This window comes from Microbacter sp. GSS18, from assembly GCA_029319145.1.
Lineage (GTDB): Bacteria > Actinomycetota > Actinomycetes > Actinomycetales > Microbacteriaceae > Microbacterium.
Genome location: CP119753.1, coordinates 3910762 through 3966578, shown reverse-complemented (window position 1 = coordinate 3966578; position 55817 = coordinate 3910762). Strand labels below are relative to the sequence as shown.

General features: G+C 69.4%; 57 protein-coding genes and 1 riboswitch (2 of these 58 only partly in view). Of the genes, 21 read left to right on the top strand and 36 right to left on the bottom strand.

Features of this window, described 5'->3' with window-relative positions; all coding sequences use genetic code 11:
- From P0L94_18385 to P0L94_18370, 4 genes are all read right to left on the bottom strand, one after another.
- Positions 1 to 816, bottom strand: partial view of a carbohydrate ABC transporter permease gene (locus P0L94_18385; GenBank protein WES64420.1) — the 5' portion only. Its footprint begins 129 nt before the window's first position; the window shows 816 of its 945 coding nt (coding positions 1–816); its start codon is at positions 814 to 816; the stop codon falls past the left edge of the window.
- 1 nt (position 817) lies between these two features.
- The gene (locus P0L94_18380) at positions 818 to 1741 is read right to left on the bottom strand and encodes a sugar ABC transporter permease (protein WES66338.1); all 924 of its coding nucleotides are present in this window, start codon (positions 1739 to 1741) and stop codon (positions 818 to 820) included.
- A gap of 263 nt (positions 1742 to 2004) precedes the next feature.
- Positions 2005 to 2760 (bottom strand): IclR family transcriptional regulator, encoded by a 756-nt coding sequence (locus P0L94_18375; protein WES64419.1) that lies wholly within the window; start codon positions 2758 to 2760, stop codon positions 2005 to 2007.
- A 136-nt stretch (positions 2761 to 2896) separates the two neighbouring features.
- Positions 2897 to 5395 carry an FAD-dependent oxidoreductase gene (locus tag P0L94_18370; protein ID WES64418.1) on the bottom strand — a complete coding sequence of 833 codons (2499 nt, stop codon included), beginning with the start codon at positions 5393 to 5395 and terminating at the stop codon, positions 2897 to 2899.
- 259 nt (positions 5396 to 5654) lie between these two features.
- Positions 5655 to 5754: riboswitch (glycine riboswitch) on the top strand.
- 140 nt (positions 5755 to 5894) lie between these two features.
- Here P0L94_18370 and P0L94_18365 point away from each other — a divergent pair.
- The 4 genes from P0L94_18365 (at position 5895) to P0L94_18350 (ending at position 10013) form a co-directional block, all read left to right on the top strand.
- Positions 5895 to 6023 carry a hypothetical protein gene (locus P0L94_18365; protein WES64417.1) on the top strand — a complete coding sequence of 43 codons (129 nt, stop codon included), beginning with the start codon at positions 5895 to 5897 and terminating at the stop codon, positions 6021 to 6023.
- Positions 6023 to 7417, top strand: coding sequence for an L-serine ammonia-lyase (locus P0L94_18360; protein WES64416.1), 1395 nt, complete (start codon positions 6023 to 6025; stop codon positions 7415 to 7417). The genes P0L94_18365 and P0L94_18360 overlap by 1 nt, the downstream gene beginning before the upstream one ends.
- A gap of 230 nt (positions 7418 to 7647) precedes the next feature.
- Positions 7648 to 8925 carry an aromatic ring-hydroxylating dioxygenase subunit alpha gene (locus tag P0L94_18355; GenBank protein ID WES64415.1) on the top strand — a complete coding sequence of 426 codons (1278 nt, stop codon included), beginning with the start codon at positions 7648 to 7650 and terminating at the stop codon, positions 8923 to 8925.
- A complete protein-coding gene (locus P0L94_18350; GenBank protein WES64414.1) occupies positions 8922 to 10013 on the top strand; it encodes a hybrid-cluster NAD(P)-dependent oxidoreductase in 1092 nt (363 codons plus the stop codon). Before P0L94_18355 ends, P0L94_18350 begins: the two co-directional genes overlap by 4 nt.
- A gap of 64 nt (positions 10014 to 10077) precedes the next feature.
- Here the strand turns inward: P0L94_18350 and P0L94_18345 are convergent, their stop codons facing one another.
- Both P0L94_18345 and P0L94_18340 read right to left on the bottom strand, forming a co-directional pair.
- A complete protein-coding gene (locus P0L94_18345) occupies positions 10078 to 10440 on the bottom strand; it encodes a cyclophilin-like fold protein (protein ID WES64413.1) in 363 nt (120 codons plus the stop codon).
- Complete coding sequence (locus tag P0L94_18340) at positions 10437 to 11333, bottom strand: helix-turn-helix transcriptional regulator (GenBank protein WES64412.1); 897 nt, start codon at positions 11331 to 11333, stop codon at positions 10437 to 10439. The genes P0L94_18345 and P0L94_18340 overlap by 4 nt, the downstream gene beginning before the upstream one ends.
- 102 nt (positions 11334 to 11435) lie before the next feature.
- Here P0L94_18340 and P0L94_18335 point away from each other — a divergent pair, with 102 nt between their 5' ends.
- A complete protein-coding gene (locus P0L94_18335; GenBank protein ID WES64411.1) occupies positions 11436 to 12656 on the top strand; it encodes an MFS transporter in 1221 nt (406 codons plus the stop codon).
- A 25-nt stretch (positions 12657 to 12681) separates the two neighbouring features.
- Here the strand turns inward: P0L94_18335 and P0L94_18330 are convergent, their stop codons facing one another.
- Positions 12682 to 13065, bottom strand: a complete 384-nt coding sequence (locus tag P0L94_18330; protein WES64410.1) for a helix-turn-helix domain-containing protein — start codon at positions 13063 to 13065, stop codon at positions 12682 to 12684.
- Between the two features lie 116 nt (positions 13066 to 13181).
- Here P0L94_18330 and P0L94_18325 point away from each other — a divergent pair, with 116 nt between their 5' ends.
- Together P0L94_18325 and P0L94_18320 are read left to right on the top strand one after the other, a co-directional pair.
- Complete coding sequence (locus P0L94_18325) at positions 13182 to 14156, top strand: MBL fold metallo-hydrolase (protein ID WES64409.1); 975 nt, start codon at positions 13182 to 13184, stop codon at positions 14154 to 14156.
- 14 nt (positions 14157 to 14170) lie between these two features.
- Positions 14171 to 14914 carry an SDR family NAD(P)-dependent oxidoreductase gene (locus P0L94_18320; GenBank protein ID WES64408.1) on the top strand — a complete coding sequence of 248 codons (744 nt, stop codon included), beginning with the start codon at positions 14171 to 14173 and terminating at the stop codon, positions 14912 to 14914.
- A gap of 66 nt (positions 14915 to 14980) precedes the next feature.
- Here the strand turns inward: P0L94_18320 and P0L94_18315 are convergent, their stop codons facing one another.
- On the bottom strand, positions 14981 to 15382 hold the full coding sequence (locus tag P0L94_18315; GenBank protein ID WES64407.1) for a cupin domain-containing protein: 402 nt from the start codon (positions 15380 to 15382) through the stop codon (positions 14981 to 14983).
- Positions 15383 to 15450: 68 nt separating this feature from the next.
- Positions 15451 to 16347 (bottom strand): helix-turn-helix transcriptional regulator, encoded by an 897-nt coding sequence (locus tag P0L94_18310; protein ID WES64406.1) that lies wholly within the window; start codon positions 16345 to 16347, stop codon positions 15451 to 15453.
- 151 nt (positions 16348 to 16498) lie between these two features.
- Here P0L94_18310 and P0L94_18305 point away from each other — a divergent pair, with 151 nt between their 5' ends.
- From P0L94_18305 to P0L94_18290, 4 genes are all read left to right on the top strand, one after another.
- A complete protein-coding gene (locus P0L94_18305) occupies positions 16499 to 17449 on the top strand; it encodes an NADP-dependent oxidoreductase (protein ID WES64405.1) in 951 nt (316 codons plus the stop codon).
- Between the two features lie 48 nt (positions 17450 to 17497).
- Positions 17498 to 18400 carry an aldo/keto reductase gene (locus P0L94_18300; protein ID WES64404.1) on the top strand — a complete coding sequence of 301 codons (903 nt, stop codon included), beginning with the start codon at positions 17498 to 17500 and terminating at the stop codon, positions 18398 to 18400.
- A 67-nt stretch (positions 18401 to 18467) separates the two neighbouring features.
- Positions 18468 to 18842 (top strand): DUF2255 family protein, encoded by a 375-nt coding sequence (locus P0L94_18295; protein WES64403.1) that lies wholly within the window; start codon positions 18468 to 18470, stop codon positions 18840 to 18842.
- 5 nt (positions 18843 to 18847) lie between these two features.
- The gene (locus P0L94_18290; protein WES64402.1) at positions 18848 to 20035 is read left to right on the top strand and encodes a low temperature requirement protein A; all 1188 of its coding nucleotides are present in this window, start codon (positions 18848 to 18850) and stop codon (positions 20033 to 20035) included.
- A gap of 33 nt (positions 20036 to 20068) precedes the next feature.
- Here P0L94_18290 and P0L94_18285 read toward each other — a convergent pair whose 3' ends face one another.
- The 3 genes from P0L94_18285 to P0L94_18275 are packed head-to-tail and all read right to left on the bottom strand — an operon-like array spanning position 20069 to position 23211.
- Positions 20069 to 21187 carry a PQQ-dependent sugar dehydrogenase gene (locus tag P0L94_18285; GenBank protein ID WES64401.1) on the bottom strand — a complete coding sequence of 373 codons (1119 nt, stop codon included), beginning with the start codon at positions 21185 to 21187 and terminating at the stop codon, positions 20069 to 20071.
- An 11-nt stretch (positions 21188 to 21198) separates the two neighbouring features.
- Positions 21199 to 22218 carry an alpha/beta hydrolase-fold protein gene (locus P0L94_18280; GenBank protein ID WES64400.1) on the bottom strand — a complete coding sequence of 340 codons (1020 nt, stop codon included), beginning with the start codon at positions 22216 to 22218 and terminating at the stop codon, positions 21199 to 21201.
- A 9-nt stretch (positions 22219 to 22227) separates the two neighbouring features.
- Positions 22228 to 23211, bottom strand: a complete 984-nt coding sequence (locus tag P0L94_18275; protein ID WES64399.1) for a zinc-binding dehydrogenase — start codon at positions 23209 to 23211, stop codon at positions 22228 to 22230.
- Positions 23212 to 23352: 141 nt separating this feature from the next.
- Between P0L94_18275 and P0L94_18270 the strand changes: the two genes are divergently transcribed.
- The 5 genes from P0L94_18270 (at position 23353) to P0L94_18250 (ending at position 27489) form a co-directional block, all read left to right on the top strand.
- Entirely contained in the window at positions 23353 to 23703 is a 351-nt protein-coding gene (locus tag P0L94_18270) for a carboxymuconolactone decarboxylase family protein (protein WES64398.1), read from the top strand.
- 1 nt (position 23704) lies between these two features.
- A complete protein-coding gene (locus P0L94_18265) occupies positions 23705 to 24733 on the top strand; it encodes a zinc-dependent alcohol dehydrogenase family protein (GenBank protein ID WES64397.1) in 1029 nt (342 codons plus the stop codon).
- Positions 24734 to 24915: 182 nt separating this feature from the next.
- Complete coding sequence (locus tag P0L94_18260) at positions 24916 to 26133, top strand: NAD(P)/FAD-dependent oxidoreductase (GenBank protein WES64396.1); 1218 nt, start codon at positions 24916 to 24918, stop codon at positions 26131 to 26133.
- A 9-nt stretch (positions 26134 to 26142) separates the two neighbouring features.
- Positions 26143 to 26760, top strand: coding sequence for a TetR/AcrR family transcriptional regulator (locus P0L94_18255; GenBank protein WES64395.1), 618 nt, complete (start codon positions 26143 to 26145; stop codon positions 26758 to 26760).
- Between the two features lie 36 nt (positions 26761 to 26796).
- Complete coding sequence (locus P0L94_18250) at positions 26797 to 27489, top strand: hypothetical protein (protein WES64394.1); 693 nt, start codon at positions 26797 to 26799, stop codon at positions 27487 to 27489.
- Between the two features lie 9 nt (positions 27490 to 27498).
- On the opposite strand, the gene P0L94_18245 is transcribed toward P0L94_18250, so the two are convergent.
- The 13 genes from P0L94_18245 to P0L94_18185 all read right to left on the bottom strand — a co-directional run bounded on the left by P0L94_18245 (position 27499) and on the right by P0L94_18185 (position 40996).
- Positions 27499 to 28347, bottom strand: a complete 849-nt coding sequence (locus P0L94_18245) for a TIGR03620 family F420-dependent LLM class oxidoreductase (GenBank protein ID WES64393.1) — start codon at positions 28345 to 28347, stop codon at positions 27499 to 27501.
- A gap of 50 nt (positions 28348 to 28397) precedes the next feature.
- Positions 28398 to 29456 carry an NADP-dependent oxidoreductase gene (locus P0L94_18240; protein WES64392.1) on the bottom strand — a complete coding sequence of 353 codons (1059 nt, stop codon included), beginning with the start codon at positions 29454 to 29456 and terminating at the stop codon, positions 28398 to 28400.
- A 1-nt stretch (position 29457) separates the two neighbouring features.
- Positions 29458 to 30735 (bottom strand): amidohydrolase family protein, encoded by a 1278-nt coding sequence (locus P0L94_18235; GenBank protein ID WES64391.1) that lies wholly within the window; start codon positions 30733 to 30735, stop codon positions 29458 to 29460.
- A gap of 49 nt (positions 30736 to 30784) precedes the next feature.
- Entirely contained in the window at positions 30785 to 32020 is a 1236-nt protein-coding gene (locus P0L94_18230) for an LLM class flavin-dependent oxidoreductase (protein WES64390.1), read from the bottom strand.
- On the bottom strand, positions 32010 to 33443 hold the full coding sequence (locus tag P0L94_18225) for an MFS transporter (GenBank protein ID WES64389.1): 1434 nt from the start codon (positions 33441 to 33443) through the stop codon (positions 32010 to 32012). The genes P0L94_18230 and P0L94_18225 overlap by 11 nt, the downstream gene beginning before the upstream one ends.
- Positions 33401 to 35272, bottom strand: a complete 1872-nt coding sequence (locus tag P0L94_18220; protein ID WES64388.1) for a helix-turn-helix domain-containing protein — start codon at positions 35270 to 35272, stop codon at positions 33401 to 33403. Before P0L94_18220 ends, P0L94_18225 begins: the two co-directional genes overlap by 43 nt.
- An 11-nt stretch (positions 35273 to 35283) precedes the next feature.
- Positions 35284 to 36081 (bottom strand): amino acid ABC transporter ATP-binding protein, encoded by a 798-nt coding sequence (locus tag P0L94_18215; protein ID WES64387.1) that lies wholly within the window; start codon positions 36079 to 36081, stop codon positions 35284 to 35286.
- Positions 36078 to 37058 carry an amino acid ABC transporter permease gene (locus P0L94_18210; GenBank protein ID WES64386.1) on the bottom strand — a complete coding sequence of 327 codons (981 nt, stop codon included), beginning with the start codon at positions 37056 to 37058 and terminating at the stop codon, positions 36078 to 36080. Before P0L94_18210 ends, P0L94_18215 begins: the two co-directional genes overlap by 4 nt.
- A 6-nt stretch (positions 37059 to 37064) precedes the next feature.
- Positions 37065 to 38051, bottom strand: coding sequence for a transporter substrate-binding domain-containing protein (locus tag P0L94_18205; protein WES64385.1), 987 nt, complete (start codon positions 38049 to 38051; stop codon positions 37065 to 37067).
- Positions 38052 to 38364: 313 nt separating this feature from the next.
- Positions 38365 to 38991, bottom strand: a complete 627-nt coding sequence (locus P0L94_18200) for an NAD(P)H-dependent oxidoreductase (protein WES64384.1) — start codon at positions 38989 to 38991, stop codon at positions 38365 to 38367.
- 37 nt (positions 38992 to 39028) lie between these two features.
- Complete coding sequence (locus tag P0L94_18195) at positions 39029 to 39373, bottom strand: cupin domain-containing protein (GenBank protein WES64383.1); 345 nt, start codon at positions 39371 to 39373, stop codon at positions 39029 to 39031.
- A 103-nt stretch (positions 39374 to 39476) separates the two neighbouring features.
- Positions 39477 to 39878, bottom strand: coding sequence for a hypothetical protein (locus P0L94_18190; protein ID WES64382.1), 402 nt, complete (start codon positions 39876 to 39878; stop codon positions 39477 to 39479).
- Positions 39875 to 40996, bottom strand: a complete 1122-nt coding sequence (locus P0L94_18185; protein WES64381.1) for an LLM class flavin-dependent oxidoreductase — start codon at positions 40994 to 40996, stop codon at positions 39875 to 39877. Before P0L94_18185 ends, P0L94_18190 begins: the two co-directional genes overlap by 4 nt.
- Before the next feature lie 188 nt (positions 40997 to 41184).
- Between P0L94_18185 and P0L94_18180 the strand changes: the two genes are divergently transcribed.
- From P0L94_18180 to P0L94_18170, 3 genes are all read left to right on the top strand, one after another.
- The gene (locus P0L94_18180; protein WES64380.1) at positions 41185 to 41496 is read left to right on the top strand and encodes a YciI family protein; all 312 of its coding nucleotides are present in this window, start codon (positions 41185 to 41187) and stop codon (positions 41494 to 41496) included.
- A complete protein-coding gene (locus P0L94_18175; GenBank protein WES64379.1) occupies positions 41493 to 42551 on the top strand; it encodes a zinc-binding dehydrogenase in 1059 nt (352 codons plus the stop codon). Before P0L94_18180 ends, P0L94_18175 begins: the two co-directional genes overlap by 4 nt.
- A 145-nt stretch (positions 42552 to 42696) precedes the next feature.
- A complete protein-coding gene (locus P0L94_18170) occupies positions 42697 to 43230 on the top strand; it encodes a flavin reductase family protein (GenBank protein WES64378.1) in 534 nt (177 codons plus the stop codon).
- Positions 43231 to 43389: 159 nt separating this feature from the next.
- Here the strand turns inward: P0L94_18170 and P0L94_18165 are convergent, their stop codons facing one another.
- Positions 43390 to 44505 carry an LLM class flavin-dependent oxidoreductase gene (locus P0L94_18165; GenBank protein WES64377.1) on the bottom strand — a complete coding sequence of 372 codons (1116 nt, stop codon included), beginning with the start codon at positions 44503 to 44505 and terminating at the stop codon, positions 43390 to 43392.
- 317 nt (positions 44506 to 44822) lie between these two features.
- Here P0L94_18165 and P0L94_18160 point away from each other — a divergent pair, with 317 nt between their 5' ends.
- Positions 44823 to 46112 carry an amidohydrolase family protein gene (locus tag P0L94_18160; GenBank protein WES64376.1) on the top strand — a complete coding sequence of 430 codons (1290 nt, stop codon included), beginning with the start codon at positions 44823 to 44825 and terminating at the stop codon, positions 46110 to 46112.
- Positions 46113 to 46170: 58 nt separating this feature from the next.
- On the opposite strand, the gene P0L94_18155 is transcribed toward P0L94_18160, so the two are convergent.
- From P0L94_18155 to P0L94_18145, 3 genes are all read right to left on the bottom strand, one after another.
- Entirely contained in the window at positions 46171 to 46581 is a 411-nt protein-coding gene (locus P0L94_18155) for a nuclear transport factor 2 family protein (GenBank protein WES64375.1), read from the bottom strand.
- 166 nt (positions 46582 to 46747) lie between these two features.
- Positions 46748 to 47317: a dienelactone hydrolase family protein gene (locus tag P0L94_18150; GenBank protein WES64374.1), complete on the bottom strand. Its 570-nt coding sequence runs from the start codon at positions 47315 to 47317 to the stop codon at positions 46748 to 46750.
- A gap of 74 nt (positions 47318 to 47391) precedes the next feature.
- Positions 47392 to 48372 (bottom strand): Gfo/Idh/MocA family oxidoreductase, encoded by a 981-nt coding sequence (locus P0L94_18145; protein WES64373.1) that lies wholly within the window; start codon positions 48370 to 48372, stop codon positions 47392 to 47394.
- Positions 48373 to 48663: 291 nt separating this feature from the next.
- Here P0L94_18145 and P0L94_18140 point away from each other — a divergent pair, with 291 nt between their 5' ends.
- Entirely contained in the window at positions 48664 to 49527 is an 864-nt protein-coding gene (locus P0L94_18140) for an aldo/keto reductase (GenBank protein ID WES64372.1), read from the top strand.
- 92 nt (positions 49528 to 49619) lie between these two features.
- Here P0L94_18140 and P0L94_18135 read toward each other — a convergent pair whose 3' ends face one another.
- The 7 genes from P0L94_18135 to P0L94_18105 form a co-directional block, all read right to left on the bottom strand.
- Complete coding sequence (locus P0L94_18135; GenBank protein WES64371.1) at positions 49620 to 50243, bottom strand: FMN-dependent NADH-azoreductase; 624 nt, start codon at positions 50241 to 50243, stop codon at positions 49620 to 49622.
- A 158-nt stretch (positions 50244 to 50401) separates the two neighbouring features.
- Positions 50402 to 51046: a TetR/AcrR family transcriptional regulator gene (locus P0L94_18130; protein WES64370.1), complete on the bottom strand. Its 645-nt coding sequence runs from the start codon at positions 51044 to 51046 to the stop codon at positions 50402 to 50404.
- Positions 51047 to 51091: 45 nt separating this feature from the next.
- Positions 51092 to 52072, bottom strand: coding sequence for a hypothetical protein (locus P0L94_18125; GenBank protein ID WES64369.1), 981 nt, complete (start codon positions 52070 to 52072; stop codon positions 51092 to 51094).
- Positions 52073 to 52092: 20 nt separating this feature from the next.
- Positions 52093 to 53130, bottom strand: coding sequence for a DctP family TRAP transporter solute-binding subunit (locus P0L94_18120; GenBank protein ID WES64368.1), 1038 nt, complete (start codon positions 53128 to 53130; stop codon positions 52093 to 52095).
- Positions 53127 to 54059 (bottom strand): shikimate dehydrogenase, encoded by a 933-nt coding sequence (locus P0L94_18115; protein ID WES64367.1) that lies wholly within the window; start codon positions 54057 to 54059, stop codon positions 53127 to 53129. The genes P0L94_18120 and P0L94_18115 overlap by 4 nt, the downstream gene beginning before the upstream one ends.
- Entirely contained in the window at positions 54056 to 55330 is a 1275-nt protein-coding gene (locus tag P0L94_18110) for a TRAP transporter large permease (GenBank protein ID WES64366.1), read from the bottom strand. Before P0L94_18110 ends, P0L94_18115 begins: the two co-directional genes overlap by 4 nt.
- On the bottom strand, positions 55327 to 55817 hold the 3' portion of the coding sequence (locus tag P0L94_18105) for a TRAP transporter small permease subunit (protein WES64365.1). 52 nt of this gene lie beyond the right edge of the window; only the last 491 of its 543 coding nucleotides appear in the window; its start codon lies beyond the right edge, outside the window; its stop codon occupies positions 55327 to 55329. The genes P0L94_18110 and P0L94_18105 overlap by 4 nt, the downstream gene beginning before the upstream one ends.

The following is a 55817-nucleotide window of genomic DNA, read 5'->3' as shown; positions in this document are numbered from 1 at the left end:
GGTCTGGGACCGGAAGATGCCCAGGCCCACAGTCAGCAGCGTGGTCTCCTCCGTCTGCCCGACCAGGAGAGGCCAGAGGTAGTCGTTCCAGTAGAAGATGAACTGCAGGATGCCGATCGTGATGATCGGGCCCATGACCATCGGCAGCACGATTCGGGAGAAGATCCGCCACTGCCCGGCGCCGTCGATGACCGCTGCCTCGATGAAGCTGCGGTTCACGCCCAGGAAGAACTGCCGCAGGAAGAAGACCACGAACGGCGAGAAGAACATCGCCGGCAGCGCGATACCTATGTACGAGTTGAGCAGCCCCATCTCGCGGACGAGCAGGAAGTTCGGCAGCAGCGTGAACATGCCGGGCACGAGGAGCGCGATCAGGAAGATGCTGAAGACGACGTCGCGACCTCGCCACTCCAGCAGCGAGAAGGCGTAGGCGGCCATCGCGCTGAGCATGACCTGGAAGACCGTGATGAGCGTGCAGACGATCAGCGAGTTCAGCAGGTACTGGCTGAAGTTGATCGCTCCGACCGATCCGCCCTCGGCGAGCGCATCCGCCGTGGACGACAGCCCCAGGACGCGCTGCAGTGGACCGAGCGTCGGTTCCACCGGCAGCAGGCTCAGCGGCTCGGAGAACATCGCGCGGTTGTTGCTCAGCGCGGTGCGCAGCATCCAGTAGAAGGGGAAGAGAGTGACGACGATGACCGCGCCGATGGCGATCCACCCCAGGATCCTGCCGATGGGGCTCGCGGAGGAGCGGGGCTCGTCGTTCTTGCTTCGGCGGCCGCGCGGGCGGACGGCGGTGAGGGTCGTGGTGGCCATGTCAGCGCTCCAGATCGCTCTGCCCCGCGCGGAACGCTCGCATCTGCACGAGCGCGATCACCGCGAGGATGAACATGAGGATGACCGAGAGCGCACTGGCGTACCCGAAGTCGAAGCGCGTGAACGCCCGGTCGTAGATGTAGTAGGTGATGGCGTTCGTGGCGTCGACGGGGCCGCCCTGGGTCGTCACGGCGATCGTGTCGAAGATCTGGAAGGATCCGACGACGGTGACCACGAGCACGAAGGCGAGGACCGGCCGCAGCAGCGGCAGCGTGATCGACCAGAACGTGCGCCACTCGCCGGCGCCGTCGACGCTCGCCGCCTCGTAGACGTCGCGGGGAATCGCCTGGAGACCGGCGAAGATCAGCAGCGTCGTGTAGCCGAGGTGCCGCCACACGTTCACGAGCGCGATCGTGGTCATGGCGAACTGCGCGTCGCCGAAGAAGCCGATGCGGTCGAGGCCGATCGCGTCCAGCGCCGAGTTGATGAGGCCCAGGTTGTAGTCGGCGAGCCAGTACCAGACGAGCGCGACGATCACGTTGGCGATGAGGTACGGCAGCATCACGATGCCGCGGATGACCATCGACCGCGTGAATCGGTGCAGGAGCACCGCCAGCCCGAGGGCGATCACGGTTTGCACGACGATGTTGATCACGACGTACTGCATCGTCACCGCCAGTGAGCGCCAGAACACCGGGTCGCCTGCGATCTGCTGGTAGTTCTCGAGCCCGACCCACTGCGGGTCGCTGAGCAGGTTGTAGTCCGTGAAGCTCAGGTAGAGCCCACGCATCGCCGGCCACGCGAAGAAGGCGAGGAAGCCGAGGATCGCCGGGGCCAGGAACAGCAGTGCCGGGACCAGCTGGCCGCGACCGCGACGCTTGCGCGTCTGCGGTGCGGTTAGCGCTTGCGTCGCGCTGAGGGGCATCGTCGCCACTCGGATCACCTCCGGTTAACTTTCGGTATGAAAGTAAAGTAGCGATGAATCTTCGCGTTGGCAAGAGAAATCTCTCACGCGGGGGTTTTTTGTTTCTTTCCTGCGACTAATCGCTGTTGCGGAGCGCCGCACACAGCGAGACAGAGTCGTCGACGCGGATGCGCATGCGAGGTGGCGCCACGTCGGATCTGCGGCGCCTTCGACGCTGACGTCGGCGAGTCACGCACGCCGTCGGCATCCGGGAGCGCGAGCGCCTAGGCTCCCACCATCCGCCCCAGCCGCTCGGCGTGCTCGCTCAGACGAGCCGCGTAGGACTCGAGGTCGTCGGCGTGCATGCGGAAGCTGGGGGCGGTCAGGCTGAGCGCCGCGACGACCTGTCCGGATGCATCGAAGACGGGGACGGCCACGGCATTCATCTCCTGCTCCCACTCTTCGACGGCACCGGCCCACCCCCGTCCGCGGACCTCGTCCAGGTGCGCGACGAGTGCCGCGCGGTCGGTGATGGTGGCGGGCGTGTACGACTCCAGCGGGTCGTCGAGTCCGAGGAACGCGTCGGGGCCGCTGTAGGCCAGCAGCACCTTCCCGGTCGAGGTGGCGTGCAACGGGGTGCGTCGGCCGACGTACTGCTGGGTCACGCCGAGAAGGTGCGTGCTGGAGGACTGCGTGATGTTCACCGCCGCGGCGTCATCGAGGATCGCCACGTTGCTCGTCTCGTTGAGCTCGGCGCTGAGCTGGTCGCACACCAGCTGCGCCGCCCGCGCGAAGTCCATGCGCGCGGCCACCCGCGTCGACAGGCGCAGGACCGAGAACCCCAGACGGTAGGTCCCGCGGTGGGTCTCCTGCTCGACGAAGTCGCGCCCTTCGAGTGTCGCCAGCAGCCGGAAAGCCGTCGAGCGGTGCACACCGAGATGGCGCGCGATCTCGCTCACGCCGAGGGATTCGTGCTCGGTCAGCAGCGTGAGGATCTGCAGAGCGCGATCCACGGACTGAACCGACCCGTCCTGTGGCATAGCGTCCAGTGTATGGTCCGGCGCGCCCGGCACCGGCCGGCGCGTTCGCGGCGGCACCGCCCGTCGATCCGACGCCGAGGGGGCTGACGTCGTCGTGCTCACGTGAATCTCGGCTCTCGCGGCTCTCGCGCGTCGGTCAGCGGCGGATGTGCGCCATCTCGGCGTCGAAGAGAGGTTCGGTGCGGACGGTGGCCGGCAGGCGCTCCGCGAAGTACTCGATGTGGAGCGCTGTTCCGGGCTCGGCGAGCTCGGGCGGCAGCCACGCATAGGCGATCGAGCAGCCGATCGTATAGCCCTGGTCGGCGCTGGTGACATAGCCGACGGGGGTCGCCTCGCCCGGGACGAAGACCGGCTCGGCGCCCAGCACCACGTGGGCGGGGTCGTCGAGGGTGAGCGGCACGATGCGCCGGGCGACGGGGCGGTCGGCGAGCGCGTCCTTGCCGACGAACTCCTCCTTGCTCGCGCGCACCGCGAACCCGAGGCCCGCCTCGGCGGGAGAGTGCTCGCGCGTCATGTCGGCCCCGAAGGAGCGGTACCCCTTCTCGAGGCGGAGGGCGTTGAACGCGCGGCGCCCGGCCGCGACGATCCCGAGAGCCTCGCCCGCCTCCCACAGCACGTCCCACAGGTACTGCCCGTGGTCCGCGCTCGTGTACAGCTCCCACCCGAGCTCGCCGACATAGCTCACGCGCAGCGCGAGCACGGGGATCCCCGCGACGTCGATCTTCTTGGCGCGGAAGAACCCGAATCCGGCGTGCGAGATGTCGGCGTCGGTGAGCTGCTCGAGCACCTCGCGGGCGAGCGGCCCCCACAGACCCAGGCCGCACGTCCCCGCCGTCACCTCGCGCACCGTGACGCCCTCGGGCGCGAACGCCGACAGGCGGACATGGTCGAGGTTGCCGTTGGTGCCGAGCAGGTACTTCTCGGACCCGAGTCGGGTCACCGTCACATCCGAGAGGATTCCGCCCGATTCGTCGAGTATGAGCGCATATACGACCCGGCCGATGGCGACATCGACGTCGTTGCTCAACAGCTCCTGCAGCAGAGCCGTCGCCCCCTCACCCTCCACCTCGACACGCGGCAGCGGCGACAGGTCGTAGAGCGCGACGGCCGTGCGGGTCGCGTGGGCCTCGGCCGCCGCGATCGGCGACCAGTTCTCGGCCGCCCACCCCTCGCGCTCCGGGACGTCCGGCAGCGCGTCGAGCAGGCCCGCGTTGGCCTCGAACCACAGCGGGCGCTCCCAGCCGCCGCCCTCGCCGAAGACGGCGCCGAGCGCGACGTGCCGGGCGTGGAACGGGCTCGTCCGCATGCCGCGCAGCCGCTTGGTCGCGGCATGCGGGTGACGGATGTCGTACACCTCGTCGTACGCCTCCTCGGCCCGCTCCCGCGTGAACCGCCGGCTCACGACCGCGGGGTCGAAGCGCGAGTAGTCCAGTCCGTGGGTGTCGATGCCGGGGTCGCCCGACACGATCCAGTCGGCCACGACCTGCGCGACGCCGGCGGACTGCGTGACCCACACCGCCTGCGCAAGCCACAGGCCGTCGGTGCCGGAGACCGGCCCGAGCATCGGGCCGCCGTCGGGGGTGAACGAGAAGATCCCGTTGAAGCCCGAGTCGAACTCGATGCCGCGCAGCTCGGGGAACAGGCGCCGGACCTCGTCCCACGACGGGGCGAAGTCCTCCCACGTCAGATCGTGCATCGCGGGGTGGACCCCGGTCGCGGCGAAGTCGTCGGCCGACGCGATCTCGCTCTGCTCGAGTGGCATAGGACGGTGGTTGTAGGCGCCGATCCCGATGCGGTCGACGTACTCGCGCATGTACAGCGAGAAGTCCTGGTGACGGAGCATCGGACGGCCGGCCTCGTCGGTGGGGGTGTTCAGCCCCGCGAGCGAAGGCACGGCCTTGCTGTAGCCGAAGCCGTGCTCCATGGGCTGCATGGGCAGCTCGAATCCGAGCAGTTCGCGCGAGACCCCCGGACCCCACAGCCCCGCGCACGAGATGACGATGTCGGCCGGGACGACCTCGGGCGCGGCATCGCCCGCGGGAACGGGGACGACCTCGACGCCGGTGACGCGGCCCTTGTCGCGGACGATGCCGACCACGCGTGCCGAGCCGATGATGCGCGCGCCGCGGTCGATCGCCCTCTCGGCCTGCCACTGCACCGCCGCCACCGACTTCACGATGCCGTCGGTGGGCGTGCGATAGCCCCCGAGGACCGCGTCAGCGTTCAGGCCCGGCCACAGCCGGGCGCACTCCTCGGCGTCGATGAGCTCACCGGGCACGCCCCAGGACGCCGCCAGACCCCTCCGGCGCTTGAGGTCGTGCAGCCTCTCGGGAGTGGTGGCGATCTCGAGCCCGCCCACGCGCTTCAGCAGCCACTGGTCGCCCAGCATCACGCCGTCGAGCTTGTCGAGCGTGCGGGTCGCGAGGGTGGTCATCGTGCGGTCCGCCGTCGTCTGGAACACGAAGCCGGGCGCGTGCGACGACGACCCGCCGGTCACGAACAGCGGCCCCTGGTCGAAGACGGTGAGATCGCGGACCCCACGGAGGGTCAGTTCGTCCGCCAGTGCGGCCCCGACAACACCCAGGCCGATGATGACCACACGGGGCTGCGGCGAGGCGGAGGAGAGGTTCGTCATGGGTTCTTCCTCGGTTCTGAATTCCCGGCTATGTTGCGTCTTCCGCAACATGATGCCTTTAACGCAACATTGTAGAAAAGGGGCGACTCTCACTTCAAGCGGATGACGGGCGCTCATGTCTGCTTTTTACGTCGACGAAACAGCAGCCGGACGTTCGACACGTGCTTGAAACATGCCTGGTCAGATTCGACATTCGGGCTTGACATCGGCCCGGGCCGGCGCTGTAGCGTCCTGCCTCACAAGTGAACATGCCGCCGATCGAACCCCCGCGGGAGAGTCGACATCCACGCCCGGATGAGCGACGCCGAAGGAGCAATGACTCCCCACAACCTCTCAGGCACACGCACCGCGACGGGTGAGGCGGACTCTGGAAAGCCGGGCTTCGAGCCCGCACCCACGGTGAAAGCCGCGCCCGCGCGGTGAATCTCTCAGGTCCAGCGACAGAGCGGGGAGGCAGCCATCCATCGGCCGCGCCCGCGGCCCGAACCGGGAGCCTCCCATGACCGTGATCATCCCCGCCCGAACTGCGACCACCACCTTCGACGCACCGGTCCAGGCCGTCGATCCCGACGTCACCGCGCCGGCCGCCGAGTACCCGCCGTCCATCGCCGCCGAGGCGACGCGCTGATGGCCGTCAGCGCATTCGAACTGTTCTCGGTCGGCCTCGGGCCCTCGAGCTCCCACACCGTCGGCCCCATGCGCGCCGCGCTCGGCTTCCTGCGAGGGCTCGAGCGTGACGGCCTGCTCCCGCGCACCGCGCGTGTGCGCGTCGATCTGCTCGGCTCGCTCGGCGCGACCGGGCGCGGCCACGGATCGGACGACGCGGTGCTGCTGGGCCTCATGGGCGAGGAGCCCGAGTCGTGCGAGCCCGCGACGGCACGCACTCTCGTGGCCGTCGCCCGCGTGACCGGACGGCTCCCGCTGGGTGGCATCCACGAGGTCGCCTTCGACCCGGAGACCGACCTCATCCTGGACGGCTACCGCACGCTGCCGTTCCATCCGAATGCGATGACGCTCGAGGCGTACGACACCGGTGGCGCCCTCATGGCGCGCCAGGTGTCCTACTCGGTCGGCGGCGGCTTCGTCGTCACCGAGGGCGAGGAGCCCACCCCCGCAGCGGCCGTGGCGGTGCCGCACCCGTTCCGCACCGCAGACGATCTGCTCGCCCTCGCGCAGGCGACCGGCAAGAGCATCGCCCGACTCGCCTTCGAGAACGAAGCGGCCCGGCGCCCCGCTGCCGAGGTCCGCGCCGACCTGCTGCGCATCGCCGATGTCATGCACGACAGCATCGAGCGGGGGCTGAGGACCGAGGGGATCCTGCCGGGCGGGCTCGATGTGCCGCGGCGCGCCCCGGGCCTCGCGCGACTGCTCGCGGCGGATGGCGCGATCGCCGATCCTCTGCGGGGCACCGACTGGCTGACGCTGTTCGCGATGGCCGTCAACGAGCAGAACGCGGCCGGCGAGCGTGTCGTCACCGCGCCGACGAACGGAGCGGCGGGCATCATCCCCTCGGTGCTGGAGTACTACCGGCGGTTCGTGCCGGGCGCCGACGACGACGGCATCATCGCGTTCCTGCTGACCGCCGGGGCGATCGGCAGCGTGTACACCGAGACGGCGTCGATCTCGGGCGCCGCCGTCGGATGCCAGGGCGAGGTGGGATCGGCGTGCTCGATGGCCGCCGGAGCCTTCGCGGCTGTGCTCGGCGGCACACCGGCACAGGTCGAGAACGCCGCCGAGATCGGGATGGAGCATCACCTCGGCCTCACCTGCGACCCCATCGGCGGGCTCGTGCAGATCCCCTGCATCGAACGCAACGGCGTGGCCGCCGTCAAGGCGGTGACAGCGGCGCGCACCGCGCTTCGCGGCGACGGCAGCCACATCGTCTCGCTGGACGAGGTCATCGCCACCATGCGCAAGACCGGCAGGGACATGAAGTCCAAGTACAAGGAGACCTCGCGCGGGGGCCTGGCCCTGCTGACCCGTGCAGCCACGCGTGTCGGCGTGGGCGTCGTCGAATGCTGAGCGACTGAAGCCCCTCGATGACAGGCCATGTGTCACCTGTGTTTCCGACGCGAGAACAGTCCCTTCGCACTTGCCTCGAACCGTTGACACCGGCCGCCTTCGAGGATCATCATCGATCCCAAGACGGTGCGCTATAGGCAACACGCACCTCTGGACGCACCACACCTCCACATCTCTGCGTCGGCCATCGATCGCCCGACGACCCCTCGGATCATCGAAAGGAACCCGAGATGCCCGCTTCCATCGTCCGCCCGCAGAGCGACGTACGGATCCGCCGGCTGCTCGCGGAGCGCACCCCCGGCCACAGCCTTCCCGCGCCCTTCTACACCAGCGACGAGGTGTTCGCGCTGGACCTGCAGGCGATCTTCGGACAGCATTGGCTCTTCGTCGCCAGTGAGGCCGAGATCCGCGAGCCCGGCGACTACGTCACCGTCGAGTTCGGCACGCATTCGCTCATCGTGATCCGCGACGACGACGAGAACGTGCAGGTCCTGCACAACGTCTGCCGGCATCGCGGTGCGCGCATCCTGCCTCCGGGCAGCGGCGCCGTCGGGAACCTCGTGTGCGGGTACCACCAGTGGACCTATCGTCCGGACGGCGAGCTCGTGTGGGCGGCTTCTGCGGACGACGACTTCGACACCAGCTGCTACGGCCTGCGCAAGGTCGCCTTCCGCTCCATCGCCGGGCTGATCTACATCAACCTCGCTGACGAGCCCAACGACGACATCGACCGCGTGGCCGAGGTCGTGGCGCCGTACTTCGAGCAGCACGACCTGCGCCATGCGAAGGTCGCCGCGCAGGTGGACCTGATCGAAGAGGGCAACTGGAAGCTCACGCTGGAGAACAACCGCGAGTGCTACCACTGCGACAACCACCCCGAGCTCGGCTGCACGTACTTCATCACGTGGGGGTACCCCGAGGACGGCATCCCGCCCCACCTGCAGGAGACGCACGAGCGGTACCTCACCGCCGAGGCGGAGCTCGAGGCCAAGTGCACCGTTCGCGGGCTGCCCTTCGCCGGGATCGAGGAGCTCGACACCCGCACGATGGGCTTCCGCGTCCAGCGCGAAGCGCTCGACGGCGTCGGCGAGTCGTACAGCATGACCGGCGCGCGCCTGGTCGACAGGCTCCTCGGCGACTTCGACGACGCCAAGCTCGGCCGCCTGTCGATGCACACGCAGCCCAACTTCTGGTGCCACTTCATGGCGGATCACGCGATGACCTTCTCGGTGCTGCCGATCTCGCCCGGCCGGACACTCGTGCGCACCACATGGCTCGTCCACGAGGACGCCCGCGAGGGGATCGACTACAACGTCGACGACCTCACGCACGTGTGGCGGGCGACGAACGAGCAGGATGCCGAGTTCGTCGGTCTCGCCCAGAAAGGCGTGTCCGATCCGGCGTACATCCCCGGGCCGTACGTGCCCAGCGAGTACCAGGTGGACGCCTTCTGCAACTGGTACATGGACCAGATCACCGCATACGTCGAGAGCGAGGTCGAGGAATGAGCATCATCATCGAACGATTCGGACCCGGCGCCGTGCTCGCCGAGCACGACCGGTGGGACGAGGACCCCACGGGTCGCACCCTCACGTGCACGCGCATCGTGCGCCGCACCGATCAGATCGCGACGTTCGAGTTCGCCGCCGACGACCGGCGCGCACTTCCCCACGCTCCGGGGCAGTACGTCACGATCAGCGCCGACATCGACGGCGAGCGCGTCAGCCGCTGCTACACCGTGAGCTCGCCGTCCACACGCCCCTACTCGGTGCAGCTGACAGTCAAGCGCGAGGCGACCGGACGCATGTCGGCCTGGCTGCACGATGTGCTGGCGGTGGGCGACCGGGTGGAGCTCAGCGGCCCGGCGGGCGAGTTCTCGACCGCCTACCACCCCGCCGAGCGCATCCTGCTGCTCGCCGGCGGCGTGGGCATCACCCCCATGATGTCGATCCTGGAGTCGATCCACGACCTCGCCGAGCCCACCGATGTCGTGCTCGTGCACAACTCACGGTCGCCGGACCTGGTCGCGTTCCGCGCGGAGCTGTCCCGCCTCACGCAGGACAACATGCGCATCCGCGTCGTGCAGGCGGTGTCGATGGATCCCGACGGCACGTGGCTCGGCCCGGTCGGGCGCCTGGACGCCGCGATGCTGTCGCGCAACGTTCCCGACATCCGCGACCGCGAGGTCTTCGTGTGCGGCCCGGACGCCTACATGGAGCACGCCCAGAGTCTCGCACTCTCGCTGGGGGTGCCCATCGAGCGCATCCACCGGGAGTCCTTCGTCCTCACCCAGCCCGAGGAGCCCGCAGCGATCGACACGTCGGCGGAGGCGGGCACGCACAGCGTGACCTTCGCCCGCAGCGGCAAGGTCGCGGAGATCGCGCCGGGGCAGACGGTGCTGGATGCCGCCAAGCAGGCGGGCGTGCGCATGAACTCCTCGTGCCGGAGCGGACTGTGCGGCACGTGCAAGATCGTGAAGGTCGAGGGTGAGGTCGAGATGCGCCACAACGGCGGCATCCGTCAGCGCGAGATCGACGCGGGAAAGATCCTCGCCTGCTGCTCGCGGCCGTGCGGGGCCGTGGTCATCGACGGCTGACGCCCGTCTGCCGATGACATGAGCCGGCGCCCCGTTCTCGGGGCGCCGGCTCATCCCGTCAGCATCAGTCGATGGCCTCGATGAGCACCTCGAAGGGACCGTCGTTCGCGGACAGCGCCGTGATGTCGCCGTCGAAGGCGCCGAGCCTGACCAGCCCGTCGGCGTAGCGGAACGGGCGGTAGAAGATCGCGAGGTTGCCCCACGGCGCGTACAGCGTGATGTCGCCCGCCTTCGCGGCCGTGCCCGCCGGCTCGCCCGCCGTGGACAGACGTGAGGGGAGGTCTGCGACCTTCTCGATGCCGTGGAAGTCGGTCAGCGTGAGTCGCAGCGGCAGCAGCGCGAGCAAGTCGCGCGCCGCGGAACCGTCTCCCAGAGTGGCCTCGAGCGTCTCGCCGTCGACGCTGAACCGGATGCGTGAGCCGGTCATCGCTTCTCGTCCTCGGACACCGGAGCCCCACGCTCGGCAGCCGGCGTCTCGCGCGTTGCCGCGAGGCTGGCGAGCAGCCGCAGGTTCTGCTCCGAGACCGAACCCGGCTCGGCGGTGTAGATCAGCAGTGACAGCCCGGGTTCCTCGGTCAGCTCCAGCCCCTCGTAGGCGAGGGTGATGTCGCCGACCGCGTGGTGGTGGAAGGGCTTCACGCCGCTGCCGTGGTGGCGCACGTCGTGCGCGCCCCACTTGGTGCGGAACTCGTCGCTGATGGTCGAGAGCTCGCCCACGAGGTCCTGCAGACCCTTGTCATAGGGATCGCGCCCGGCCTCGGTCCGCAGGATCGCCACGACGACGTCGGCGGCGGCATCCCAATCGGGGTAGAAGTCGTGCGAGCGCTCGTCGAGGAAGCTGTAGCGGGCGAGGTTGCCCGACGCCGGGGCCTCGAACACCTCGTCGTAGAACTCCCGCGCGAGCGCGTTGGCGGCGAGGATGTCCATGCGGGCGTTGCGCACGAACGCCGGACCCGCCGTGATCGCGTCGAGCGCGCGCTGGAGCGACAGCCGGGCGGTCCACTGCTTCGGCCGCCGCCGGGGCTTGGCCACGACCGGCCCGTTCGCCGCGCGGGCGAGATCGAACAGGTGACCGCGCTCGGCGTCGTCGAGCCGCAGCGCCTTGGCGACCGCGTCGAGCACCGAATCGGATGCACCGGCGAGGTTGCCGCGCTCGATCTTGGAGTAGTACTCGATGCTGACGCCGGCGAGCATCGCCACCTCGGTGCGGCGCAGCCCCGGCACGCGCCGGTTGCTGCCGGGCGGCAGCCCGACGTGCTCGGGAGTGAGTTTCGCGCGCCGCGAGGTCAGGAACTCGCGGACCTCGTTGCGGTTGTCCATGACCCCGACGTTACGCCGCCGACGCCCCCCGAGGGATGCCCTGGCGGTACACCTCACGCGGGGCCCTCCCCCCGACCGCCGCTGATGGGGTGTACTCGTCCTGTGACTGCGACCGGATCGATCCCTGCGCCGCCTGCCGACCGAACGCGGCGCGACAGCGGCGCGTTCGTCGTGGCGGCTGTCGGTTTCATCCTCGTCTTCGCCGCAGCGGGCGCCCCGATCCCCCTCTACGAGACGTACCGCGTGGAGGACGGCATCGCCACCGGCGACCTCGCCTTCGGTGCCGTCGCGTACTTCGCGGGAACGCTCGCGGCCCTCCTGGTGCTCGGGCGGCTCTCGGATCACATCGGCCGCAAGCCGGTCGTGGTCGCCGCGCTCCTGCTGGCTGCGACCGGCGTGATGCTCATGACGCAGGTGCACGGCGTGGGAATGCTCTCGCTCGCACGTCTGCTTCAGGGCCTGGCCTCGGGCCTGGCCGCGTCGGCCGTGGGGGCGTACGTGGTCGACGCCGCGCCGGAACGACCCGCGTGGCTGCCGACGACCATCACCGGCAGCGGGCCGATGTTCGGCATCCCGGCCGGCGCCCTTCTGGCGGGCGTCCTCGCCGAGACTTCCCCCGCCCCGCGCGTCCTGCCGTTCGCGGTGCTGTCGGCCGCCCTCCTGGTGTGCGCGGTCGCGGTGCTGCCGATGCGCGAGACGGCACCCTACGCGCCAGGCGCCCTGCGTTCGCTCGCCCCACGCGTCAGCGTTCCACGCGGCGCCGGGCGACTGCTCTTCGCCGTCGGCGCCGCCGCCTTCGCGACCTGGAGCATCGGGGGCGCCTACCAGGCGTTCGCCCCGACGATCACGGCGGACCATCTCGGCAGCGACAGCGCCCTCGTGGCCGCCCTGGTGTTCTCCTCGATCATGGTGCTGGGCCCGCTGGGCGGCCCGATCGCCGGCCGACTCGGTGCGCGGCGGGCGATGCGGATCGGCATCGTCGTCTTCGCCGTCGCCATCGTGGGCGCGCTGCTGTCGCTGCGGGCGGGCGCGATCGTCCCCTTCCTCATCGCGAGCCTGGTCGGTGCGATCGCGCAGGGCACGACGGCGTCCGCCGGCACGGGCGCCCTGCTGGCGCGCTCCGCCCCCGCTCAGCGCGGCGCCACGCTCGCGGCGGTCTACGTCATCTCGTACAGCGGCGCGGCGATCCCCGCTCTCGTCGCGGGGCGCCTGACCGGCGCGTTCTCGCTCGCGGACATCTTCTTCGGGTACGCCGCGCTGACCATCGTCGGTGCGGTCACCGTGCTGTCGGCCTTCCCGCGGAAGGAGCAGCCGGCGGCCTGATGAGGGATCTGCTCGGCCGCGACGGTCAGCGCGTCGCCGGTTCGGTCGCGTCCGCCTCGCCCGCACGGGCGGCGTCGACATCGTCGCGGTGATCGGCCGCCCAGGAGTTGATCGCACGCACGATCGGGCACAGCGTCCCACCCAGTGGCGTGAGCTCGTACTCCACGCGCGGGGGGATCTCCGCGTACGCGGTGCGGGCCACCAGCCCGTTCTCCTCGAGCCGGCGCAGGGTCTTCGACAGCAGCTGCGCGCTCATGCCCGTGGCCGACCGCAGGCCGCCGAACCGGGTGCTGCCGCGCTCGAGCGCGGTCACGACGACCACCGTCCAGCGGTTGGCGAGGATCTCGACGACGTCGCCGATGCCGGGATCGGCGAGCGCCGCCGGGCTGTTCGAGGCGTCGGACGGCATGGTTCGATCATACGCCAAAGGGTGCCGATCAGAAATATGTATGCATTCGGAATATTGGTATGCATATAGGACTTATGCCTGATGCGCCACACGGCGCCCCATCGAAGGAGAGTCACATGTCCACTGCAACGTCGGTCCGCTCGACCATCGGCGCCCACTACGTGGAGCCGTCGGCCACGCAGAAGCTGACCCCCGGCGACAAGATCGCCGACCTCTACGCCCGCAACATGCAAGGCGCCGTTCTTCAGCGCCTCACCGACCGCGTGTGGTGGGTCGCGGCGTTCAACTATCAGACCGTGTTCTACGTCGGCGACGAGGGCGTGCTGCTCTTCGACGCCCTCGAAGGCGTGTCGCCTCTCGTGACCGCCGCCATCCACGAGGTCACCGACCTGCCGATCACCGCCGTCGTCTACTCGCACTACCACGCCGACCACATCGGCGACATCGCCCAGTACGTCGACGCCGCGACGGAGGGCGGGTTCGAGCTGCGGATCATCGCGAGCACGAAGTCGCTCGAGAAGATGCAGCTCGTGAAGAGCTCGTACCCCCTGCCGACCGAGACGGTCGCGTGGCCCGACGGCTCGTTCGCGTTCGAGGACCTCGAGGTGTCACTGCACGGGTTCGAGTGGGCCGCCCACACCGACGACCACTCGGCGTGGCTGCTCGAGAAGGAGGGCGTGGTGCACTCCCCCGACCTCATCAACCCCGACCAGCCCCCGTTCTGGCGCTTCGCCGGCAACGAGCGGTTCCTCTTCAGCGACGCGAACCTGCGCGCCGTCCGCGATCTCGAGTGGACGTTCCTCTCGGGCGGCCACGGCAACGTCGGCTACCGCGAGGACATCGACTTCGACCTGGCCTTCATGGCCGACCTGACGGCAGCGGTCGGCGCCGCAATGGGCGCCCACGCGTTCACCGACTTCATCGACCCCGAGGCCAGCGCCCACACCGGCTTCCTCGCGCAGTGGATCAGCGCGGTGGCCCGCGAGGCAGTCGCCACTCTGCGGCCGACCTACGGAGACCTGTACGGCTTCGAGGACGCGACGCTGCCGAACGCCGAGATGGTGGCGTTCTCGATGTTCGAGCACCGCTGATCGGACGCCCGGACATGCTCACCGACAAGATCGCCCTCGTCACGGGCGCCGGCGCCGGAATCGGGCGGGCCGTGGCCCGCTCGCTGGCCGGAGCAGGGGCGACCGTCGTCGTCACCGGGCGGAGCGAGGGCCCTCTCGAGACCCTCGTCGAGGAGATCACCGCAGCAGGCGGGTCCGCCTGGGCGGCGGCGCTCGACGTCACCGACCCGGCCGCGCACGCGAACGTGGTCGCGGCGATCGAACAGCGCCACGGGCGCCTGGACATCGCGGTGAACAACGCCGGCGTGACGATCCCCGCCACACCGACAGCCGAGCTCACCGACGCGCAGTGGGAGTTCGTGCGCGGCGTCGACCTCGACGGCGTGTTCTACGGCGTGCGCAGTCAGCTGCCCGCAATGCTCCGCTCGGGAGGCGGCGTCATCATCGCGATCTCGAGCATCGCCGGCAAGCGGGGGCTTGCGGGCATGGCCCCGTACGCCGCCGCCAAGCACGCGGTGCTCGGGCTCATGGAGACCGTGGCGTGGGAGTACGGGGAACGCGGCATCCGCGCCCTCTCGGTGGGACCGGCGTTCATCCGCACCGGTCTCGAGGACAACCAGCCGGCCGAGGTTCGCGAGGCGCTGCCGGGCCTGCACGCCCTGGGCCGGCTCGGCGAACCGGAGGAGGTCGCCGCGGCCGTCACGTGGCTCGCAGACGACCAGGCCTCGTTCGTCACGGGGTCGTACATCCCGGTCGACGGAGGGTACCTCGCCCGCTGAAGTCCACCCGGAAACGGCGAAGGGCCCGAGCGCGACATGGTCGCCCCGGGCCCTTCCACCGTCTGATCAGCGACCCTCGTACTGGTCGTCGGTGATGTGCTCGGCCCAGATCGTGGTCGTGGCCGGGTCATCGCCGCCCTCGAGGATCGCCAGGTGCTCCATGAACATCCCCGGAGCCGCAGCGTGCCAGTGCTCCTCGCCCGGAGGCGTGTAGATCGTCTCTCCCGCGCGGACCTCGACGATGTTGCCGTCGCGAGTGCCGAACCGCGCGACGCCCGAGGTCACGTGGCAGTACTGTCCGCGCGCGTGCGAGTGCCACGCGGTGCGACCGCCCGGCGCGAACCGGACGCGCGCCACGGTCGTGCGCTGGTCGGCGTCGTGGGGCAGCGCGATCAGGTCGAGCCACACGTCGCCGGCGAACTGCTCCGGCGGGTTCTTCATGGTGGGGATGGTCGGTTCGATGTTCATCGGATGTTCCTTTCGTGAACGATGACGGCACCCGGCGCGTCGGCGGCGGGTGTGACGTCGCGGAAGATTCAGCTGCGAGCGTTGCGTGTCTGGTCGGAGTCCGCGGACTCGACCTGCGCTGTGGCGGCCCAGCTGGCCAGAAGCCGAAGCTTCTCTTCCCCGGCGGACCCCGCCTCGGCGGAATAGATCATGATGGACAGGCCCGGCTCGGTGATGACCTCGGTGCCGACCATGTGCAGCGACAGCTCGCCGACAGCGGGATGGATGGCGACCTTCAGTCCCGCGTCGTGCCGGTGCACGACCGCGTTCGCCCATCGGTCGCGGAAGACCTCGCTGCGCGTGGACAGCTCTCCGATCACCTCGGTGATCCGCCTGTCGTACGGGTTCTTCGCGGCCTCGTAGCGCAGGATCGCAACGGTGCCGTCGATCGCGCGGGTCCAGTCGGGGTAGAACGAGCGTGCCGCCGGGTCGAAGACGTTGAACTTGGCGATGTTCGGGGTGCCGTCGCCCGCCGCCTCGAACAGCGGCGCATAGTACGCCCGCCCGAGATCGTTGACGGCGAGGATGTCGAGGGCTCCGTTGCGGACGAACGCCGGTGCGCCGGTGATGGCGTTCACCGCTGCCAGGACGCCCGGTCGCACCGACTGCGGCGCGACCTTCGGCCGACGGGTGCGGCCGGTCGCAGATGCCGTGCGCGCCAGGTTCGCCAGGTGCGCGCGCTCGGTGTCGTCCAGCTGCAGCACATCGGCGAGCGCGTCGAGCACCTGGTCGGAGACTCCGGCGATGTCGCCGCGCTCGAGTCGGGCGTAGTACTCGCTCGAGACGCCGGCGAGCATCGCGACCTCTTCGCGGCGCAGTCCCTTGACGTGTCTCCTGCCTCCGAAGTTGGGCAGGCCGACGTCCTCGGGCTTGAGCCGGGCACGTCGTGCCGTGAGGAAGTCACGGACCTCAGTGCGGTTGTCCATGAGCCCACGGTATGCCGCTCGTCCGGCGGAAAACAGGCACTGCCAGTACGTGCAGTGCGGGTGCCTCGCGATGCATGCGCGAGACGTGGTCCCTTGGTATCACCACCGCCGTCGGGTCCGGCGGACCGCACGCACAACCCCAGGAGCATGCATGAAGGCGATCGGCCTGACCCAGTACGGCGGACCCGAGGTCCTGCACCCTGTCGACCTCCCCGACCCGCACCCGGCCGCGGGCGAGATCCGCATCCGCGTCGCCGCGGCAGCGCTCAACCCCGCCGACGTGATGCTCCGGGACGGGTCGCTCGCGGCGATCTACGAGGGCCTCGAGCTTCCCTACGTCCCCGGCATGGACGTCGCCGGCACGGTCGACGAGGTCGGCGAGGGTGTCGATGTCGAGGTCGGCGCGCGGGTCGTGGCGATCCTCGACAACACCGGCTCGTTCGGCGGCTACAGCGAGTACGTCGTCGTCCCGGCGGCCTCCGCGACGGCGGCTCCTGCGGGCGCCGATTGGGCGGAGTCCGCGTCCTTCCTCATGAACGCGCTGACCGCGCGCAACGCGCTTGACACGCTCGCGCTCCCCGCCGGCAGCACAATCCTGGTCACCGGAGCCGCCGGAGCGGTGGGCGCCTCCTCCGTCGCCCTCGCGCACCAGGACGGGCTCCGGGTGATCGCTCTGGCCGGCGCCGACGACGAGGCGGATGTCCGCGCCCTCGGCGCCGACGTGTTCGTCCCCCGCGGCGACGGCGCGATCGAGGCGATCCTCGCCGCGGCGCCCGACGGAGTCGACGCCGTGCTCGACGGCGCGACCCTCTACGCCGCGATCCTCCCGGCAGTCCGCGACGGCGGCGCGCTGATCGACCTGCGCTTCTGGGATGCCGAGCCCGAGCGCGGCATCCGCGTGCTCCACGTGAACGTCCGCCAGCGCGCCCAGGACCAGGCCGCGATCACGCGCCTGCGTGAGCAGGTCGAAGGGGGCATCCTCCCGCTGCGCGTTGCCGCGACCTACCCCGCCGTCGATGCGGTCGCCGCCCACGCTCGGCTGGACGCCGGCGGGCTGCGAGGCCGGATCGTCCTCGCCTTTCCCGTCGATGCGGCTGACTGAACGGTCGGCCCGAAGAGTCAGCCCACACCAAGAGAAACTGAGAGTCGCATGATCATCGAAGAGAGCTACACACTGTCCAATGGCGTCGAGATCCCGAAGCTCGGCCTCGGCACCTGGTTCATCAACAACGCCGACGTGGTTCCCGCCGTCAAGAGCGCGCTGGAGGTCGGCTATCGCCACATCGACACCGCCCAGGCGTACCGCAACGAGAAGGGCGTCGGCGAGGCCGTGCGCACCGCAGGCGTCAAGCGCGAGGACGTGTTCGTCACGACGAAACTCGACGCGGGCGCCAAGTCGTACAAGCGCGCCGTGGCCGGCATCGACCGGTCGCTGAAGACGATGGGCCTGGACCACATCGACATGATGATCATCCACAGCCCGCAGCCGTGGACGCAGTTCCGCGGCGACAAGCCGTTCTTCGAGGAGAACCGCCAGGTCTGGAAGGCGCTGGAAGACGCCTACACCGCCGGCAAGCTGCGGGCGATCGGCCTGTCGAACTTCGAGAGGGCCGACCTCGACAACATCCTCGAGGTCGCGACCGTGAATCCGATGGTCAACCAGATCCTCGCGCACATCGGCAACACGCCCCACGAGCTCATCGAGTACACCCAGTCGAAGGGCATCCTCGTCGAGGCATACTCGCCGGTCGCCCACGGCCAGCTGCTGAAGAACGAGCAGGTGAAGGCCCTCGCCGAGAAGTACGGCGTGTCGGTCCCGCAGCTGTCGATCCGCTACGTGCTGCAGCTGGGTCTGCTGCCGCTCCCGAAGACGGCGAACCCCGCCCACATGAAGGCCAACGCCGAGCTCGATTTCGTCATCTCGGACGAGGACATGGCGACGCTTCAGAACATCGAGCCGATCACCGACTACGGCAGCGCCAGCGCGATGCCGGTGTACGGCGGCAAGCTCACCGTCGGGTCGATGCTGAAGATGATCTTCTCCCGCGACTGAGTCGCGCCGCCCGTTGACCTTGATTCGGCGGGCCGGACATGATGACAACCGAGGAACGAGGAGAACTGTGACGAACTGGACCGAGAACGAGGTCGACCGCATCGGGGTCGCCAACGAGCTGCGCATCGCGACGAAGCGGACGGACGGGAGCGTGCGCTCCTTCGTGCCGATCTGGGTGGTGCGCGTCGGCGACGACCTGTACATCCGGGCCTATCACGGGCCCGGCGGATCCTGGTACCGCCAGGCGCAGCGCAGCGGGCGCGCGATGATCCGCGCAGGCGGCATCGAGCGCGAGGTCACCTTCACGCCCGGCGACGACGCACTGCGCTCGAGCATCGACGCCGCCTACCGCGGCAAGTACGGCCGCGGCATGTACGTCGATGCCATGGTCACCGACGACGCCGCCGCCGCCACGCTGCGGCTCGAGCCCGCGGAGGACTGAGCGACATGACGCGGTCGGCGTCGGCCACCGGCGGCGCTCCCGTCGCCCACGCGCACGAGGGCGACCGCGTCACGACACTCGAGCTGTTCTTCGACCTCGTCTTCGTCTTCGCCTTCACCCAGGTCACCGCGCTGATGACCCACGGCGAGGCGCCGCAGTCTCTCCTCCAGGCCTTCATCGTCCTGTCGCTGCTGTGGTGGGCGTGGACCTCGTACACGTGGCTCGCGAACGAAGCGCGCGCCAATCGCGGCATCCTGCAGACCGCGTTCATCCTCGCGATGATCGCGATGTTCCTGGCGAGCCTGGCGATTCCGGGGGCGTTCCACCCCGCCGAAGAGGGCCTGGATGCCGCGTGGACGTTGGTGATCTGCTACACGCTGGTGCGCCTGATCCACATCAGCACCTACTTCATCGCGGCTCGAGGCGATCGTGCGCTGCGACGGCAGGGAGCCGTCACGGCGGCGACATCTGTGCTGCCGACCGCCGCTCTGCTGGCCGTGGGCGCGGCGCTGGGCGGATCCGCCCAGCTGTGGATCTGGCTCGTGGCGGTCGTGTACGACTTCGCCGTCATCTTCGTCACCGCGATCGACGGCGGCGGGTGGGCGATTCGTTCGGCCGCACACTTCGCCGAGCGGCACTCGCTGGTGATCATCCTCGCGCTCGGCGAGTCCATCATCGCCATCGGCGCAGGTCTTCGGGAGGCGCCCCTCGACGCGCCCTTCGCCGTCGGCGCCGTGCTGTCGATGCTCATCGCGGTGGGCTACTGGTTCGCGTACTTCCACCGCCTGCAGGGGCGACTGGAGCACGAACTGGAGCGGCTGGAGCGCAAGGAACGGGCGAAGATGGGCAGAGAGGTGTTCACGTACCTCCACTTCCCGATCATCATCGGCATCGTCCTGACGGCCCTCGGGATCGAGTTGGCGATGGGCCACCTCGACGAGCCCCACCTGGGTGTTCTGGGAGGCTGGGCGCTCGGCTGCGGCGCCGCGGTCTTCCTCGCGGCGACGGCGGCGACGGCGCTGCGCAGTCATGGCGATTGGCGCACCGCCCGGCTCGTCGCCGCGGGCGTCTTCGTTCTCATCTCCCCGGTGCTGGTCGTCGTCGCGCCCCTGTTCGCCCTCGGCATGGTCAGCGTGGGCCTGATGATCCTCGCGATCGTGGAGGTCGCGTTGATGCGTCGCGGACGCACCTAGCCGCACACCGGCCGGCTGTCCGCCTGCGCTCCGTCAGGGTGCGAGCGGGACCGAGAGGATGCGGTCGTCGCCGTCGCGCGGCGCGCCGCGCCCGTCGGTGTTGTTGGTCAGCACCCACAGCGTGCCGTCGGGCGCGACGACGGCGTCCCGCAGCCGACCGAACTCCCCGGAGAAGTGATCTGCCCACGCAGCCGGGTCCGACACCGACACCGCGCGGAGCACGCTCCCGCGCAGGTTCGCGATGAACACGGCCCCCTGAGCGATCGCGATGCCGCTGGGGCTCGCCTGGTCGGGGTTCCACTGCTGCACCGGATCGATGAAGCCCTCGACTCCGGCGATCCCCTCGACCTCGGGCCAGCCGTAGTTGCCACCCGGCTCGATGATGTTCAGCTCGTCCCACGTGTCCTGGCCGAACTCACTGGCGAACATCGTGCCGTCGTCGGCCCACGCGAGTCCTTGCACGTTGCGGTGCCCGAGGCTGTAGGCGGCAGACCCCGGGAACGGGTTGTCTGCAGGCACCTCGCCGTCGGCGGTGACTCTCAGGATCTTCCCGCTGAGCGCGTCCGGGTCCTGCGCTGCGGCGCCGTCGCGGGCGTCGCCGGTGGCGATGTACAGCATGCCGTCGGGGCCGAACGCCAGACGCCCGCCGTTGTGGAAGCGCGCGGACGGGATGCCGGCGAGCACGGTCTCGGCCGGGCCCAGAGACATCGCCCCCGGACCACCAATCAGCGCGAAGCGCTGCACGCGATTGCCGTCGGGGCCGGTCGAGTAGGCGTAGAGCCGTCGCTGCTCGTCGACGGCGAGCCCGAGCAGCCCGCCTTCGCCCCCGGGGGAGGTTTCCGCAACCGTGCCCACGACGCGCGTATCGCCGGTGGCCGAGACCTCGAGGATGCGCCCGGAGTCGCGTTCGCTCACGAGCGGAATGTCGTCGACGAATACGATCGACCACGGCGCCTGCAGGTCCGTGACCACCTCGACGGGCTCCCCGTCGGGACCCGCGAGCCCCGACGGGCTCGGCTGGGGCGGGGCGACCATGCCTGCGCCGGTGCAGCCGGCGAGCGCGATCGCCCCCACCAGCGCCGCGGCTCCGAGCGCGAGCTTCAGCGGGCGCGAACGTCCGCGCGGTGTTCCGTTCGTCGTGCGTACGTGCATGCGGCCTCTCCTCAGCGCCCGGGGAACAACAGCGGGAGTGCGGCGTAGATGTAGTCGTAGCCCCACGGGTAGTCGTGCAGGTGACCATCGACCGTGTAGTAGATCAGGTTGCCGTCGATGAAGTCCCCGTCGGTCTCGACGAACGCATCGGTGCGCGCGCGCATCGCCTCGAGCATGGCGGTCATGTTCGGCTCGGCGAAGTCGCCGCTGCCCGTCGCGGCGAACACGTCGTATTCGTCGGGTCCGTAGCCCGACGCCACCGCCGCCTCCGCCAGCTGCGCCGCTGTCGCATCGGCGTGTTCGAGTCCGCCGATCGGCCCCTGGTTCCAGCTGTCGCCGCTCATGGGCAGGAAGTGCTCGAAGGTGCCGAGGGCATGCTCGAGCATGTGCCACGTCGTCACGCCGCCCATCGAGAAGCCGCCGAAAGCGCGGTGGGCGCGAGCATCGGCGGCGTCCGATGCGGCCCGCGTGCGGTATCGCGCATCGATCGCCGGGATGAGGTCCTGGAGGAGCTCGTCCGTGAACGCCGCGACGTTACCCGCGAACGCCTCCATCCCGGTGGAGTAGCCGGTGTCGTAGGTCGGCGCCACGACGATGAGCGGCTCGATGAGGCCGTCGGCGATCATGTGGTCGAAGATCGACGGCAGGGCGGTCGGCCGATCGGGTCGCCCCATCCACGAGTGCTCGCTGCCGCCGCCGCCGTGCATCAGATAGAAGACGTCGTAGGCGACGCTCTCGTCATCGGGATCGTAGGCCGGCGGCAGGTACACCAGAGCGCGCTTGTCGGTCGGGGACGTGGCGCCGGGCGCATGGGTCGTCGCATAGTCGACGTGCTCGAGCGTGCCCGGCATCGCAGCCGGCTGCCGGTAGCCGTCGGGCACGAGGTCGAAACCCCGCGACGCGGGCGCCGACGAGTCGGCGGTCGACGACGTGCGCTCCGGAGCCGACGGCCCGGACGCAGCCGGCGCACAGCCGGCGATGAACGCCGACACCGCGGCGAGAGCGAGCAGGATGGACGATCGCCTCGGCATGCGCTCTCCTCAGCGCCCCGTCAGCGCGACGATCTTGCCCTCGACGCGGCGGCCGTCGCGCACCGCGACCATGAGCGCCGGAAGGGAATCGAGCTCGACGATCTCGCCGACGATCGGGCGCACCGATCCGTCGGCGAGCGCTGCGCTCAGGTCCCGCTGCACTCCGGCCAGAAGGTCGCCGAGGACGGTGGGCGGTGAGAATCCGAACGAGACCGACTGCAGAGTCGCCGCGGAGCGGGCGAGCGCGAACAGGTCGATCTCGGCCTTCGGGCCGGCGAGCCGGCCGACGCTGATGACGCGGCCGCCGGGCCGCGCCGACGCGATGGCCTCGTCGAGCAGGGCACCCCCCACGTGGTCGAGGACGACATCCGCGCCTCGCCCACCCGTGAGCGAGGTCACGGTCTCGGCCAGATCCTCGGCATCCGTGACCACCACGGCATCCGCGCCGGCCTGCTCGACCAGCGCGCGGCGGTCGGCGGTGCGAGTCGTGCCGATCACCTGCCCGGCGCCGAGGGCCCGTGCGATCTGCACGCCGAGCAGGGCGATCCCCGAGGTGGCGGCCGTGATGAGCACCGTCTCGCCCGGCGCCAGGTCCGCGCGGCGCAGGGCGCCGTACTCGGTGGTCAGCGCGGTGGCGGCGGCCGCGGCCTCGGCGAAGGGCAGCTCATCCGGGATCGGCATGACGTGGCGCCGGTCGGCGATGACGTACTCGGCGAACGCCCCCGTGGTCAGCCCCAGCACGCGCACGCCGAGCACATCGTCCGCCACGCCGGCGCCGACGGCGGTGACGACACCGCTGAACTCGTAGCCGGCGACCCGTTCGTCGGACGCGCCGGCGATGTCGGCGTTGTTCACGCCGACGGCGTGGGTGCGCACGAGCACCTCGCCGGCCGCGGGGGCGGGAACAGGGCGCTGCGTGAGCCGGAGCAGGGTCGGTTCGGGCGCGGTCACGAGGGCCCGCTGCTCGGTCGGTGTCGCGGTGGGATCGGTCATGCTCTGACGCTACGCCGGGATCCGCGCGTAAAGGATGCCCTGTCAGTACGCGTCCTGCGGGGGCCTCGCGTGCACGGGCACGAAGGAGTTGAGTGGTCATCGTCAGGTCGCACCCGGCGACCGAGCACGAAGGAGCAAGATATGACCGACTCCCCCTCGACCGGCTGGACCGGTGGCCAGCAGGCCTTCGGCGACTTCGCCCCCGGACTCGCCCACTACACCGACAAGGTGCTGTTCGACGAGGTCTGGGAGCGCCCGGGACTGTCCAAGCGCGACCGCAGCCTCATCACCATCGCCGCGCTGACGGCGATGGGCAACGCCGACCAGCTCGGCTTCCACATCCCGTTCGGCATCGCCAACGGCCTCACGCAGGAAGAGGTCGTCGAGGCGATCACCCAGCTGACCTTCTACACCGGCTGGCCCAAGGGCTTCTCCGCCATGGGCGTGGCCAAGACCGTCGCCGCCGCAGCGGCCGGCACCCAGGAGAGCTGACATGCGCGGTGCCGTCATCCACGCCCCCGGCGACGTCCGGGTCATCGAGCGCGAGGACCCGAAGATCCTCGCCCCCACCGACGCCATCATCCGGGTCACCGCCGCCTGTGTGTGCGGTTCGGACCTGTGGCCGTTCCGCGGCGCCGAGCCCGTGCATCCCGACACCCCGATGGGACACGAGTACGTCGGCGTCGTCGAGCAGATCGGCGACGACGTGAAGACGATCAAGGTCGGCGACTTCGTCGTCGGATCCTTCTGGGCTTCGGACAACACGTGCGAGATCTGCCAGGCCGGCTACCAGTCCCGGTGTGTGCACGCCGAGTACATCGGCATGGGCGGCACGCAGGCCGATCTGGCGCGCATCCCGCTCGCCGACGGCACGCTGGTCGCAACGCCGGGCATGCCCGACGCCGACTTGATCCCGTCGCTGCTGGCAGCCTCGGACGTGCTCGGCACCGGCTGGTTCGGCGCCGTGGCCGCCGAGGCGGGCCCGGGCAAGACCGTCGCCGTCGTCGGCGACGGCGCGGTGGGCCTGCTCGCGATCCTCGCCGCCAAGCAGTTGGGCGCGGAGCGCATCATCGCGATGTCGCGCCACGAGTCCCGCCAGAAACTCGCCCGCGAGTTCGGCGCCACCGACATCGTCGAGGAGCGCGGCGACGAGGGCGTGGCGAAGATCAAGGAGCTCACCGACGGACTCGGCGCGCACTCGGTCGTCGAGGCCGTGGGCACGCAGGAGGCCATGATGCAGGCGATCCACTCCACGCGCTCCGGCGGGCACGTCGGATTCGTGGGCGTCTCGCACGGCGTCGACATCCCCGGCCTCGAGCTGTTCTTCTCCACCGTGCACCTGCACGGCGGTCCCGCCCCCGTGCGCGAATTCCTGCCCGACCTCATCGACCGGATCTGGAAGCGCGAGATCGACCCCGGCAAGGTGTTCGACATGACGCTGCCGCTGTCCGAGGCGGCGGAGGGCTACAAGGCGATGGACGAGCGCCGCGCCATCAAGGTGCTGCTCGACCCCCAGGGCTGAGCCCACGATCAGCGTCGGCCCGGTGCCTCCGCCCTCGGCGGGAGCACCGGGCCGACGCGCGTATCGATCGCGCCGATACCGCGCATCGGAATCCCTAGTTCTGTAACGCCTTTACATTTATCGACGTCGGAACTTACGCTCACTGCATCACCCGAACCCGTCGACGACGACTGGAGGATGCGATGAGCGCACCCGACTCCCTTCCGATCGTGATCATCGGGGCAGGCCCGGCCGGCATGGCCACCGCCCTGTCCCTGCACACGGTCGGCCACCGAACGATCCTGCTCGAGCGCTACCGCGAGGCGCGGCCCGCGGGCAACATCCTCAACCTGTGGCCGCCGCCCATCAAGGCGCTGCGGGCGATGGGCGTGGACACCGAGGACCTCGGCGCACCGTGCCACGGCACCTTCCGCGGTGTGAAGGGCAACATCCGCGCCGACGTGCAGATCCCCGAAGACGTCGTGAAGGAGTACGGCGGCGGGTTCATCGGCCTGCTGCGTCCGGAACTGTACCGCCGGATGCTCGCGGCGATGCCCGAGGGCGTGCTGCGCACCGACGTCGAGGTGACCGGACTCGAGGACCACGGCGATGCCGTCACGGTGTCGCTCGGCGACGGCACGGCGATCGAGGCCGCGGCGGTCATCGGCGCCGACGGCATCGACTCGATGGTGCGCACCCACCTGTGGGGCCCGAGCGAGAAGCGCGACCACAAGCTCGCCATCATCGGCGGCTACACGTTCGAGGACGTTCCCGGCGCGGAGCACAACGAGGTCGTCCTCACGCACAACCGCACCGTGCAGGGCACGTACTCGTCGATCCGCGACAACGGCCGCGACGGCATCCAGTGGTGGGTCCTCCAGGCCTGGGATCCCGAGAAGCCGGCGCCCACCGACCTGAAGGCGCACGCGCTCGAGCTCGCGAAGCAGTTCCCGGGCGCCCTTGCGGGTCTGGTCGAATCGACCGACCCGGCGAACTGCCAGCGCTGGCCGATCCGCGATCGCGTGCCGCTGAAGCAGTGGTCGAAGGGCCGCATCACTCTCGCCGGCGACGCCGCCCACGCCACCTCGCCCTACGCCGCCTACGGCGCGGGCATGTCGATCGGCGACGGCTACACGCTCGCACAGGAGCTGACCGACGTCGACCTCGCCGACACTGCGGCGGTCACCGCCGCGCTGCGGCGATACGACGACCGGCGCATCGACCACACCACCGGGCAGGTGCAGCAGGCGTACATCCTCGGCAAGGTCTTCCACCACGCCCCCGCGTTCCTGCGGCCCGTGCGCGACTTCGTGCTCGATCACACGCCGATGCTGCAGAAGCAGGTCGGCGAGAAGAGCCCCGGCGAGATCGTGGCGCAGCTCGAGGAGATGGGCGACGGGCTCAAGGTCCCGACGGCATAGCCTGGGCCCATGACCACCCCGACGACCCCGACGCGGGAGCGCGCACCCCGGCAGGATCGCAGCCGCGACACGTGGGATCGCGTGCTCCAGGTCGGCATGGAGCTGTTCGCCGAACGAGGCTGGCAGGGCCTGACGATCACCGAGGTGTGCCGGCGCGCGAACGTGTCCGCGCCGTCGATCTACGCGCGCGTGGACGGCAAGGCAGGGCTCTTCCTCGCCGTCCACGACCGCTGGCTCGCCCAGATCCGTGAAACCGAGCGGATGCTGCGCGAGGAGCACGTGCGCGAGGGGGCGGATGCCGCAGAAGCTGCGGCATCCGTCACCCACGTCATCCTCGGGGTGTTCGACGTGCACGCGCCGGCCCTGCGCGCGCTCATCGATCGCAGCGCCCACGACCCCGAGCTGCTCGCCCGCGGCGGCGCGGCATCCCGGCGGATGCTGGGTGCGCTCGCGCAGACGCTCCCGGTCCCGACGCCGCAGGCGCTGAACGTCGTGCGCACGGTCTACACCGAGGGCCTCGTGCGGGTCATGTACGGCGACGCGTTCCTCGAGCCGCTCGGCGAGACCCCCGCGGCGCACAAGGCGCGCGTGATCGGGATCGCGCGAGCGCTCGCTACCGCGGCGTGAGGCCCGACCCCTCGCATCCGCGCGTAGCCTGTCAGCGTGGACTCCGCTGCCATCAGAGACCGCCTGCTCGCCGAGATCCTCGATGCCGGGCCGGACGGCCGACTCAGCTTCGACGAGTATTCGACCGTCCGGCGCCTGGGCGTGCCGCGAGCCGCGCTGCGCGATGCGCTGAGCTCCCTCACCGAGGCCGGCGTCCTCACGCGCGCGCCGCGCCTGGGCACATCGCTCGCGACCGCGCTGCACCACTGGTCGGTCGAGGACACCGCCGTCGAGCCGGTGGCGGCGGGCACACGCTACGACACCGTCGGCATCGACCTGACCACGCCGCACGACGAACTCTCGCTCGAGCTGACCGGAGCGGCCGGGAGTCAGGTCACCCGCATCGAACGGGTCAGCGTGCTGGACGGCGTCGCCGCCGAGTACTGGACCATCTGGACGACGCTCCGGCTGCCCGAGGAGTACCACCGCGACGGGCTTCCCTCCGACCTCAACTGGTACAAGATCGTCGGTGCGATCACCGGCGCATCGACCATCCAGATGACGCGCCGGACGATCGACTGCCGCGCGACGGCCGCCGACCGCGACCGCATGGACGTCGAGGTCGGCGATCCGCTGCGCTTCACCAGCCGAGCGCTCACGCTGGCGGACGGCACGCCGATCGATCGCGGGTGGGGCCGGTCCAACTCGCGCATGATCATCCCGACGGAGCGCTTCACGATCCGCCTGTGACCGGCCTGCTCACGCGCCGGCGAGCCCCATCTCGGCGGCGACGGCGCCGAGCGCGGGCCTGATGTCGTCGGCCGCCGGGAGCATCTGCACGCACACGTGGTCGGCGCCGGCCCCGAGGTGGGCGTTCACTGCGGCGGCGAGAGTCGCTGCATCGCCGTGGACGATCACGTCGTCGATCAGGCGATCGCTTCCGCCGCCCGCGAGGTCCTCCTCGGTGAACCCCGCGCGCAGCAGGTTGCCGGCGTAGTTCGCCAGCCGCAGGTAGCGCGTGAGGAAGTCCCGGGCGACCGCACGGGCGGCGGCGGTGTCGGACTCGAGCACCAGCGTCTGCTCGGGGGCGACCAGGGCGCCGGGACCGACCGCCGCGCGGCCCTCGGCGGTCTGGGCAGGCACCGTGAGATACGGATGCGTGCCCGCGCTGCGCGCCGCCGACATCGCGAGCATGCGGGGGCCCAGGGCGCTGAGCGCGCGGTCGCGCTTGGGGACGCCGTATTCATCGAGCACGTCCAGATAGTCCGACATCGCCTGCACCGGGCGAACACGATGAGGCGTCCCCTCGCGGTGGCCGCTGCCGACGCCGACGAGAAGACGACCCGGGTGGCGCGCCACGATCCGGTGATACGCGTCGGCGAGTTCCCGCGGCTCCGACCGCCAGATGTTGACGATGCCCGTCGCGACGGTGATCGACTCCGTCGCATCGAGCAGCTCCTCCGCCGCCGTCAGGTCGGCGGTGGGCGACCCGCCCTGCCAGATCGCGCCGTAGCCGAGCCGTTCGATGTCGACGGCCAGTTCGGGGGTCAGCTGGGTGTAGGCCGCCCAGACCCCGACCGTTCCCAGTCGCTCACTCCATGTCGTCATGCGTCTCTCCTGTCTCGGTGCAGCGTCGTTCGCCCAGGGGCCCGCGGCGCTCACAGCGCGCCGCCCGTCACCGCGCTCGCCGCCTCATCCTCTCGCGCCAGCCGGACGAGCATCTTGCCGGTGTTGGTCCCGTCGAAGAGGCCGATGAAGGCCGGCACCGTGCTCTCGAATCCATCGAGGATCGTCACGGCGTCCGTCAGCGAGCCGTCCGCGATCCATGCGCGGGCCAACTCCTCCCACTCGTCACGCAGATCGAGATGATCGCTGACGACGAACCCCCGCAGCGTGATCCGCTTGCCGGTGGCCTTGGCGAGGTTCCCAGGTACCAGGTGCTCCCCCGCGGCGGCGTTGTAGCCCGAGATCGCTCCACACAGCGCGATGCGCGCGCCCTGACGAGCCGCCTCGATCGCCGCCCACAGTTGCTCGCCGCCGACGTTGTCGAAGTAGACGTCGATGCCCTCCGGCGCGACCGCGCCGAGCTGACCGACGAGGTCGCCCGCGCGATAGTCGATGCCCGCGTCGTAGCCGAACTCGGCGGTCAGCCTGCCCACCTTCTCGGGGCCGCCCGCAGAGCCGATCACCGTCGCAGCGCCGAGATGCCGCGCGATGCGCGCGGCGTGGATCCCCACCGCTCCGGCCGCGCCCGAGATGAAGACGACGTCGCCCGGCTTCACCGGCGCGATCTGCGTGAGCCCGACGTAGGCGGTGAGTCCGACGCTCCCGAGGGGGCCGAGGTAGGCCCGCGGATCGATCCCCGAGACGTCGACGACGCGCGCCTCGTCGGCCGCCACGATCGAGTGCTCGCGCCATCCGTTCATGTGCCGCACCCACGCGCCCACCGGCACGTCGTCCGACTCCGAGGCCACGACCTCGCCGACCGCCGCCCCGACCGGAGCCGCATCGAGGGGGAACGGCTCGCGGTCGGTGGGTTCGGCGTTCATCCGGCCGCGCATGTACGGGTCGACCGACAGCCAGTCGTTGCGGACGAGGATCTCGCCCGCGGCGGGCGCCGGGGTCGGCAGCTCGACGAGCCGGAAGTCCTCGGGGCTCGGCCGCAGCTGCGGGCGGCGTGTCAGGTGGATCTCGCGCGTCGTGGCGGGGGCGGTCACGTCAGGCCTCCAGAGTCAGTTCGGGGAAGATGTCGTCGCTGGCGAGGCCGGCGTTGGTGACGTCGCGGCCGTCGAGGAGGACGGTGCGGATCGTGCCGCGGGCGCGCAGCAGGGTGATGTCCGAGAGCAGGTCCCCGGCCACGCACACGATGTCGGCGGTCTTGCCGACCTCGAGGGTGCCGAGGTCCGGCCGTCCCAGCAGCTCGGCGGCGTTGACCGTCGCGGTCGTCAGCGCTTCGGCCGGTGTCATCCCCAGCTCGACGTACAGTTCGAGTTCGAGGGCGTTGTCGCCCAGCGGAGTGTACGAGCCGCCGTCGGTGCCCATCGCGATCTTCACACCCGCCTGCCACGTCTTCACGAACGACTCCCGCCGCCCCTCCCGCATCCGCCGGGCACGGTCGAGGTGCTCCGGTGAGGCGCCGGAGTTCTCACCCTCGCGGACGATGTAGTCGCTGATCGACAGGGTCGGGACCATGAACACGCCGGTCTCCGCCATCCGCGCCCGCTGCTCGTCGCTGACGAACGTGCCGTGCTCGATGCTGTCCACGCCCGCGTTCAGGGACCGCTGGATGCCCTCGACGGAGTGGGCGTGGGCCGCGACCCTCAGGTCGTAGGTGTGGGCCTCGTCGACGGCGGCGGCGATCTCTTCGGTGGTGTAGTTCGGCCAGGTCGGCTTGTCGCCGTGCGACAGGGTGCCGCCCGAAGCCATCACCTTCACGAAGTCGGCGCCGACCTGGATCTGCTTGCGCACCGCCAGGCGCACACCCTCGACGCCGTCGGCGGTGTCCCACGGCTTGCGCTCATACGCCGCCGGGTAGAACAGGTCGCCGTGACCGCCGGTCATCGTCAGCCACCACGGCGCGACATGCATCCGCGAGATCATCAGCAGGCCCTCGCTGCCGAAGTCGCGCAGCTCGATCTGACCACCGTCCGCCGTGGAGATCGAGCGCACCGTGGTGAACCCCGCCATCAGCGACCGCTGCGCGTTGCGCAGCGCGTCCAGCGTCTTGGTCGGCACGCTCGCATACGCGAGGTACTCGGCGTTGCCGGGCCGCTTGCGACGATCGGAGTTCCCCGACAGATGGACGTGCATGTCCATCATCCCCGGGATCACCGTCGTCCCGGTCGCATCGATCGTGGACGCTCCCTCGGGGACCGGCGTCGCCTCACGCCGACCGAGCGCCACGATCTTCTTGTCCTCGACGACGATCACGCCGTCCTCGATGACCTCGCCGGTTCCGGTCCAGATGCGACCGCCGACGACTGCCTTGATGCTCACTCGCTCAGTTCTCCTTGCTCACGCCCGGGGTTCGCGCTCCGGCCGGCGCTCATGCGGCGGCTGCCTTGTCTTCGAAGGCGGGGAAGACGTGCCGGGACATCAGTTCCATGGAGTGGATGACGTCCTCGACCGGCGACCCGAACTGCATCTGCAGGTTCACATCCGTGATCCCGAGGGACTCGTAGTGCTTGAACCGCTCCACCGCACCGTCCGGGTCCAGCAGCAGCGCGTTCTCGGCCTTCTCCGGCATCGAGTCCAGATCCAGCGGCGGCACATCATCGAGGATGATCTTCCCTCCCTTGATCGGACGGTTCGTGCGCTTCCACCCGCTCTTCGGGTCATCCCGCGGCAGGAACAGCTGCTCCAACGACAGCCCCTCCGGCGCCTTCGGCGCCCCCGCCCCGTAATGCGACCAATGGTGATACATCCGATCCACCTGCTTCATCGCATCCCCGACGGTCTCGCCGATGAACCCCCACCGCACCGCCATCACCTTCCCCGGCGTCACCCCGGCCTCCGCAGCACCCTCGTTGTAGTACCGCATCGCCAGCTCGGTCTCATCGAAGTCGGTGAAGAACGTCGGCGCGGACGGCGAGGTCATCAGGTTCAACCCGTCACGGCCCGCGTTGCGCAGACCCACCCCGCTCTGCGCCGCCACCCACAGCTCGGGGATGTCGTCCTGATACAACCGGGGCAGCACCGTCGTCTCCGGGAACGACCAGAACCGGCCCTCATTGGCGATGTCGTACTCCGTCCACGCACGCTTCAGGATCTCCAACGACTCCTCGTACATGGCACGCATGTCCTCGCCCTTGTACCCCATCCGCACCGCCTGGAACGGGCCACCACCCCGCGCCACACCCAGCGACAGCCGACCCTCGGTCATGTGATCCGCGAACGCGACATGACCCGCCAACCACAGCGGGTTGTAGTTCGGCAGCACCAGCACCCCCGACTGGAACTTCAACGTCGAGGTCTGCGGCGCCAGATACGCGATCATCTGCAGCGACGACGGGATCGTGATGAAGTTGTGGAAATTGTTCTCCGGCACCGCGACACCCTCGAACCCCAACCGCTCAGCAGCCTTCACCACCTCGACGGTCTCATCCAGCAGATCCTTGTACGGACGATCCAGATCCGGATAGAAGAAAGGCAGGTGAATCCAGAACTTCATAGACATCGGTTGAGCTCCTCCAGGTTGAGGCCACGGCGCGAGTCGACGCGGTGAACGGATGCGGCCCGCGCGATCGGCGGGAACGGGAGCCGAGTCAACCTCATTCGGCAACCCTGGCGTTTGCGCCCGTGTTTCCGGCGGTTTGCGCCGCTCCCGACGACCCCGCGGCAGCGGTGCGCGTCGACCCGAACGCCGCGAACAGCGCGAAGACGATCCCGATCACGCCGATCAGGACGAAGCCGGACTCATCGGAGAAGGCGCCGACGAGCACCCCGCCGATCGCGATGCCGAACGCCGCCAGCGCCGTCTCCGAGATGGTGATGGCCGACGTGTTGTCTCCGCGCGCATCATCGGCGGCGATCACGATGGCGGCCGCGCCGGGCGAGAGCACGCCCATGGCTGCGCCGACTGCCGCCCACACCGCCCCGAGCACCACGGGGTGCCAGCCCATCCCGATCGCGAGAGTGGCCGCGACCGCCCCCATCAGCACCCCGAAGGCCCCGATGCGCGTCGCCGCGGTCGAGCTCAGCGTGCGCTGCATCCGCGCGCTCAGCACGGCCGCCATCGCCCATCCGATGCCGCTCGCGGTCAGGACGATGCCGCTGATCCACGCGCCGTCGGCGTATCGGCTCTCGAACACGACCGGGAGATAGGCCTGGATGCTGTACACGGCGGCCGCGCCCGTGGCGCGCGCCAGCACCGCGGCGGGCAGCCCTCGCGCTGCGCGGAAGATTCCCTTCGGCAGGAGCACGACGAGCCCGATGCCGGCGAGCACGACGCCCGCGAGGATGACGACCGGCGTGGGCAGCACGCTCACGGTCGTCGCCGCGCTGACGGCGAGCACCCCGGCGCCGACGAGGACGGAGAGCGTCAGTCGCGCCGCGCCCCTCACCGGGACTTCGAGCGGCGGCGCGCCCCGCCGCAGCGGCGGCACGGCGATGACGACGGCGATCGGGCTGAGCAGCGCGACGCCGAAGAAGACCCAGCGCCACGACGTCAGCTCGGCGATCGCGACGGCGACCAGCGGTCCCACCATCACGGGGAGCAGCCACGCGCTGGCCAGCCATCCGATCATCGGACGGTGCCGCTCCACGGGGAAGCCGACGGCGATCGCGGCATAGCAGGCGACCGCGAGCCCACCGGTTCCCAGGCCCTGCACAAGGCGACCGGCGACGAAGACCGCCATGGATCCGGTCAGCGCCATGACGAGCAGACCACCGCCGAACATCGCCCCGCTGAATACGAATCCGATCGCGATGCGACCGCGGTCGACCGCCGTTCCCATGGCCGCCATCCCGACGATGCTCGATGCCAGAGACGCCGCGTAGGCGAGGCCGTACTGACCGAGCCCGCCCAGGTCGGCGCCGATCATCGGCAGGATCGGCCCGATGGCCATGTGCTCGAAGGCGGAGAACACGGTGACGGCGAGCAGCCCGATCATCAGGCGTGCGGTACTGCCGCCACCGATGGTGGCGTGGTGGGCCATGCGCTTCAGGCGTCCGCGAGATCCGACAGCCGCGAGAAGCGCAGGCACAGCTGCAGCCTCAGCCGGTCCTCTTCGTCCTCAAGCGACATCCCGGTGAGCTCCTCGATCCTGCGCAGGCGGTAGCGCACGGTGGACACGTGCAGGAACAGCCGCTCGGCGGTTCGAGGGATGTTGCCGATGGACTCGAAGTAGGTGCGCAGTGTCTCGAAGAACGCACCGCCGTGCATCCGGTCGTAGTCCAGCAGCGGTTTCATGTAGCGCTGCACGAAGTGGCGCCGGTCCTCGGCGGGAGTGGCCGCGAGCACGGCGTAGGTTCCCGCTTCATCGAAGCTCAGGTCGCCGTCCACGTGCCCGCTCGAGAGCGTGATCTGCAGCGCACGCGTGGCTTCGCGGTGGGAGCGGCGAAGCCCGTCGATGCCGCTGAAGCCACCGCCGATGCCGACCGCGACACTGACGCGATCGGCCGATGCGTCGATCAGCCGGGCGCCGTCGGCGATCGCGCGGCGAAGCGCGAGCGTGACCCGCTCGCTCCCCCACGTGTTGACGCTCGTGAGCACGATCATCAGCTCGCAGTCGCCCGCCGGCGCCGCGATCATGCTGAAGCCGGTCTGGCGCAGGCGCGAGGCGACGAACTGCACCAGCTCGTCGAAGTCGCGTCGGGGAAGCGTCTCGGTCAGCCCCGACACGCGCGCGAGCATGATCTGGCTCGTGGACTGCAGCGGCAGGCCGAGCAGCCCCGCGTGCTGCGTGATCGTGAGGTTCGACGAGTCGCCGGCGAGCGCGTCGACGAACTCGCGGGCGAAGCGCGCCTCGGTCTCGAACGACGACCGGAAGCGCATGACCATGAGCGAGACGTGGACCCGCGCGAGTTCGAGGATGCGCATCGCCAGCGAGGACGGCGCGTCGCCCTCGACCTGCAGCACGACCATCGCCACCAGCGCGTGGTCCTCGACGACGTTGGTGACGACGTAGCGCGTGCCGTCGAGCGTGAGGATCGCGGGGCGGGATTCGAGCCTCTCCCCGCTGACACGACCGCGCCCGGCCAGGTGCGCGGTGATGGCGTCGGCGTCGGGCACCGCCATGCCGGTGAGTCCGAGCTGCTGGTAGAAGGGATCCAGCAGCAGCACCGGCATCTCCAGCAGGCCCGAGATCTCGGCGCACAGCGCCGAGACGTCGGCGCCGACCGTCTGCAGCCGCAGCAGCCTGGCCTGGGCGTGAGAGACCTGCTCGAGGGCTGCGTTCTTCTCGAGGATCGTGGTGTTGAGCTCGGCGAGCTTGACCTTCTCCTGCGCCTCGTGCTCGATCGCCCGGTCGGTGGCCAGAATATTGCGGAACGCGATCGCGGCGAAGGTCGTGATCCCGCGCGCGAGCGAGATCTCGGCGGCCGAGAACTCGTGGGCACGCGGGAGGCTGACGTTGATGACGACGCTGTGCGAGTCATGGTCGAACGGCACCGCGGCGTACAGGGTGGCACGCACTCCCGCAGAGGCGGATGCCTCGTGCAGGTACGGATACGCGGAGTGCTCGACATCGCCGATCGCGATCACGGACCCAGTGCGCGCCGCGTCAAGCGTCACCGTGTCGGTCATGTCCCAATCGCGCAGTTCGAATCGGTAGGCGGGGTCGAAGTCCCCCGCGTGGTAGTCGTGCAGCACGCGTCGCTCTTCGATGTCGACCATGGCGACCCAGCACTGCGTCCACGGCGTGTGCTTGACCACCGCGGCGACGATGCTCTCCATCACCGCGTAGACGCTGTCCTTCAGGTTGATCTCATCGGCGATCAGCTCGAGCCGGCCGACCAGGTCGTGATCGGGCAGGTCGCCCTGCCCGATCACGGCGGTCGCCTGGGTCGCGGCCGTGGCGGAGTCGTCGACCATGGTCATCTCGATCAGGCCGCGCGCTGCACTCGCGAGAGGAACGAGCGGGTGCGCTCGTGCTGCGGGTCGCCGAAGATCTGCTCGGGCGTGCCCTCCTCGACGATGCCGCCGTCGGCGAGGAACAGCACTCGGCTGGACACCTCGCGGGCGAACTCCATCTCGTGAGTGACCATGATCATCGTCATCCCCTCGTCGGCCAGGTCCTGGATGACCGCGAGTACGTCGCCCACGAGCTCGGGGTCCAGTGCCGACGTCGCCTCATCGAAGAGCATCACCTTGGGGTTCATCGCGAGCGCCCGCGCGATGGCGACGCGCTGCTGCTCGCCGCCCGACAGCTGCGAGGGGTAGTTGTTCACGCGGTGCGACAGCCCGACCCGGCCGAGCAGCTCGTGTGCGAGCTTGGTCGACTCGGCCTTCGACATGCCCAGCACCTCACGCGGCGCCAGGGTCACGTTCTCGGTGGCCGTCAGGTGCTGGAACAGGTTGAACCGCTGGAACACCATGCCGACGGTGGCCCGCGAGCGTGCCGCCTGCGCGTCGGTGGCCTCGACGAAGTCGTCGCCCGACTCGCGGTAGCCCACCAGGTCGGAGTCGACCAGGATGTAGCCGGAGTCCGGAACCTCGAGGTGGTTGATGCAGCGCAGCAGCGTCGATTTTCCGGCGCCGGAAGGACCGATGAGGCTCACCACCTCGCCGCGCGCCACCTCGAACGAGATGTCCTTGATCACCGGCGTCGAGTGATAGCTCTTGGTGATGTTGTGCACGTAGACCATCGGCTCGTCGGCCGCGTCGGGGGTCGCCTCGCTCATGCGCTGGCCTCCTTGTTCGTTGCTGCGGGCTTCGGCGTCTTCGAGGCGGAACGGCGCGGCTTGCTTGCGTCGGCGATGCCCCGGCTGAAGCGCTTCTCGATGCGGTCCTGGATCATCTGCAGGACGCTGGCGAGGACCAGGTACCAGATCGACGCCACCAGCAGCAGCGGGATCACTTGGAAGTTCACCGCCGAGATCTGCTGAGCGCTGAAGAGCAGCTCGGTCACCGAGATGACGCTGGCCAGCGACGTGTACTTCAGCATGCCGATCACCTGGTTGCCGGTCGGCGGGATGATCGTGCGGATGGCCTGGGGCAGCGTGACCTTCATGAACGTCTTGCGTGTCCCCAGGCCCAGGGCCCAGGCCGCCTCATGCTGCCCGCGGTCGACCGAGTTCAGTCCCGAGCGGACGATCTCGGCCATGTACGCGCTCTCGGAGAGGGCGAGACCGAGAAGCGCTGCGACGATCGGGGTCATGAAGTCGTTCGCGCTCGCCGACCAGAACACGATGTCGGTGAACGGGATGCCGATCTGGATCTGGGGGAACAGCAGCGCCAGGTTGAACCACAGCAGCAGCTGCACCAGGGTCGGCACCGAGCGGAACACCCACACGTAGAGGATGGCCGCTCCGCGAAGGAGCGGGTTCGGAGAGCGCTCCATCACCGCGACGATCAGGCCGACGACGACCCCGATCAGCATGACCGCCGCAGTGAGCCAGAGCGTAGTCCAGACACCCATGAGGATCCGCGGGCTGAAGAGGTACTCGGCGACCACCGGCCAGCCGAAGCCGGGCGAGGTGAACACCGTCTGAAGGAGCGACACGGCGAGGACGCCGATGATCACGGCGGCGACGAGACGTCCCGGATGCTTCTTCTTGATGATCCTGCGCGGTTCGAAGCCGTTCTTCAGCCTCTGGACCAGGGCGGACGTCCCGGGGCTGGGCGCCGTCTGCTCGTTGATGGTGTCTGTACTGCTCATGGGTTATCAGCCGTCCTGGAGAGCCGGGTCCGACGCGAGGAGCTCTTCGAGCTGGTCGGGGGTCCGCACGTAGAAGGTCTGGGTCGGGACGTCCGACCCCATCGTGTTGGCGTCGGCGATCTCCTGGAGCGTGCCGTCGTCCATCATCGACTGGAGGGCGATGACGAAGGCGTTGCCGATAGCCTCACCGCGGTCGCTGTCCTGGAGGATGATGCCGTTCGGCGTGGCGTAGCCGGGGATCGGGTCGGTGACCTCGAAGTCCGGGTTCGCCCGGACGCTGAAGTTGCCGGTCGCGGTGCCCCAGCCCTGTCCGTCGAACTGGCCGGCGAGGACGCCGGCGCTGGCGGCGGCGGTGTCGGCCAGCAGCGAGACCTCGATGGGCTCCTTGCCGTCGGCTACGCACTTGGCGCTCTCCTCTTCGAAGACGATCGCCTGCAGTCCCGACGGGGCGGTCGTCAGGTGAGAGCCGCACATGTCGGCGGGGTCGACGTTCGCCGGGTTGCCGGCCTGGACGAGGATGGCGTTGTCGGCGTTCATCATGTACACGAACGAGACCGCACCCAGGCGCTCCTCGATGATGCCCATGCCGTCGACGACCGCGTCGGCCTGACCGGACTGTGCAGCCGGAATCAGCGACTCGAAGGTGCCGAGCGTCGTCCACTCGACCTCGAGGCCGATGCGGGAGGCGATCGCGTTGACCGCGTCGTAGTCGAAGCCGGCGCGGTCGCCGCTGTCGGCCTCGAGGTAGGCGAAGGGGCCGTAGTCGAACGAGCTGGCCGCCTTCAGAACCCCCGACTCCTTGATGTCGTCGGGAAGCGCGTCGAACGCCTCCTGGATGACATCGGCGTCGGCTGCCGGCTCGGCGTCGGCGTTCTCGGTTCCGTTCGCGCTGGCGCAGGCGACCAGCGAGGTGACGAGCACGCCGCTGAGCAGCGCGAATCCTGCAGCACGTCGCACGCGGCCGCGGCGAGTGTCCTTCAAACCACCAGTCATGGGGCTTCTCCTTTATCTGCTTCGGCGACCGGGTCACGAGGTGACGCGAGGGCGGGTGAGCCGACGATGTGTGCCCGGGTTAGCACGCTCTTGAGCGTAGAAACGGCGGGTGCCCGGGCTCTTGGTCCTGGAACGCGAAGCTTTGTAACGCGATATCTACGATCAGTGAAAAGTGCGTCGGGCTTGTTACGCCGCTGTGTCGCGAGATGACCAGGAACCCTGGTATCTCCCGAGTCCGTTCCTGCAGAAAGCGGAAGAGGCCCCCGCGCGGAGCGCGGGGGCCTCGTGCTGGGCGAGGAGAGGAGAGCCGGCCTCAGCCGCGGTCGATGCGGTCGATCGCCTCGGCGATGGCGGCGTCGATCTCGGCGGCCTCTGCGCGAGCGGGATCCCAGATCCAGGACCACGTCGTCGAGCCGAATCCGCAGTACCGGAAGATGCCGTCCTCGATCTGGACGCGCATGGCCGAGTCGTAGCCGGCCTCCGAAAAGGTCTCCTCGCCGGCGCCCGTGATCGCCACGACATGGGCGGTCAGGTGCGAGACGGAGGTGCGGTCGCGCCCGAGGCGCTTGGCGCCCCACGCCCACCCCCCGGTGAAGACGCGATCCACCCACCCCTTCAGCTGCGCGGGCATCGACCACCAGTAGACCGGGAAGACGAAGACGAGGTCGGTCGCCTCGTCGAGGATCTCCTGCTGACCGACCGCGTCACCGGGCGCGCCGATCGTGTGGGTCTCGATGAAGTCGCGGTACAGCGTGATGTCCTGCGTGTCATAGGCCGGCGCGAAGTCCTCCGCGGGGAGGTTCGTGATGCGGGCCGACCCGCCGCCCTCGCGGAAGGAGTCGGCGATCCGCTCGGCGATGCCGACGCTCAGCGCCTCGCCGTCTGGATGCGATGTGACGATGTAGGCGCTGCGGGTCGTGGACGTGCCTTGTTCCGGCATGAACTGCGCTCCTTCTGCGTGCGTGGGCCCGGCGAGGTCAGGCCTGGGCCGGGATGCTGACGGCGACCTTGCGGATGCGCTCGAACGTGCGCCAGTGGTTGCTCTGCCCGGCCTTGAGCCGGACGATGTCGCCGGGGCCGATCTGGATGACCTCACCGGTGTCGTCGAACGTGACTTCGGCGCGTCCCTCGAGGACGACGAAGATCTCGTCGTTGGTCACACCGCCGATGAGGCCCGGCTCGGCCTCCCAGAGCCCGATCCTGGTGTCGGACAGGTTGCCGATGAGGTGACGGCCGGCCCCGATCGTGCTTCCGTCCTCGAGCGAGGGGTACTCGATCGAGCCCAGGTCGATGTCGAAGGCGTTGCCCAGATGCTGACTCATGCTTCACTCCGATGCGGTGGTGTTTTCGTGGGTGGACGATTGGTGCCGCCGGCAGCGCGGGCGGTGAGCGCCGCGCTGCCGACGGGGAAGGGTCTCGGACGCGTCAGAACTCGTCCGGAAGCCGCTGGGCGTCGACGACCTGGACCGACAGCCGTTGCCACACGACCCAGCCCTTCTCGGGGTGCGACAGCCAGTAGTCGGTGATGCAGAACATCCCAGTGCGCTCGGCGCCCGCAACCGTCGAGGTCATCCGCGCGTACCGGTAGTGCACGGCCTGTTCGTCGCGCCGGACGAGGTGCTCATGGACGAGTTCGAAGCCGCCCAGCGAGAAGGTGGGCACCATCTGCTCCCACCACGCGCGGTCGTAGGTCTTCAGGCCGTCACTGAGCGAGAGGATCGTGAGGTCGTCGGCGACGTACCGCTTGGCGGTGTCGACGTCGCTGCGCGAGAGGGCGTCGCCGAATCGCTCGATGCGCTCCTCGAGCGATTCGGTCGGCCCCGTCATCGAGCGCCGGCTCCGACGACCTGCTGCTCCGCGAAGGCGGGGAACACGTCGGTGGCGAGCTTCTCCATGTTGGCGAGGATCGCGTCGTTCGGCTGGCCCCAGCCCTGGTGCATGACGACGTGGTTCACGCCGATGTCCTCGTAGTGACGGAAGCGCTCGATCATGCGGTCGGGCGTGGTCATGATCGGGTCGTTCATCCGCTCGAACAGACCCTCGCGCTCACGGGGCACCGAGATCGCGTCGATCTTGCCGCCGTGGATGAAGTCGGCCATCTCGCCGTCGACGCGACGCGTCAGACGCTCGCGGGTGTTGCGGTTCCGGTTCTCGCCGCCGCCCTGGACGATCGTCATGTAGTGGTTGGAGTGGTCGACGATGTTGTCGAAGTACTGCAGCGCCTCTTCCTCGGTGTCGCCCACCCAGACGTGACGCATGACCATGACCTCGCCGCGAGGCTTGCCGCTCTCGGCGACCGCCTTCTCGTAGGTCGCCAGGAGGGTGTCGAGGTCGCCGTGCGGCTCGAAGTGGCCCCAGTTCGGGCTCGTGAGGAGGTTGTGTCCCTCCTGCGCGACCTTCGTGATGCCCTCGACGCTCTGGGCGGCGACCCAGATGGACAGCGGGTTCTCGGAACGCGAGACGACGGTGGTCTTGGGGAAGGAGAAGTGCTTGCCCTCGTAGGCGAGGTCGTCCTCGACCCAGGCACGCTGGATGATCTCGAGCGACTCCTCGTAGCGGCCGCGCGCCTCGTCGTAGGGCACGCCGATGCGGTCGAACTGCAGGCGGCTGCCGCCACGGGCGACGCCGATGCTGACGCGCCCCGGGGCCAGCGCCTCGAGCAGGCCGATCTCGGATGCGACCAGCAGCGGGTGGTAGTAGGGCAGCACGATGACGCTCGGCTGGATGCGCAGGCGCTTGGTCTTGGCGGCGATGATCGACGAGATCGCCACCGACGACGGGTTCGTCAGATAGTTCTGGAAGTGGTTCTCGGGCACGATCACGCCCTCGAAACCGAGGTCTTCGGCCGCCTGGGCGATGTCGAGCTGCTCGGCGACGATGTCGCTGAACGGGCGGCTCATGTCACCGCGGAAGAAGGGCAGCGTGGCCCAGAACTTGAGTCCCATCGTTTGTTTCCAACCTTTCGGATCCGCGTGGTTGCGGGATCGTCCCCCCACGATAGGAAGGCCCGAGGGCCCGGCAGCACAGCTGTGCAGCGGAACTCGGAGGCCTCGCTTCCGCCCTGCCGACGAGGATGTGACGGCGGCGTTACGGATGCCGTTGCGCCGCGTCGCCCGTTGCTAGGTTTCACGGCATGCCTACCTACGCAGCCCGCTACACGTACCGCACCGACGAGGCCACCGCGGCCGAGAAGGCGCGTCTGCGCCCCGACCACCGCGCCTTCATCGCCGGCCTCGACGAGTCGAAGGCGCTGATGCTCGCCGGCCCCTGGGGCGCCGACGACCCCGACGGCGGACTCGTCGTCATCGCCGCCGACGATCACGCGGCCGCCGCGGAGCTGATCTCGAACGACCCCTACGTCCAGGCGGGTCTGCTCGAGAACCTCACCATCACGCAGTGGCGCGCGGTTCTCGGCCCGCTGGCCGCCGCGATTCCCGCGGAGTGACGCGCGACATGCGGGCGGTGGTGCTCACGGGGCACGGCGGGCCCGACCGTCTGGAGTACCGCACCGACGTGCGCCGGCCGTTGGTGGGACCGGATGAGGTGCTGATTCGCCTGCGGGCGTCCGCGGTCAACAACACCGACATCGCCTTCCGCGAGAACTGGTACGACCACGAGGAAGGGACACCCGGCGAGCCCGACCGCTGGCCGCGCATCCAGGGTGCGGGCGGCGCCGGGATCGTCGAGGAGGTCGGCGTACGCGTCGGCGACCTCGCCCCCGGTGACGTCGTCCTGGTGGATCCGTTCCTGCGGCACCCGGGCCTCGCCGGCGGGCCCTCGCTCATCGCCCTCATGGGCGCCGCAGAGCGCGACGGATGCTTCGCAGATTACGTCACGGTTCCCCGCGACAACGCCGTTCCGGCAGCATCCGATCTCACGTTCGCCGAACTGGCGTGTCTGCCCACCGCCTATCAGACCGCCGAGGAGATGCAGCTGCGCGCGGGGGTCGACGAAGGCTGGACCGTGCTGGTCACCGGAGCGTCGGGGGGCGTGGGGAGCGCCAATGTCGAACTCGCGAAGCTGCGCGGCGCGACCGTGATCGCCGTGGCCGGGAGCTCGAAGCGAGCCGGCGTCGAGGCGCTGGGCGCCGATCACGTCATCGACCGCCCCGGCGCGCATGCCGAAGACGTCTGGGGCGACCTGCCTCCGGTCGACGCGGTTCTCGACGTCACCGGCGGGGAGCTGACCCAGACGTGGCTTGAGCACCTCGTCACCGGCGGCGTCTACGTCACGGCGGGTGCCATCGCCGGCTGGTCGGCTCGCATCGACCTGCGCACGCTCATCTACAACGACCTGACGGTCATCGGCCAGGTCGTCGCCCGGCGCGAGGCCCTCGTCAATCTCATCCGCTACGCGGGAGAGGGGCGCCTGACCCCGCGCGTCGCGCGCGTGTTCGGGCTCGACGATCTGCCGGCCGCGCAGGCCTTCTTCGCGGCGAAGGACTTCGTGGGCAAGGTCGTCGTCGAGATCGACGACGCCGCTTCGCCTGCCCGCCCCTGAGCTGCGATCCATTCCTCTCTCCCGCGAATCTGCGTAACGAAAGCTGACACCCCTGGAGGAAGTGCCTGGCGGGCGCTCCGGGCTTGAATGTTCATCACGGGGATTCCCGGCATCCGCCGGTGACCGGAGCACGAGGAGGCGATTCATGAGCAACGCAGAACCGAACGTGGCGCAGAGCCCGGCGATCGACGCGCGGGTGTTCCGCGACACGCTGAGCCACTACGCGTCTGGCATCACGGTGATCAGCGGCGTCGAGGCAGACGGTCCGATCGGCTTCACCTGCCAGTCGTTCTACAGCGTGTCGGTCGACCCGCCGCTGGTGTCGTTCAGCGTCATGACGACCTCCACGACGTACCCGCGCATCCGCGAGACGGGCTCGTTCGCCGTGAACGTCCTCGCCACGAGCCAGCACACCGTTTCGAGTCAGTTCGCGCGCAGCGGCACCGACAAGTGGGCCGGCATCGACTGGTCGGCCGCAGAGAGCGGCAACCCGATCATCGCGGGCACCCTGATGTGGCTCGACTGCGAGATCTGGGCCGAGCACGAGGCCGGCGACCACTACATCGTCATCGGACGCGTCAAGGACATGAGCCCCGCCGACTGGCACACCGACGAGCCGCTGCTGTTCTACAAGGGCAAGTACCGGCACCTGCGCGCTCTCGACGCCGCAGCGAGCTGACGCACGGCCGGACCCCCGCCCTTCCTGTGCAGGCGGGGTCCGTCCGTGACGTCATCATCTCTGAGAGACAGCATTCGTCTCTACACCGATCACCCCGGGATCGACAGAGGGCCCGTCCGCCGAGTTCATCGGCGGACGGGCCTTCTCGTGTGCGCGGACTCAGACCGGCGCGGGCTGCGGCTCCTCGGCGAACGCGGGGAAGACCTCCTGCGCCATGAACTCCATGTTCTTGATCACCTCGCCGATCGGCTGGCCCCACGCCTGGTGCACGCTGAGCCGGTTCACCCCGAGCGCCTCGTAGCTCTTGACGCGCTCGATCATGCGGTCGGGCGTGGTCATGATCGGGTCGTTGTAGTTCTCGTAGAGGTCATCGGGCGAGGGCGAGTTCGACTCGGCGTGGATCTTGCCGCCCGTGACGAAATTGCGGCCCTTGTCGTCCACGCGCCGCGTGAGACGGCCCTCGGCGGTGCCGGTCGGCCCGCTGTTCTTCACGAAGGCCAGGTAGTGGTTCCAGTGGTCGACCATGCGGTCGAAGTACTGCTTCGCCTGGTCCTCGGTCTGCCCCAGCCACACGTGGCGCATGACCATGACGCCGCCGCGCGGCTTGCCGCTCGTGGCCACCGCGTCGTTGTAGGTCTGCAGCAGCAGCTCGAGATCGCCGTGGGGCTCGAAGTTGCCGTAGTTGGGCATCGTGAGGAGGTTCAGTCCGTCCTCGGCCACCTTGCGGACCCCCTCCACGCTCTGCGCGGCGACCCACAGCGCCGGATGCGGCTTCGTCGTCGGCTTGGGCACGAGCGTGGTCGCGGGGAACTGGTAGTACTTGCCGTCATAGGTCAGGTCGTCTTCGGTCCACGCCCGCAGCATGATGTCCAGCGACTCCTCGTAGATCGCGCGCACCTCGTCGTACGGCACGCCGATGCGGTCGAACTGGGGCCGGCTGCCGCCGCGGGCGATGCCGATGTCGACGCGACCGGGCGCGAGCCCGTCGAGCAGGCCGATCTCGGAGGCGATCAGCAGCGGGTGGTAGTACGGCAGGACGATGACGCCGGGCTGCAGCTTCAGCCGCTTCGTGCGCGCGGCCACGACGGCCGAGAATGTCAGCGACGAGGGGTTCGTCACGTAGTTCTGAAAGTGGTTCTCGGGCATCGACAGGCCCTCGAAGCCGAGATCCTCGGCGGCCTGCGCGAGATCGAGCATGTCGCTGAGGACTCCCGTCCAGGGGCGGTCCATGTCGCCGTAGAAGAAGGGCGCGGTCGCCCAGAACTTGAGTGCCATGCAGGCATCCTCCGTATCGCTCGATGTGGTCTCACCGGCCGTCGCGGCCGTCGCCGTCGCCCGGCAGTCCGATCACCCTACGAATCGCAGATGCACGGGCATCAGGCCCCATCCGCGGAACATCGCACGCCCGGTTTCCCCGCACCGCTGATGTTGTTAACGGCTCATTTCGGCGCCGAAACATCCACCCGCGCGAATACGCGGCTCTCCTTCGGCGGGCGGGGACCGGGCACGGAATTTCCGTCGAGCGGACGAACGCCCGCGACGGCTCGCGCACGAGACTGGAAGCCGCGTACAACCCCGCAGAGAGGTACCCGATGAGCGAGAAGACGCTGGCAGTCGTAGGAGCGGATGTCTGGCCGGGGCACGGCCCCGACATGCTGCCCGACCAGACGATCGTGGCCGCAGACGGGGTGATCACCGCCGTGGGGCCGCGCGAGTCCACCCCGGTCCCCGTCGGCGCCCGGGTGATCGACGCCGCCGGCAAGTACGTCATCCCGGGCCTTGCCGACGCGCACGTGCACTTGACGACCAACGCCGACGAGAGCCATTACGGGCCGTGGAGCCAGTTCCTCAACGAGCGCACTGTGCAGGAGATGGCGCTGCACGGCATCCGCAACGGTCTTCGAGCCCTCACGACCGGGTTCACGACGCTGCGCGTCATGGGCATCCGCGGCGCCGGCGAGCCCGAGCTGCGCGACTTCACGGCGAAGGGCCTGCTTCCCGGCCCGCGCCTGTTCGTCACCCCGTGGTGGGTGTCGATGACCAACGGCCATGGCGACCTGTTCTACCCGAAGCACCACCCCCGATGGGAGTGGGACACCGCCGACGGTCCCGATCAGTGCCGCCAGCTGGTGCGGATCCTCGCGCGCGAGGGCGCCGATTTCATCAAGGTGATGGCGAGCGGCGGTCTGCTGTCGGCCGGCGACAAGGCGTCGTGGCCGAACTACACGGTCGAGGAGCTCAAGGCCATCGTCGACGAAGCCCACGCGATGGATCTCAAGGTGGCAGCGCACGCGACGGGGCTCGCCGGTCTGCGCCGGGCGCTCGAGGCCGGGGTGGACAGCATCGAGCACGGCACGTTCCTCGAGGAGGCCGAGGCGGCGCAGATGGCCGAGACCGGGACGGTGCTCGTTCCGACCCTCGCCATCACCGACGCGTTCACCGGCGACGTCGGCGGCGTCAAGCCCGAGCTCGCCGCGAAGGCTCGCGCGGTGGTCGAGCGGCACCGGTCGGGCTTCCAGTTCGCGCTCGACGCGGGGGTGAAGATCGCGATGGGCACCGACAGCGGCGACCACGTGGCCCCGTTCGGTGAGCAGGCGCGTGAGTTCGAGCTGTATTGCGAGCACGGCATGAAGCCGTACGAGGCTCTCGAGACGGCGACGCTCGCGACCGCCGAGCTGTTCGACCGCACCGGCGAGCTCGGACTCGTCGCCGCCGGTTCGGTCGCCGATCTCGTCGTGCTGGAGCAGAACCCGCTCGACGACATCACGGCCCTGCGCGCGCCGGGTGGCATCATCAACGTCGTCAAGGACGGCGTCGACTACACCGCCCTGCTCGGCCTGAGCTTCGAGACCGAGCCGCTGCGCGTTCCGCCGATGAACTGATCGACGAACGACACAGCGCCGCAGCCATCGCATCGGGAGGCTGCGGCGCTGCGTCGTGTCAGACCGGAAGCGTCGTCGCGGCCAGCGGCACCGAGTGACGCTGCCACAGCCGCCAGACGTCGTCCTCACCCAGGGTCCAGACGTCGGTCATGGCGAACTCGCCGGCTCGCTCGACGCCGCGCATCGTCGTGTCCATGTGCACGAGCACGTGGTGGGTCGCGAACCCGGCCGCCGACCGGGTGATCACTTCGTTCAGGACCCGGTAGTCCCGCGTCTCGATCTCGGGGAGCAGGGCGAGCCATCCCGCCTTGGTCACCACCTGCTCGTCGGGACGGACGAAGACGATGGAGAAGTCGTCGGTCAGGTAGGCGCCGGTCGCTTCGACGTCGCCGGTGCTCGCCACCCGTGGGTAGTCCGCAATGCGGTCACGGAGCTCGTCGGGAATGGGCAGTCGGTCGGCAGCGGTCATGCGGTGCGTCCTCATCTCATGCGGCACGTGTCGCCGAGCGCAGCCGGGCTGCCCGTCGGCGGTTGTGGACTCACGCTATGCGGCGGGCGGGCGGGCGTCTTGGTGCGTCGAGAGGAAATCCACCGCGCCCGTTGATGGATCCGGCGCGCGGCACACCTCGAGCAGTTCAGAGACGCGCGAGGAACGATCGCACGCGCTCCCCGACCAGCGCAGCGGCCTCGGGGTCGTAGGCGTCGAGCGACGAGTCCGTGAACAGATGCCGATCGCCGGCATAGAGGAAGAGTTCGGCATCCGCGGCCGACTCGACCAGCTCGCGGGCCGCCGGCAGATCCTCGTCGAAGAACTCATCGTCGACCATCCCATGGATCTGCACCGGAACACCGGCAGGCCAGCTGTCCCCGAACTCCGAGACCGGGATGCAGGAGTGCAGCAGCACCGCTCCGCGCGCGCCGGCGCGGGTCTGGGCGAGGCGCTGAGCGACCATGACTCCGAAGGAGAGCCCTGCGTAGACGGTGTCACGGCCGAATGCCTCGGCCTCCGCCGCTCCGCGCTCGCGGATCGTGTCGAACCCGGCATCCTGGGCGAAGGCGAATCCCTCCTCGATGGTGGCGAAGGTCCGGCCGTCGAAGAGGTCGGGAGTGTGGACGGTGTGACCGGCCCGACGCAGGTCGTCGGCGAACGCCCTCACCCCGTCGGTCAGCCCCTGGATGTGGTGGTAGAGCAGAACCTCGGTCATGTGCGCGACACTAGCCCGCCCGTGCGACATCCCACCGCACCGCGAGCCCTCGACATGTCCGCGACCGGTTCGCGTCACGCGCCCAGGCGGATCCCGGCGGAGGCGAGCGCCTCTGTCGCCACCGTCAGCACGGCCTCGCTGTGATCGAGTCGCCGATCGCGCTCGGCGACGTCGTGCTCGCGGATCATCCGCTCGAACGCACGGAACTCCTCCACCATGCGGTGCGGGTGCACCGACAGGTCGATCGTCTCGGCATCCGCACCTCGCACCTTCGCCTCGACGCGGGCCATGACGTTGGGCGAGCCCTCGGCGACGATCCAGCCGCCGGTGCCCTGGATCTTCGAGCGGATGGGGCCGTCGGAGTCCTTCGCGCACACGCACACCGCCGTGCAGGCGTCGTACTCGAGCACCAGCACGCCCGACGTGTCGACGCCGCGATCCATGTTCGCCATGTAGCGGACCGACAGCGGCCGCCCCAGCAGCCCCACGACGAAGTGGATCGTGTAGATGCCGATGTCCATCAGCGCGCCGCCACCCTGGGCGGGATCGAAGGCCGGCAGCACGGTACCCGCGCGGAACGCGTCGTAGCGCGAGGAGTACTGCGAGTAGTCGCATTGGATCACCCGCACATCGCCGACCCGGTCGATGTTGTCTCGGATCCAGCGGTAGTTGGCGAGGTACTGGGTCGTGATCGCCTCGACGAGGATGAGGTCGCGCTCGGCGGCCATCGCTCGAAGCTCGGCGAGCTCGTCCTCGCGCAGTACGAAGGGCTTCTCGCAGATGACGTTCTTCCCCGCCGCCAGCGCCGCGCGCGCGTACTCGGCGTGGAGCGAATTGGGGACCGCGATCCACACCGTGTCGACGGTGTCGTCCGCCAGGCACGCAGCCAGATCGAGATGGACCCGGGGGATGCCGAACTGCTCGGCCATGCGCTCGAGCTTGTCCTTCGCGGACGGCCGGCCGCAGATGGCGGCGAGCTCCATTCCCGGGACGTCGGCGGCATGCGGCAGGAAGTCCGCCACGATCTGGCCGGAACCCAGCACGGCGAGTCTCATGAGGAACCCTTCGTTCGAACGCGCAACGGCGGAGCCGCTGTCATGCTCCGCCAGCCCCCAGTATCCCGCCCGACGACCGAGGGCGGGATGCGTGTGACGGGCTGAAGGGTGTACTGCCAGTACGTGTCATGAGCGTGACTCCCGCGACCGTTGCACAGGTGGTCGTATGGGTATCGGCAGCACGATGGTTCGCCGGCCGGCCCGCCCCGACCCCGGGGATGCGACAGCGGCGATGCGCTGACCCGGCGGCGAGAACCGCCGCCCCAGACAGAGAAAGCGAGAAGTGCGTTCATGATCCTGAACGAGAACTACACCCTGGCCAACGGCGTCGAGATCCCGAAGCTCGGCCTCGGCACCTGGATGATCGACGACGACAGCGTCGTGGACGCCGTCAAGACGGCGATCGAGCTCGGCTACCGCCACATCGACACCGCGCAGGCCTACCAGAACGAGCGCGGCGTCGGCGAAGGCGTGCGCGCCGGCGGCGTCGCCCGCGAGGACATCTTCGTCACCACGAAGCTCGCCGCGGAGGCGAAGTCCTACGACGACGCCGCCAAGGGCGTCGACGCGTCCCTCGAGGCCCTGGGCTTCGACCACATCGACCTGCTCATCATCCACAGCCCGCACCCGTGGACCGAGTTCCGCGGCGAGAAGACCTACTTCGAGGAGAACCGCCAGGTCTGGAAGGCGCTCGAAGAGGCCTACACCGCCGGCAAGGTGCGCGCGATCGGCCTGTCGAACTTCGAGCAGGCCGACATCGAGAACATCCTCGAGGGCGCGACCGTGAAGCCCATGGTCAACCAGATCCTCGCGCACATCAGCAACACCCCGCACGAGCTGATCGAGTACACGCAGGCGCAGGGCATCCTCGTCGAGGCGTACTCGCCCGTCGCACACGGCGAGCTGCTGAAGAACGAGCAGGTCCAGGCGCTGGCTGCCAAGTACGGCGTCTCGGTGCCGCAGCTGTCGATCCGCTACGACCTGCAGCTCGGCCTCCTGCCGCTGCCGAAGACGGCCACCCCGGCTCACATGAAGAGCAACGCCGAGCTGGACTTCGTCATCTCGGACGAGGACATGGAGTTCCTGAAGAACATCGACCGGATCGAGGACTACGGCGACGCCAGCATCATGCCGGTGTTCGGCGGCAAGCTCTGACGAGCACTCCCCGGCGCTACGACGTCGAAGGCCCCGGCCGATCCTCTCGCGAGGTTCGGCCGGGGCCTTCGGTCTTTGCGGGCGTCGGATGGTCAGAAGGTCGCCGCGGCCTCCTGCACCTTCGTCAGCGCGGCGGCCATGATGTCGTCGGCGCGGGCGGGGTCGTGGTCCATGCCCTCCGCGGCGATCTCCGTGAAGTCCTCGATGCCGATGAAGCCGAGCATCGTGCGCAGGTACTGGCTCGCCGGGTCCTGCGAGTTGAACACACCGCCGGCCGCCTGGATGTGCAGCGCCTTCTTGCCGTGTACCAGCCCCTCGGCCTCGCCCTGCGCGTTGTAGCGGAACGTCTTCCCCGCGACGGTGATGCAGTCGATCCACGCCTTCAGGCGGGTGGGCACCTGCAGGTTCCACAGCGGGTTGGCGATGACGATCTTGTCCATGTTCAGGAACTGCGTCGTGTATCCCTCGAACAGCGTGATCTTGCTCTGCTCGACGTCGTCGAGGCGGACGAACGGCGTGCCCTCGCCGAGCTTGCGCCACGCGCTGAACAGGTCGAGGTCGATCTCGGGGATCGCGATCTCGTAGAGGTTCTGATCGATGATGTCGTCGCCGGGGTGCGCCTCGGTATAGACCTTCAGGAACTCATCCGTCAGGCGCATGGAGCGGGAGCGGTCCGAGTTGAGCGGGTGGGCGCGGATAACGAGCAGCTTGGACACAGGGGTCCCCTTCTTGGATGTTCCGTTGTGGTCTGACCACACCATTCTAGCGGCCCACAGCACGAGCCGGGCGAGGACGAACGTCCCGGGATCGGGGGTCCCTGAGAGGGTCTCCCACTCCCGGACCCGACCGATGGTCGGGCGCGTCCGGACGCCGGTCAGCGACGCGTCGGCTCGGTGAGCCACGCGACGACCACGTCGCCGATCATCGTCCGCAGATGGTCGCGCCGCTCGGGTGCCATGAGGTCGCGATCGAAGAGGTAGCCGAAGGTGTACTGGTTCGACACCTGGAAGAAGCAGTACGAGCTGATGAGCAGATGCACGTCGAGGGCGTCGACATCGTCGCGGATGCTGCCGTCGGCGCGCCCCCGCTCGAGCACGTCCTCGAGCACCCCGACAGCCGGCTGATTGACGTCGCGCAGGGAGTCGATGCGGCGGATGAACTCGCCGCGATGGATGTTCTCGATCGACACGAGCCGGATGAAGTCGCTGTGGCTGCGGTGGTGGTCGTACGTGGTCTCGGCGATGCGCCGCACGGCGTCCACCGGCGGCAGATCGGCGACGTGCTGCGCCTGCTCGACGTCTCGGATGCCGCTGTAGGCGTTCTCGAGCACCGCGACGTACAGCTGCTCCTTGCCGCCGAAGTAGTAGTAGATCATCCGCTTGGTCGTGCGGGTGCGCTCGGCGATGTCGTCGACGCGGGTGCCCGAGTACCCGGATTCGGCGAAGGCCTTGGTCGCCACCTCGAGGAGCTCGGCGCGCGTGCGCTCGGCGTCGCGGACGCGGACGGGGGCCTCACTCACGCTCTTCACCATAGTTGTCCTCCTCGGTCACGGGCCGGAGCGCGGTCATCCCGCGAGCACGCGCCGGGGATTTTCCACGAGCAGGCGATCCACTTCGGCGTCGTCGACGCCGGCGGCGCGCAGCCGGGGCAGGATGCCGGTGAACAGGTGCTCCATGTGCCAGTCGGGGGTGGTCTGCGCCCGCCACGACGGCGGCGTCACCCGGCTGAAGACGGCGGCGTCGTGGGACAGGACGATGCGGTCGCCGTACCCCCGCTCGAGGAGAGCGAGCAGCATCCGCACCCGATCGTCGTCGCTGCCGACGTGGGTCATCCCGAACCGGTCGAATCCGAGGAACGAGCCTTCGTCGGCGAGCTCGCGCAGATAGTCCAGATCGGTCGAGTCGCCGCTGTGGCCGATGACGACGCGGTCAAGCGGCACACCGAGCGTGCACAGCAGGGCCTGCTGCGCGAGTCCGCCGCGGGAGGCGGCGTGGGAATGCGTCGTGATCGGCACGCCGGTCTGCGTGTGCGCCACGGCGGCAGCGGTGAACACGCGCTCGACATCGGGCGTGATGCCCTCGACGTCCGAGACGACCTTGAGCATTCCCGCACGGATGCCGGTGCCGGCGATCCCCCGCTCGATGTCGCCGACGAAGAGCTCGACGAGCGGGTCGGGCCCGTCGACCATCCGCCCGGGGCCGTTCAGACGCACCGCGTGCGGCAGCACGTCGGCGGTGTACCACCCGGTGGCGGCGACGATCGCGACGGGAACCTGCTCGGCGACGCGCGCGACGGTTCGGACGTCACGGCCGAGACCCGGAACCGTCAGATCGACGACGGTGCGCACACCGCGGTCGTGCAGACGACGCAGCAGCGCGACGGCCCGCGCGACGGCGGCATCCTCGTCCCATTCCGGGTGCGGCATGCTCAGATCGAGCTCGGGGCTGCGGACGAAGATGTGCTCGTGGATGAGCGTCACGCCCAGCGCCTCGGCGTCCACCTCACGGGTGAACGTCGGGACCCTGGGCGTGACGGCCTCACTCACTCGCGTCGGTCTCCGCGACTTCAGCCCGCGGTCGCGCGGATGGCCTGGAAGACCTCGAGCGACTCACCGGTGAAGTTCTCCTCGAAGTAGGCGACCGTGCGCTCCTGGAACGCCTCGCGGTCGACGTCCTCGATGACCTCCCAGTCGTCGCCGTTGCGCCACTCGTCGAGCGTCGCCTCGGCCTCCTCCTCGATGCACGCCGTGACGCTGGTCACAGCGTTCTCGGTCGCGGTGGTCAGCGCCTCCTGCTGCTCCTCGGTGAGCTCGTCCCACACCGGGCTCATGATCACCAGGTTGGTGTTGAGCTGGTGGGCCGACAGGCTCAGGTAGTCCTGCACCTCGTAGAAGCTCTGCGCCAGGATGTTCGTGATCGGGTTCTCCTGCCCGTCCACGGTGCCCTGCTGCAGCGCCAGGTACAGCTCCTCGTAGGCGACCTCGGTCGCGTCGGCGCCCAGCGCCTCGGCGTTCATGAGGTACTGCGGCGAACCCGGGAAGCGCATGCGCACGCCCTCGAGGTCCGCGGGGGTGCGGATCGGCGTGTTCGCGGTGAAGTGACGCTCACCGGCCGACCAGACGCCGATCGTCTGGACTCCCGACGCCTCCTTGAAGCCGTCGACGAGCACGGCCGACTCGTCGCTGGCCATGAACGCCGCCAGGTGGTCGGCGTCGTCGAAGGCGTACGCCGAGTCGAGCACGCTGATCGGCTCGTAGACCGCGCCCAGGGCCGACGCGCCCTGGATGTCCATGTCGATGTCGCCCGAGGCGACGAGTGCGATGCGGTCCGCGTCGCCGCCGAGCTGACTGGCGGGGAAGATCTCGATCTCCAGACCGACATCCGCCGCGGCCACCTCGTCCGCGATCACCTGTGCGCCACACGCGTGCTGGGGCTGCTCCTCGGTGTAGCTGTGGGCCAGCTGCAGCGTCCGGACCTCTGTCTCATCTCCGGTGCCGGTGCCGCTGTCGGCGTCACCGCCGCCCGACGTGCAGCCGACCAGCATCAGTGCCGGTGCTGCGGCCAGAGCGATCCACATCGTTCGCTTGTTGCGTCGTGCAGTCATTGCTTCTCTCCTCTCAGGGGTGCCACGGTGGCAAGGGCCCCGGTCGCCTCGGCAGCGACCAGGCTTTCGAGATCGGCGAGCATCGCCCGCCGGTCTGCAGGTTCATGGGTGAAGATCTCGAAGGCGTCGGCGGCCTGGTGCATCGCCATGCCCAGTCCCGACATGACGCGGCATCCGCGCTCACGCGCTGCGAGCAGCAGTTCGGTCTCAACGGGTCGGTAGACGATGTCGGCGACGAAGAGCCGCTCGTCCAGCAGCGCGCTGTCGAACGCGGTTCCGGGATGCGCGGCCATCCCCAGGGGGGTCGCGTTGACTACCCCGTCGGCTCGGGCCAGGAGCGCGGGCAGGTCGGCCAGCGAGGCCGACTGCACGACACCCCCGGCGGTGCGCTCGGCCACGGTGCGCGCGAGCGCCTCCGCCCGGTCGGGCGCGGCGTCGACGATGGTCAGCTCGTCGACGCCGAGCCGCCGCAGCGCCGTCGCGACCGCCGACCCCGCACCCCCGGCGCCGACCAGCACGACCGAGTCGCGGGCGACGTCGTCGAGCTCGTCGGTGAAGGCCTCGGCGAATCCTGTGACGTCGGTGTTGTGGCCGATCATGCGGTCGCCGTCGAAGACGACGGTGTTGACGGCGCCGACCTGCCGCGCACCCTCGGTCAGCTCATCCAGCAGCGGCATCACGGTCTGCTTGATCGGATGCGTGATGTTGAGGCCGGTGAACCCGAGACGCCGGGCCGCGGTCAGCAGCGAGTGCACGTGCGCCTCGGTGCCCTGTCCGCGGTCGAGATCGATCGTTCGGTACACGTAGCTCATGCCGTGCCGGGCTCCTTCGAGCTCGTGCATCGGCGGCGTGAGCGACGGCGTCACACCCTCGCCGATCAGACCGACCAGCACGGCCGGCCGTCGCCCGACGGTCGCGCGCGCGCTCATAGTCCCAGCACCTGCGGGAGCCACAGCACGGCGTCGGGGAACAGCACGATCGAGAGCGTGACGAGGACGGCGGGGATCAGGAACGGGAGCGCGCCGCGGAAGACCTCGCCCACGGGCGTCTCCGATACGGATGCCGTGATGAACAGCACCGTTCCCACCGGAGGGGTCAGCAGACCGATCATGAGCGAGGCGATCAGCAGCACGCCGAGCGGGATCGCGTCGATGCCGAAGCTCGCGGCGATCGGCGCAAGGATCGGCACCACGAGCACGAGGATCGCGGTCGCGTCGATCACGGTTCCGAGCACCAGCATGAGGAGTGCGGCGAGCGCGAGGAAGACCGTTGGGTTGTCCGTCACCGAGAAGATGAGCTCGGTGAGCATCTGCGGCAGCCGCTCACGGGCGAGGATGTACCCCAGCAGCGACGCCGAGGCGACGATGAGCATGATGCCCGCCGTGATCATCACCGTCTCTTTGAGGGCCTGGAGGAAGTGGGCCAGCGTGAGCGAGCGCTGCACGATGCCCACGAAGATGATGTAGACGACCCCGACGGCCGCCGCCTCGGTCGGGGTGAAGAACCCGCCCAGGATGCCGCCGAGGATGATGAACGGCGTCACCATCGGGAGGATGACGCCCTTCGTCGACGCGAGGAGCTCGGCCTTGTCGAACTTGCCGCGGCGGATGTTGGGGTTGCGCTGCACGAGGACGGCCACGACGATGCACAGGCCCACGGCCATGGCGAGAGCCGGGATGACCGACGCGGCGAACAGCGCGCCCGTCGACGCCGCGGCCAGCCCCGCGTAGATCACCGCGGGGATGCTCGGCGGCATGATCGGGGCGATGAGGGACGAGGTCGCCGAGACCCCCGTCGCGAAGCGACGGCTGTAGCCGTTGGCGAGCATGGCCGGGATCTGAACCTTGCCGAGCGCCGCGGCATCGGCCACGGCTGAGCCGCTCATCCACGAGAAGCCGACGCTCGTGCCCACCGCGACGTACCCGAGGCTCCCCCGCACCCTGGCGAGCGCGGCGAGCGCGAAGCGGAACAGCCGGTCGGCGATGCCGGCGTGGTTGGCGAGCGACCCGAGGAAGACGAAGAGGGGGACGGCGAGGAGGGGGAAGCTGGCGGCGGCGTTCGAGACGATGCGCAGCGCGTTGCCGGTCGACTGGCCCTCGATGACCATGTAGACCAGGGCGGGGCCGAGGAAGGCGAACGCAACCGGAACCCGCAGGAACAGCAGGATCGCGATGGCGATGCCCAGGAGCGCGAGGGTCATGCGGAAGCCTCGCTCTCGTCTTCCTCGCCCACGGGCAGCACGGGTCCGTGGAGCGCGACGTCGATCGCGAAGATGCCCGCGCGGATGGCCGTGCTGAGGGCGCCGATGAGCACGGGGACGTACACCCACGACATCGGCAGGCGCAGGACGGGCGAGCGGATGATGCTCTGGGTGGCGATGAGCGCCGAGGCTTCGATGACCAGGCCAACGCCGACGGCCGCGACCACGACGAGCGCGAAGACCTGGATGATGCGGACGAGCATCTTGTTGCGGAAGGTGTCGACGACCTCGAGCGCGATATGGCCGCGTGCGCTCACGAGGATGCCCATCGCCGAGAACGTCAGCCACACGAGGGCGAAGCGCGACACCTCGCCCGTCCAGGCGATGCTGTCGAACGGAAGGTAGCGCTGGGCGGCCTGCAGGAAGATGAGGGCGAGGATGATCAGGACGCAGATGGCGCCGATCGTCAGCTCGACGACGAACACGA

Excerpts from the sequence above, each read along its gene's own strand:
- P0L94_18110 (WES64366.1), bottom strand. The coding sequence starts at position 55,330 with ATGACCCTCGCGCTCCTGGGCATCGCCATCGCGATCCTGCTGTTCCTG.
- P0L94_18260 (WES64396.1), top strand. The coding sequence starts at position 24,916 with ATGAGCGCACCCGACTCCCTTCCGATCGTGATCATCGGGGCAGGCCCG.
- P0L94_18380 (WES66338.1), bottom strand. The coding sequence starts at position 1,741 with ATGCCCCTCAGCGCGACGCAAGCGCTAACCGCACCGCAGACGCGCAAG.
- P0L94_18365 (WES64417.1), top strand. The coding sequence starts at position 5,895 with ATGACCGTGATCATCCCCGCCCGAACTGCGACCACCACCTTCGACGCA.
- P0L94_18215 (WES64387.1), bottom strand. The coding sequence starts at position 36,081 with ATGAGCGAGGCGACCCCCGACGCGGCCGACGAGCCGATGGTCTACGTG.
- P0L94_18305 (WES64405.1), top strand. The coding sequence starts at position 16,499 with ATGAAGGCGATCGGCCTGACCCAGTACGGCGGACCCGAGGTCCTGCAC.
- P0L94_18155 (WES64375.1), bottom strand. The coding sequence starts at position 46,581 with ATGACCGCTGCCGACCGACTGCCCATTCCCGACGAGCTCCGTGACCGC.
- P0L94_18285 (WES64401.1), bottom strand. The coding sequence starts at position 21,187 with ATGCACGTACGCACGACGAACGGAACACCGCGCGGACGTTCGCGCCCG.
- P0L94_18325 (WES64409.1), top strand. The coding sequence starts at position 13,182 with ATGTCCACTGCAACGTCGGTCCGCTCGACCATCGGCGCCCACTACGTG.
- P0L94_18185 (WES64381.1), bottom strand. The coding sequence starts at position 40,996 with ATGGGACTCAAGTTCTGGGCCACGCTGCCCTTCTTCCGCGGTGACATG.
- P0L94_18220 (WES64388.1), bottom strand. The coding sequence starts at position 35,272 with ATGGTCGACGACTCCGCCACGGCCGCGACCCAGGCGACCGCCGTGATC.
- P0L94_18165 (WES64377.1), bottom strand. The coding sequence starts at position 44,505 with ATGGCACTCAAGTTCTGGGCGACCGCGCCCTTCTTCTACGGCGACATG.
- P0L94_18255 (WES64395.1), top strand. The coding sequence starts at position 26,143 with ATGACCACCCCGACGACCCCGACGCGGGAGCGCGCACCCCGGCAGGAT.
- P0L94_18120 (WES64368.1), bottom strand. The coding sequence starts at position 53,130 with ATGACTGCACGACGCAACAAGCGAACGATGTGGATCGCTCTGGCCGCA.
- P0L94_18320 (WES64408.1), top strand. The coding sequence starts at position 14,171 with ATGCTCACCGACAAGATCGCCCTCGTCACGGGCGCCGGCGCCGGAATC.
- P0L94_18375 (WES64419.1), bottom strand. The coding sequence starts at position 2,760 with ATGCCACAGGACGGGTCGGTTCAGTCCGTGGATCGCGCTCTGCAGATC.
- P0L94_18180 (WES64380.1), top strand. The coding sequence starts at position 41,185 with ATGCCTACCTACGCAGCCCGCTACACGTACCGCACCGACGAGGCCACC.
- P0L94_18195 (WES64383.1), bottom strand. The coding sequence starts at position 39,373 with ATGAGTCAGCATCTGGGCAACGCCTTCGACATCGACCTGGGCTCGATC.
- P0L94_18280 (WES64400.1), bottom strand. The coding sequence starts at position 22,218 with ATGCCGAGGCGATCGTCCATCCTGCTCGCTCTCGCCGCGGTGTCGGCG.
- P0L94_18190 (WES64382.1), bottom strand. The coding sequence starts at position 39,878 with ATGACGGGGCCGACCGAATCGCTCGAGGAGCGCATCGAGCGATTCGGC.
- P0L94_18330 (WES64410.1), bottom strand. The coding sequence starts at position 13,065 with ATGCCGTCCGACGCCTCGAACAGCCCGGCGGCGCTCGCCGATCCCGGC.
- P0L94_18150 (WES64374.1), bottom strand. The coding sequence starts at position 47,317 with ATGACCGAGGTTCTGCTCTACCACCACATCCAGGGGCTGACCGACGGG.
- P0L94_18145 (WES64373.1), bottom strand. The coding sequence starts at position 48,372 with ATGAGACTCGCCGTGCTGGGTTCCGGCCAGATCGTGGCGGACTTCCTG.
- P0L94_18300 (WES64404.1), top strand. The coding sequence starts at position 17,498 with ATGATCATCGAAGAGAGCTACACACTGTCCAATGGCGTCGAGATCCCG.
- P0L94_18210 (WES64386.1), bottom strand. The coding sequence starts at position 37,058 with ATGAGCAGTACAGACACCATCAACGAGCAGACGGCGCCCAGCCCCGGG.
- P0L94_18245 (WES64393.1), bottom strand. The coding sequence starts at position 28,347 with ATGACGACATGGAGTGAGCGACTGGGAACGGTCGGGGTCTGGGCGGCC.
- P0L94_18275 (WES64399.1), bottom strand. The coding sequence starts at position 23,211 with ATGACCGATCCCACCGCGACACCGACCGAGCAGCGGGCCCTCGTGACC.
- P0L94_18360 (WES64416.1), top strand. The coding sequence starts at position 6,023 with ATGGCCGTCAGCGCATTCGAACTGTTCTCGGTCGGCCTCGGGCCCTCG.
- P0L94_18350 (WES64414.1), top strand. The coding sequence starts at position 8,922 with ATGAGCATCATCATCGAACGATTCGGACCCGGCGCCGTGCTCGCCGAG.
- P0L94_18115 (WES64367.1), bottom strand. The coding sequence starts at position 54,059 with ATGAGCGCGCGCGCGACCGTCGGGCGACGGCCGGCCGTGCTGGTCGGT.
- P0L94_18345 (WES64413.1), bottom strand. The coding sequence starts at position 10,440 with ATGACCGGCTCACGCATCCGGTTCAGCGTCGACGGCGAGACGCTCGAG.
- P0L94_18205 (WES64385.1), bottom strand. The coding sequence starts at position 38,051 with ATGACTGGTGGTTTGAAGGACACTCGCCGCGGCCGCGTGCGACGTGCT.
- P0L94_18160 (WES64376.1), top strand. The coding sequence starts at position 44,823 with ATGAGCGAGAAGACGCTGGCAGTCGTAGGAGCGGATGTCTGGCCGGGG.
- P0L94_18315 (WES64407.1), bottom strand. The coding sequence starts at position 15,382 with ATGAACATCGAACCGACCATCCCCACCATGAAGAACCCGCCGGAGCAG.
- P0L94_18170 (WES64378.1), top strand. The coding sequence starts at position 42,697 with ATGAGCAACGCAGAACCGAACGTGGCGCAGAGCCCGGCGATCGACGCG.
- P0L94_18370 (WES64418.1), bottom strand. The coding sequence starts at position 5,395 with ATGACGAACCTCTCCTCCGCCTCGCCGCAGCCCCGTGTGGTCATCATC.
- P0L94_18340 (WES64412.1), bottom strand. The coding sequence starts at position 11,333 with ATGGACAACCGCAACGAGGTCCGCGAGTTCCTGACCTCGCGGCGCGCG.
- P0L94_18200 (WES64384.1), bottom strand. The coding sequence starts at position 38,991 with ATGCCGGAACAAGGCACGTCCACGACCCGCAGCGCCTACATCGTCACA.
- P0L94_18355 (WES64415.1), top strand. The coding sequence starts at position 7,648 with ATGCCCGCTTCCATCGTCCGCCCGCAGAGCGACGTACGGATCCGCCGG.
- P0L94_18140 (WES64372.1), top strand. The coding sequence starts at position 48,664 with ATGATCCTGAACGAGAACTACACCCTGGCCAACGGCGTCGAGATCCCG.
- P0L94_18290 (WES64402.1), top strand. The coding sequence starts at position 18,848 with ATGACGCGGTCGGCGTCGGCCACCGGCGGCGCTCCCGTCGCCCACGCG.
- P0L94_18265 (WES64397.1), top strand. The coding sequence starts at position 23,705 with ATGCGCGGTGCCGTCATCCACGCCCCCGGCGACGTCCGGGTCATCGAG.
- P0L94_18310 (WES64406.1), bottom strand. The coding sequence starts at position 16,347 with ATGGACAACCGCACTGAGGTCCGTGACTTCCTCACGGCACGACGTGCC.
- P0L94_18270 (WES64398.1), top strand. The coding sequence starts at position 23,353 with ATGACCGACTCCCCCTCGACCGGCTGGACCGGTGGCCAGCAGGCCTTC.